The following is a 56,570-nucleotide window of genomic DNA, read 5'->3' as shown; positions in this document are numbered from 1 at the left end:
GGATCTTCGTCGACTTCAACCAGGCCAACCGCGACCGCACCATCGCCGGTGCCTACAGCCCGCGGGCCAGGCCCAACGCACCCGTGTCGACCCCGATCCACTGGGAGGAGCTCGACGACCTCGACCCCGCGCGGTTCACGGTGCGCACGGTGCCCGCCCGGCTCGCCGAGGTCGGAGACCCGTGGTCCGGCATGCAGGATTCGCCCGCCCGGATCGACACGCTGCTCGCCTGGTGGGAGCGCGACGTCGAGAACGGGCTCGGCGAGCTGCCGTTCCCGCCGGAGTTCCCCAAGATGCCCGGTGAGCCGCCGCGCGTGCAGCCCAGCAAGAAGGTCGCCGAGAACTGGGACGAGAACGGCGAGCGGGTCGACGACTGAGGGCGCTCGCCGCCGCCGCCGCGTAGAGCCGTCGTCGGGCTACTCGAGCACGTCGGCCAGGTCGTATCCGGCGACCGTCTCGAGCTGGTCGTACGTGCACGAACGGGCGTCGCGGTCGGGACGCCAGCGGTCGAACTGCACGGTGTGCCGGAAACGGTCGCCCTCGAGCTGGTCGTAGCGCACCTCGAGCACGAGCTCCGGGCGCAGGCGCACGAACGTCATGTCCTTGGCGCCGGTGAACCGCGACCGCTCGCTCTCGCCCGTCACCGCGTCGCCCGCCTCGTCACGGACGACCAGCGGCGCGAGCTCATCGACGAGCGCCCGGCGCATGGCATCCGTCCAGGCGGCGACGCCCCCGACCTGCCGCAGCGCACCCGCATCGTCGTACAGTCCGACGAGCAGCGACCCGACCCCCGTCCCGCTCTTGTGCACGCGATAGCCGAGCGCGACGACGTCGGCGCTGCGAGCGTGCTTGATCTTGATCAGCGCGCGCTTGCCTGGCGCGTACGGGTCGTCGAGCGGCTTCGCAACGACGCCGTCCAGCCCCGCGCCCTCGAACTCCGCCAGCCAGCGGCGGGCGAGCTCCGGGTCTTCCGTCGCACGGGTCAGGTGCAGCGGATGCGGGGCGTCCGCCAGCATCCGCTCGAGTCGCGTCCGTCGCTCTCGGAACGGATGCTGCTGCAGATCCTCCTCGCCCTCGGCGAGCAGGTCGAAGGCGATGAACATCGCCGGGGTCTCGGCGGCCAGCTTCGCGACGCGCGACGCGGCCGGATGGATGCGCTGGCTGAGCGCCTCCCAGTCGAGACGCTGCGCACCGGCGGGCCCGGTCGCGACCACGATCTCGCCGTCGAGCAGGCATGGACCGGGCAGGATGCCGGCGAGCTGCTCGACCAGCTCGGGGAAGTAGCGCGTCAGCGGCTTCGCCCCGCGCGAGCCGATCTCGAGCGTCTCGCCGTCCCACGCGACGAGCCCGCGGAAGCCGTCCCACTTCGGTTCGTACAGCATCGGCCTCTTCGCCGGGTCGGGGACGGATGCCGCGGCCTTGGCGAGCATCGGGGCGGGAATGTCGTACATGCGCCGGTCCTTCCGGGTCGGATCAGAAGAGTCTGGCACGGACGCTCGACGCCACAGGGGGCCTTGCGGGTGAGAGAATGAATGTGATGAACGAAGTACAGGGCCCGACCCCCGCAGGAACCTCTCGTCCGTACCGATCTCTCGCGGAGGCGCTGCGCGCGCACCGGATCCCCATCGAGAATCACGAGTTCATCGCCGCGGTGACGGACGCCGTCGGCATCAGCAGCTACATCGACCGCGGCAGGTACATCGAGGCGATCCGCCGCACCCCGCAGGCGCCCCTGCACATCGGCCGCACCTATATCAACGGCTTCTCCGAAGACGAGCAGGTGAGCGTCGGCGGCCGGGTGCTGCCGCTGCTTCCCAGCGAGGGACGCGCACCGTACTTCTACGTGCACCAGCCCAGTGGGCTGCCGACCGTGTCGGCGTCGAAGCGCTCGGCGTCCGCCGGACGCGCCCCCGCCGCGACACGCCCCGCCCCTGAGCCGCGTGCCCCGAAGGCCACGAACCTCGCGGAGCGCGATTACGGCGTGTGCGACGTGTGCTTCATGGTGAAGAACGCCTCGGGCAAGTGCGGCTGCGACGAGTGACGTCGGCGTGGGGTCAGGACAGCTGAGCCTGCACTCGACGTGAGATCTCGGCCACCGGCATCGACCGGGGGAACACGGCGACCACGACATCGTCGTCTGCCGGGGTGACCGCCTCGGGCAGCACCCCGTAGCGTCGGCGGACGTCGTCGAGCGCGTCGCGCAGCACGCTCAGCGGCACGCGGCTGCCGCGCAGCAGCTGGCGCAGCACATGGTTGTGCACGGCGGTGATCAGTGCCGAGAACCCGACCGCGTCGATGGGCGCGATCCCGGGCAGGGAGTCGCGCAGGTGCTCGTCGAACAGCCGCTCGTACCGGAATACCGTGACGATCTCGCGATCACGCAGCACCGGCACCTCGCGGACGATCTCGTACCGCCGCCTGGCGAGTTCGGGGTCGCGGGCGAAGTGCGTGAACACGCGCTCCGATGCCTCGCAGACCGCCGCCCACGGGTCGTCGTGCGGCTCGGCCAGGAAGTGCCGCAGCTCATCGAGCAGGGCCTCGTGATCGATGAACACGACGTCCTCCTTGCCGCCGAACTGGCGGAAGAAGGTGGATCGCGAGACACCCGCGGCCTTCGCGATCTGCTCGACGGACGTCTGATCGAAGCCCTGAGCGCTGAAGAGTTCGAGGGCCGCGGCGACGACGCCGGTGCTCAGATCTGCGGATTCGTGCATGGCGAAAGCCTAGACCGCGGTGAGCCGGCTCGCCGGTCGGTGTCCGCGGGCGGCGACGGACCGTCCAGATCGCGGTAGTAGGCTGGGGGATTGGTCGATGTCTCGACATCGAGAGCATCACCAGACCAGACAGCAGCCCAGTGAAGGAACCACAGTGGATCTGTACGAGTACCAGGCACGAGACGTTTTCGAGAAGTACGGAGTGCCGGTCCTCGCCGGCATCGTCGCCGACACCCCCGAGGAGGTGAGGGCGGCCGCCGAGAAGATCGGCGGTGTCGTGGTCGTCAAGGCGCAGGTCAAGACCGGTGGCCGCGGCAAGGCCGGCGGTGTCAAGGTCGCCAAGACCCCCGACGAGGCGTACGAGGCCGCGAAGAGCATCCTCGGTCTCGACATCAAGGGCCACGTCGTCAAGCGAGTGATGGTGGCGCAGGGCGCGCGCATCGCGGAGGAGTTCTACTTCTCGGTGCTGCTCGACCGCGCGAACCGCTCGTACCTGTCGCTGTGCAGCGTCGAGGGCGGCATGGAGATCGAGCAGCTCGCCGTCGAGAAGCCCGAGGCCCTCGCTCGCGTCGAGGTCAACCCGCTGACGGGCATCGACAAGGCGAAGGCCGTCGAGATCGCGCAGGCGGCGAACTTCCCCGAAGACCTCGTGGAGAAGGTCGCCGAGGTGTTCGTCAAGCTCTACGACGTCTACAAGGGCGAGGACGCCACGCTCGTCGAGGTCAACCCGCTGGTGCGCACCGAAGACGGCGACATCATCGCCCTCGACGGCAAGGTGACCCTCGACGACAACGCGTCCGAGATCCGTCACCCCGAGCACGAGGCCCTCGCCGACAAGGACTCCGAGAACCCCCTCGAGGCGAAGGCGAAGGCATCCGGTCTGAACTACGTCAAGCTCGACGGACAGGTCGGCATCATCGGCAACGGCGCCGGTCTGGTCATGTCGACCCTCGACGTCGTCGCCTACGCCGGCGAGAAGCACGGCGGCGTCAAGCCGGCGAACTTCCTCGACATCGGTGGCGGCGCATCCGCCACGGTCATGGCCGCAGGCCTCGACGTCATCCTCGGCGACGAGCAGGTCAAGAGCGTGTTCGTGAACGTCTTCGGCGGCATCACCTCGTGCGTGGCGGTCGCGGAGGGCATCGTGAAAGCCCTCGAGATCCTCGGTGACGCGGCCACCAAGCCGCTCGTCGTGCGCCTCGACGGCAACCAGGTCGAAGAGGGTCGCGAGATCCTCGCCGCCGCCAACCACCCGCTGGTCACCCTCGCCGCCACCATGGACGAGGGCGCCGACAAGGCCGCCGAGCTGGCGAACGCCTGACCCTTCGACGGGCTCGGATTTAAGGAACAGACATGTCGATCTTCATCAACAAGGACTCCAAGGTCATCGTCCAGGGCATCACCGGCGGCGAGGGCACCAAGCACACCGCACTGATGCTCAAGGCGGGCACGAACATCGTGGGCGGCGTGAACGCCCGCAAGGCCGGCACCACCGTCGCGCACACCGACAAGGACGGCAACGCCGTCGAGCTCCCCGTCTTCGGCTCTGTCGCCGAGGCGATGGAGAAGACCGGCGCCGACGTCTCGATCGCCTTCGTGCCAGGCGCCTTCACCAAGGACGCCATGGTCGAGGCCATCGACGCCGAGATCCCGCTGCTCGTCGTCATCACCGAGGGCGTGCCCGTCGGCGACAGCGCAGAGGCCTGGGCGTACGCGACCGAGAAGGGCAACAAGACCCGCATCATCGGCCCGAACTGCCCCGGCATCATCACTCCCGACGAGGCGCTGGTCGGCATCACCCCGGCGAACATCACCGGCAAGGGCCCGATCGGCCTGGTGTCGAAGTCGGGCACGCTGACGTACCAGATGATGTTCGAGCTGCGCGACCTGGGCTTCTCGACCGCGATCGGCATCGGCGGCGACCCGGTCATCGGCACCACGCACATCGACGCGCTCGCCGCGTTCGAGGCCGACCCCGAGACCAAGGCCATCGTCATGATCGGCGAGATCGGCGGCGACGCCGAGGAGCGCGCGGCCGACTACATCAAGGCCAACGTCACCAAGCCCGTCGTGGGCTACGTCGCCGGCTTCACCGCTCCCGAGGGCAAGACCATGGGCCACGCCGGCGCCATCGTCTCGGGCTCGGCCGGAACCGCACAGGCCAAGAAGGAGGCCCTCGAGGCCGCCGGCGTCAAGGTGGGCAAGACGCCCTCCGAGACCGCCGATCTGATGCGCGCCATCGTAGAGGCGCTCTAGTCGCGAAGCGACGCCGACCGGTTGCTGAGCGAGGAGCGCAGCGACCAGTCGACGCACGATGGCCCCGGGATCCATTCCCGGGGCCATCCGCGTCTCCGGGTGCGTAAGCCACGCCACGGCATGGCAGGATTGAGACATGCGCTCCTCGAGGCTCCCGCAGCTGCTGCGCGGGACGTCGTCGGCGCTGGTGGCCACCTTCGTCGCGCTGCTCGCGCACGTCTCCGCCGGGGGAGCGCTGCCCGGCCTCATCGGACTCGTCGTGCCGCTGGTGCTGTCGAGCATGATCAGCGTGCTCCTCGCAGGCCGGCGGCTCTCACCGGCACGGCTGCTCCTCGCCGTCTCGGCCAGCCAGTTCCTCTTCCACGAGCTGTTCATCCTGGGTGCGTTCACGCCGGCCGGCGGGCTGAGCGTGCATCAGCACGGTGCGCCGCCGGTGCTGTCGGGCGCTGAGACCGTCATCGCAGACCCGGCCGCGGGGATGTGGCTCGGTCACGCCCTCGCGGTGCTCATCACCACCGCTGCACTGCACCGCGGCGAGATGCTGCTGGTCGGCCTCGTCCGTCTCGCCGGCCGGCTGACGACATGGCTCGTCGCCCTGCTCTGCGATCGCCTGCCCGCCGCGCCGCCCCGCCCCGGGCTGCGCGCCCCGTCGCGCCCCGCGCACACCGACGCCGTCGACACCGGCATCCGCGTCGTCCGGCGGCAGCCGCACCGGGGCCCGCCGCTGGTCTTCAGCATCTGAGAGGCGCCGTCCATCCGGATGGCGCCGTCCGCGCCTGCGCGGACCGCGCACCCGCCACGAGGCGGGCGTGCTTCGTCGTGCATGCGCACGGCGAGAGAACAGATCCTGAAAGGCACAACCATGCACATCGACGCTCGCCGTCTCACCCGACCCGCCCTCGCTCTCGCAGCCGCGCTGCTGCTTCTCACCGGCTGCGCTCCCACCACAGCTCAGCCCGACCCGCACGGCTCCGCCTCGCACGTCCCGTCGTCCGCCGGTGAGGTGGTGACCATCGACGACGCGTGGGTCAAGTCGGCCGCTGAGGGCATGACAGCAGGCTTCGGCATCCTGTCGAACCCGACCGACGACGAGATCACCATCGTATCCGCGCGCACTGAAGCCGCCGCACGCGTCGAACTGCACGAGACCGTCTCCGACTCCGCCAGCGGCGGAACCACCATGCGCGAGGTGCGGGGCGGATTGGTCATCCCCGCCGGGGGCACGCTCGAACTCGCACCGGGAGGGGAGCACCTCATGCTCATGGGGCTGACCGCACCCGTCGAGGCAGGCCAAGAGGTGCAGTTCACGCTGACGTTCTCGGACGAGTCGACGATGTCGTTCACCGCGGCGGTGAAGGACTTCACTGGCGCTCAGGAGCACTACGAGTCCGAACACGACGAGCACTCCGGCCACTCCGAGCACGATTCCGACCAGGGGCACTGATGAACGCGCGCAGCGATCACGCCGCGCGCGGAACCGAGTCGATGTCCCGCCCCACCCGGCGGCAGCTCCTCTTCGGAGGGGCTGCCGCCGGTGCCGGGGCGCTCGTCGCGCTCGGCGCAGAGCGGCTCTCCACCCCGGCACCTGCACCAGCGGCCGGGCCCGTGCTGCACGGTCGCGTCGTCGTGCCCTTCCACGGCCCGCATCAGGCGGGTATCGCCACCGACGCGACCGCCCACGCCACGCTCGTCGCGCTCAGCCTGCACCCGCAGACCGACCGTGAGCGGATGCGGCGCATGATGCGCGTGCTCAGCGACGACGCCGCTCGCCTCACCGCGGGCGAGCCTGCTCTCGCCGACACCGAACCCGAGCTCGCTCGCGATCCGGCGCGGCTGACGGTCACCTTCGGATTCGGGCCGGAGTTCGTCGCCCGGGCCGGCGGCGACTCGCCGCCGTGGCTCGCTGCGCTGCCGGAGTTCGCGATCGATCGGCTGCAGCCGGAGTTCACCGGCGGTGATCTGATCATCCAGGTCGCCGCCGACGACCCGATGACGGTCGCGCACACGACCCGCATGCTGCTGAAGGACGCCCGCAGCTTCATGCGCGTGCACTGGGTGCAGCACGGGTTCCGGCAGGCGCACGGCACCGTGGCTCCCGGCACGACTATGCGCAACCTGTTCGGTCAGGTCGACGGCACTGCCAACTCCCGCCCCGGCGACGACGACTTCGACGAAGTGGTGTGGAGCGCCGGCGGATGGCTGTCCGGCGGAACCGGAATGGTGGTGCGGCGCATCCGGATGCATCTCGACACCTGGGACGAAGTCGATCGCGGGGCACGGGAGTTCGCCGTCGGGCGCAGGCTCGACACCGGCGCGCCGCTGACCGGAGAGCGCGAGCACGACGAGCCCGACTTCGCGGCGAAGGACAGGCTGGGCTTTCCGGTGATCCACGATCTCGCGCACATCCGGCGTGCGCGCTCAGCCGATCCGGGGGAGCGGATCTTCCGCCGCGGGTACAACTACGACGTCCCCTCCTCCGACCCCGGATCGGTGTCGGAGTCGGGTCTGGTGTTCATCTCGTTCCAGGCCGACGTGTCCCGCCAGTTCACGCCGATGCAGGAGCGGCTCGCGAAGGCGGATCTGCTGAACATCTGGACCACGCCCGTCGGCAGCGCCGTCTTCGCCGTGCCTCCCGGCTGCGCGCCCGACGGGTACATCGGCGAGACCCTGCTCGAGGCATGAGCGCGGCCGCACGATTCCCGCGCTAGACTGATGCATGAAGGCCCCGGGCTCCACCCCGGGGCCTTCGTCATGCTCGGCGCGGTGCCGCGTCCAGGCGGTGTCGCGTTCGGGTCAGCGCCAGCGAGCCGCCGTTGACGGGCAGCGTGACGCCGTGCTTGCTCGCACCGCACGGCGACAGCTGGAAGGTGGACTGCAGCCCGGCGATCGAGGCGATGCTCACGATCGCTCCGTGGCCCCGGGCGGTCATCTGCGAGAACTCCGCCGCCTCGCCCAGGGAGCACGAGAGCCGACGCTCAGCTGAGCAGCATCTCCACCGGACCGCGGGCGAAGTAGATCACGAAGCCGGCAGCCACGACCCACAGCAGCGGGCTGATCTCCTTCGCCTTGCCCGAGAACGCCCGCGCCGCGACCCAGCCGATGAAGCCCGCGCCGATTCCGTTCGCGATCGAGTAGGTCATCGGCATCACCGACACGGTGAGGAAGACACCGAACAGGGCCGAGAAGTCGGTCAGGTCGATGAAGCGGATCTGGCTCATCATGAGCGCGCCGACGATCACCAGCGCCGCGGCCGCGACCTCGGTGGGCACGATCGACACCAGCGGCGTGAAGAACATCGCGATCAGGAAGAGCCCGCCGGTGATGAGGTTCGCGAAGCCGGTGCGCGCGCCCTCGCTGATGCCCGCGCCCGACTCGACGAACACCGTGTTCGACGACGAGGAGGTCGCGCCGCCGACCACGGCGCCGACACCCTCGACGATCAGCGCCGACTTCAGGCGCGGGAAGTTACCGCGCTGATCGGCGATCTCAGCCTCCTTCGCGAGACCCGTCATGGTGCCCATCGCATCGAAGAAGTTCGTGAAGACGAGGGTGAAGACGAGCATGAGCGCGGCCAGCGCGCCGATGCGGCCGAATCCGCCGAACAGGTCGAACTGGCCGACGAGCGACAGGTCGGGAAGGCTGACCAGCTGCGCGGGCAGGGCCGGCACCGACAGGCCCCAGCCGCCGGGGTTGTCGTCGCCCTTGGCGCCGATGTGCCAGATCGCCTCGACGATCACCGCCAGCACGGTGCCCGAGACGAGTCCGATGAGGATGCCGCCCTTCACCCGGCGCGCCACGAGCACGCCGGTGAGCAGCAGGGTCAGCACGAACAGCAGCGTGGGCACGGTGGCGACGGAGCCGCCGACGCCGAGCGCGACTGGCGGCGACGCGGCGGCGGTGACGAAACCGGCGTTGACGAAGCCGATGAACGCGATGAACAGGCCGATGCCCACGGTGATGGCGATCTTCAGCTGCATGGGGACGGCGTCGAAGATCATGCGGCGCAGGCCCGTGGCACTGAGCAGCACGATGATCAGGCCGTTGATCACCACCAGGCCCATGGCCTCGGGCCAGGTGACCTCGCCCACGACCGAGAACGCGAGGAACGCGTTGATGCCGAGTCCGGCGGCGAATCCGAAGGGCAGGCGCGCGACGAGACCGAACAGGATCGTCATGACCGCGGCGGTCAGGCCGGTCACCGCGCTCAGCTGAACGAAGTCGAGCTGGGAGCCGTCGATGTCGGTTCCGCTGGAGAGGATGATCGGGTTCAGGATGACGATGTACGCCATCGTCACGAACGTGACCACACCTCCGCGGATCTCGGCGGCGAAGGTCGATCCTCGCCGGGTGATCTCGAAGAATCGGTCGATAGCGTTGCGCGGTTCGGTGTCAGGGCGCACAGGGGCATCAGTCATCGGGTGGACCTCCGAAGAGAATCTACCGGGTTCGGCGCACCGCGCGTGGCCGAGGCATACCGGGCGGATGCACGACGTAGGCTCGATCCGTCATGCAACAACGCCTCATCGTCGCGCTACTCGCCGCCCTCGACGCCGCCATCGCGGCCGCGGTCGGGCTGGCCGTCGTGCTCGCGCCGTTCACCCTGCTCTGGGTTCTGGCGTTCGGGCTCGATGCCGACTGGGGTGCGCTATGGCCGGTGAGCGGCACGCTCTGGCAGTTCGGCCACGGGGTGCCCCTCGAGGTGGTGCTTCCGGATGCCGTGCTCTCGAGCCTCGCCATCCCGAAGGATGCCGCCCGGTTCGCGCTGTCGGTGCCGCCGCTGGCGCTGCTGCTGTTCACCGGGCTGCTCGCCGCGCGCTCGGGCCATCGCGCCGCGGTGGCCGGCCGGTGGATCTCGGGTGTCTGCGGGGGAGTGCTGGCCTTCACCGCGATCTGCGCCGCAGTCGCGCTGACCGGCCGCTCTGATGTGCTGCGCGCCCCGCTGTGGGCGGCGATCGTGATCCCCGCCGCGGTCTACGCCGTCGGTGCGCTCGCCGGTGCGCTGCGTCATGCGTGGGCCGAGGGCGACGACGGTCCGATCGACCGGCTCCGTGATGTCGTCGACTCGTGGGGCGACTGGGCGGCTGTGCCAGGCGAGGCGGTCAGGGGCGCCGCGATCGCGGGCGTCGCGCTGACCGGCGCCTCCGCCGTGGGCTTCGCCGTGATGACCCTGCTGCGCGGGGGCGAGGTCGTCGCCCTGTTCGAGGCGGCGCACGTCGACGCGCTCGGCGCCGCCATGCTCACCATCGGTCACCTGGTCTACCTGCCCACCCTGCTCGTGTGGTCTGCGAGCTGGCTCGCCGGCCCCGGCTTCGCCCTCGGCGCGGGCACCGCGGTCTCGCCCGCCGGCACCGAGCTGGGCGTCGTCCCCGGCATCCCCGTGCTCGGCCTCGTGCCCGAGAACTCGTCGATCTGGATGCTGGTGAGCGTGCTCGTTCCGATCGCCTGCGGCGCCGTTGCCGGCTGGATGGTGCGCTCGCGCCTGGTCTGGGAGCACACAGCAGGCGGGTATGGCCCCAGAGCCGCCATCGCCGGCGGCATCACGATCCTGACCGCGGGAACCGCCGCGCTCGCCGCGGCGCTGGCGTCCGGGTCGATCGGCCCCGGCCGACTCGCCCAGGCAGGCCCTGCGCCGGGGCCGTTCGCGCTGGCGATCGGCATCGAAGTGCTCATCGGCGCCGGCATCCTGCTGCTCGCACCGCGGCACCGCGACGAGCTCGCCGAAGAGCGCATCGACCGCTGGAATGAAGAGATGGCCGGGCTCAGCGCCCCGGTAGACTGACCGGGTGCTGACGCTCGCCGTACTCATCTCCGGTACCGGCTCGAACCTTCGAGCCCTGCTCGAGGCGGCGAGTCACCCCGATTTCCCGGCCAGGGTCATCGCCGTCGGCGCCGACCGCGACGCCGCAGGTCTCGCGCACGCCGAGGAGTTCGGCATCCCGACCTTCACCGTGCCCTACACCGCATACGACAGTCGCGAGGAATGGGGGCAAGAGCTGGCCGCGCAGCTTGATGCCTGGCAGCCCGACCTCATCGTGCTCAGCGGACTGATGCGCCTGCTGCCTCACGCTGTCGTCGAGCGCTACGCGCCGAACATCATCAACACGCATCCCGCATACCTGCCCGAGTTCCCGGGCGCGCACGGCGTACGCGACGCGCTCGCCGCCGGCGTCAGTGAGACTGGGGCGAGCATCATCGTCATCGACGACGGCATCGACAGCGGGCCGATCCTGGCTCAGGAGCGCGTTTCGGTGCTGCCCGGCGACAACGAAGCCACCCTGCACGACCGCATCAAGCCCGTCGAGCGACGCTTGCTGATCGATGCGGTGCAGCGCATCGCCACGGGCGAGCTGACGCTCTCCCGCTGACATCTCGCCGCTACCCACCCGCCGACACGCAAACGATCTCGCCCGAACGAAGGAGCACCCTCATGGCCGGCCCCAGCCTCGACCCCTCGCTGTACCGTGATCGCGACCTCGTGCGGGTCAAGCGCGCCCTGGTCTCGGTGAGCGACAAGTCCGGCCTGGTCGAGCTCGCCGAGGCTCTGACCGAGGCGGGCATCGAGATCGTCTCGACGGGGTCGACCGCGCAGACCATCCGCGACGCCGGCCATGAGGTCACCGACGTGGCATCCGTAACCGGCGTCGCCGAGATGCTCGACGGGCGCGTCAAGACGCTGCACCCGAAGGTGCACGGCGGTCTGCTGGCCGACCTGCGCCTGGAAGACCACGAGCGGCAGCTGGCCGACCTCGGCATCGAGCCGTTCGAGCTCGTCGTGGTCAACCTCTACCCGTTCGTCGAGACCGTGGCATCCGGCGCCGACCCCGACGCCATCGTCGAGCAGATCGACATCGGCGGGCCGGCCATGGTGCGCGCCGCGGCGAAGAACCACGCGAACGTCGCGATCGTCGTATCGCCCGAGTCGTACCCCGCCATCATCGAGGCGATCGCCGAAGGCGGCACCACGCTCGTGCACCGTCGGGAGCTCGCCGCGCGTGCTTTCGCGCACACGGCCAGCTACGACTCGGCCGTCGCACAGTGGTTCTCGGAGGGCACCCTCGCCGAGGGCGGAGACCTGCCGGCGCACCTCACGGTGAAGGCCGAGCGCCTGGCCACCCTGCGCTACGGCGAGAACTCGCACCAGCGCGGCGCGATCTACACCCGTGCCGGCGGGCACGGCATTGCCCAGGCGACCCAGCTTCAGGGCAAGGAGATGTCGTACAACAACTACGTCGACGCGGACGCCGCGCTGCGCGCCGCCTACGACATGGTGCAGCCGGCCGTGGCGATCATCAAGCACGCGAACCCGTGCGGCATCGCGACGACCGCCCGCAACGCCCTCGACCCGATCGCCAGCGCCCATCTGCGCGCTCACGAGTGCGACCCGGTGTCGGCGTACGGGGGAGTGATCGCCGCCAACGGCACCGTGACGCTGAAGATGGCCGAGAACCTGAAGGACATCTTCACCGAGGTCATCGTGGCGCCGGACTTCGAGCCGGCCGCCCTCGAGGTGTTCAAGGCGAAGAAGAACCTGCGACTGCTGCAGCTGCCCGCCGACTGGCGACAGGAGCGGATGGATGTGCGGCTCGTCTCGGGCGGACTGCTGCTGCAGGATGCCGACCGCTTCCCCGACGACATCGTCTCGGTCGCGACGGACTGGGAGCTCGTCTCGGGCGAGCGTCCCGATGACGTCGAGATGGAGAACCTCATCTTCGCGTGGAAGGCCTGCCGCGCGGTGAAGTCGAACGCGATCGTGCTCGCGAAGGACAACGCGACGGTGGGCGTCGGCATGGGACAGGTCAACCGGGTCGACTCGTGCCGCCTCGCCGTCGAGCGGGCGGGAGGACGAGCCGCAGGGTCGGCCGCGGCATCCGATGCGTTCTTCCCCTTCGCCGACGGGGCGCAGGTGCTCATCGACGCGGGGGTCACCGCGATCGTGCAGCCCGGCGGCTCGGTGCGCGATGAAGAGGTCGTAGACGCCGCCCGTAAGGCCGGCGTGACGATGTTCTTCACCGGGGAGCGCCACTTCTTCCACTGACGCGGAGCGCCCCGGGCGGGAGCCACATGTCCTCTCTCACGCGCTTATGACCGACACGTGGCTCCCGGCACGCGTGCGCCGCGCTGGCCTCGCGGGCGGACTGCCGTGTCCGATTTCCGCCAGCCCAGTGCGCGTGAGCGTGACAGCATGAAGACATGGAAGGCGTCGGCAGCACTGCAGAGCACGACGAGCGCTACCGTGCGATCACCGCGAAGGACACGCGCTTCGACGGGCAGTTCGTCACGGCCGTGCGCTCGACCCGCATCTACTGCCGCCCGAGCTGCCCCGCCCGCACACCGAAGCCCGAGAACGTCACCTTCTACGCCACGAGCGCAGCTGCGCACGAGGCCGGATACCGCGCCTGCAAGCGCTGCCTGCCGGAGGCTGCGCCGGGCTCGCCCGCGTGGAACCTCCGCGGCGACGCCGCCGCGCGCGCGATGCGCCTGATCGCCGCCGGCGTCGTCGAGCAGGAGGGCGTGCCGGGACTCGCCCGCCGTCTGGGCTACTCGCCCCGGCACCTCACGCGCATGCTGACCACCGAGCTGGGCGCCGGCCCGCTGGCGCTCGCCAGGGCGCACCGCGCGCATACCGCGCGCATGCTGCTCGTCGGCACCGACATGCCGATCTCGGAGGTCGCGTTCTCGGCCGGATTCTCGAGCATCCGGCAGTGCAACGAGACTATCCGGGAGGTCTTCGAGATGACCCCGGGGGAGCTCCGCGCGAAGCGGCGCGCGCTCGCCCGGGGGACGCACGTGACGACCGACGACAGCGACACTGTCACCCAGGGCACCATAGACCTGCTGCTGCCGCACCGCGCCCCGATCGACACGGCGGGCCTGTTCGCCTGGATGGCCGCACGCGCCTTGCCCGGAGTCGAATCGGCGACGGCCACCTCGTTCTCTCGTCACCTGCGGATGTCGGGCGGCCCCGCGCACGTCGAGATCCGGCAGACCCCGTCGGGGCAGCTGCGGCTGCGCGCGAAGGTCACCCGCCTCGCCGATCTGACGCCCCTCGTCGCCACCGCTCGACGGCTGTTCGATCTCGATGCCGATCCGGGGGCGGTCGACGACGCGCTCTCGGCGCATCCGGAACTCGCTCCGTTCGTGGCCGCCGTCCCCGGCATCCGGGTGCCGGGTACGGCGGATCCGCACGAGATGCTCATCCGCGCCATGGTGGGGCAGCAGATCACTGTCGCCGCGGCGCGCACCGCCCTCACCGCACTCGCCGAGCAGCTGGGCGAGCGCACCGCGGACGGCGGGCTGCTGTTCCCGACGATGACCGCGATCGCCGAGCACGGCGCCGAGGTGCTGCGCGGACCCGCGGCGCGCAGCCGGGCCATCATCGGCGCGGCCGCCGCACTCGCCGACGGGTCGCTCACCCTGACCGTCGGCGATGACGCCGTGGCGCAGCGCGCGGCACTGCTCGCGATGCCGGGCATCGGCCCGTGGACCGCCGACTACGTGCGCATGCGCGTGATCGGCGACCCCGATGTCTTCCTGCCCGGTGACGTCGCCGTGCGCGCGGGGGCCGCGGCGTCGGGGCTTCCCGCCGACCCGGCATCCCTCACGGCCTGGGCGGCCCGCACGGCCCCCTGGCGCAGCTACCTCACCGCGCATCTGTGGCGAGCGGTGCCTGCCCGGCCGCCGCGCCGCTCTGCGCGCCCAGCCCCCAAGGAGAATCCATGACCGCGCTCGTCCAGACGATTCAGACGCCAGACGGCCCCCTCACGATCCTCGTCGACGACGCGCAGCGCGTGCTCGCGTCGGGCTGGACCGACGATCAGGCGGCGATCATCGAGCGCGTGCACCCCGCACTGCGGCCCGCCGCCGTCGCGGAGGGCGAGACGGATGCCGCGCACGCGGCCGGCGCGTACTACGCCGGCGACCTGCACGCCATCGACGCGGTGAGCGTGCGCCAGCGCGGCACTGCCCTGCAGGCGGCCGGATGGGAGGCTCTGCGGCGCATCGAACCGGGTCGTCCGCTCAGCTACAGCGAGTTCGCCGCCGAGCTCGGCAGCCCGCAGGCCGTGCGCGCCGCCGCGTCGATCTGCGCGCGCAACGCGCCGGCGCTGTTCGTGCCGTGCCACCGCGTGCTGCGCGCGGACGGATCCCTCGGCGGCTTCGCATGGGGACTGCCGGTCAAGCAGAGTCTGCTCGCCCGCGAGCGCGGCGAGATCTGATCCGCGGCGCCTAGCGCGCAACTCGCTCTTGCGCGCTGCGCGCCCGCGGCCATAGGCTCGAAGGCTGTCGCGCCGACCCGGGCGACGAAGCCGAGCCAGGAGGACACCATGATCACGACGACTGTCACGCCCCTCCTCGCCTCGCGCGCACTCCGCCTGCGCGACTGAGCACACCACGCGCGACGCCCGCGTCGCCCTCGCACCGGATGCCCTGCATTCGCACCTTCTTCGTCACCCATACGTCACGCAACCGAGAGTCATGTCTGCCAGCTCGTCCTCGTCGTCCCTGTCCACATTCGCCGCGCTCTGGCGGCTGAAGCCTTTCGTGCAGCCGATCCTCGGCCGCCTCATCGGCGGTGCGCTCAGCGCGCTCGCCGCCGCCGTGATCGCGCTGATGATCCCGATCGTGCTCGAGCAGGTCGTGAAGAACTTCGATCAGAGGGCAGGCGTCGACGGATCCATCGGGTTCGTCCTCGCCGGAGCGTTCGGCGTGCTGGCGCTCTCGCTCGGTGAAGCGATCATGGTGTGGCTGCGGCGCTGGTTCGTGCTGACCCCGGCCACCGAGGTCGAGTACCAGATGCGCTCCCAGCTGTACTCGCGGCTGCAGGGCCTTCCCGTCGCCTTCCACGACCGCTGGCAGTCGGGACAGCTGCTCAGCCGCATGATGCAGGACATCAACATCATCCGCCGCTGGCTCGCGTTCGGGCTGATCCTGCTCGTGGTCAACATCCTCACCATCGCGATCGGCGCCGCGCTGCTGTTCCGCTGGCACTGGCTGCTCGGCGCGATCTTCCTCATCACCGGCATCCCGATGTGGATCCAGGGGTACCTCTTCGAGAAGCGCTACGGCGCGCTCGCCCGGCGCAGCCAGGACCAGGCGGGCGATCTGGCCACCAGCGTCGAGGAGAGCGTGCACGGCATCCGTGTGCTGAAGGCGTTCGGCCGCGGCAAGCACGCGCTGGTGCGGTTCAGCCGCCAGGCCGAGACGCTGCGCGAGACCGAGCTGCGCAAGGGGCGCGCGGTCGCCGAGATCTGGTTCTGGCTCGACCTCATGCCGCAGATCGCCTTCGGGCTCAGCCTCATCGCGGGAATCTGGCTGATCGTTCAGGGGCAGATCGACGTGCCGCAGCTGTTCGCCTTCTTCGCGATGGCCGCGGTGCTGCGCTGGCCCATCGAGTCGATCGGTTTCCTGTTCTCGTTCATGCTCGACGCGCGCACCGCGACCGATCGCGTGTTCGAGATCTATGAGGAGACGAACACCATCACCGACCCCGCGCAGCCGGTGCGGCTGGCCGAGGCCCGAGGTGAGCTGGCGTTCGAGGGCGCGCACTTCCGCTACCAGGACGCCGGCGCGCACGAACGCGACCTGCTCGACGGGATAGACCTCGTGCTGCGCCCGGGCGAGACCATGGCGCTGGTCGGGCTCACCGGCTCCGGCAAGACCACCCTCACCACCCTGCCCGCTCGTCTGTACGACGTGACGGCCGGCCGGGTCACGCTCGACGGCGTCGACGTGCGAGACCTCGAACTGTCGGAGCTGCGTCGGCACGTGGCGATGGCGTTCGAGGACGCGACGCTGTTCTCGGCATCCGTGCGAGAGAACGTGCTGCTGGGCCGGGCCGACCTCGACATCCACGGCGACGAGGCGGAGCGCGTGCTGCGTGAGGCACTCGACGTCGCCCAGGCCGGGTTCGTCGACACCCTGCCCGAGGGGGTCGAGACGGTCATCGGCGAGGAAGGGCTGAGCCTGTCGGGCGGGCAGCGTCAGCGACTCGCGCTCGCCAGGGCCGTAGCCGCCGACCCGAAGGTGCTCGTGCTCGACGACCCGCTCTCGGCTCTCGACGTCGACACCGAGGCGCTGGTCGAGGAGGCGCTGCGGCACGTGCTAGCCGAGACGACCGCGCTGATCGTCGCGCACCGTCCGTCGACCGTCGCCCTCGCCGACCGGGTCGCGCTGCTCGAGCGGGGGCGCATCACCGCGGTGGGCACCCACTCCGAGCTGCTGCGCACCAGCTCGCACTACCGGCATGTCATCTCGAGCCTCGAGGCGGAGGAGGCGGCGCGCACGGGCGCGATCGACATCATCTCGGACGCTTCGGCAGGCTCAGCGACCCACGTGGACGACGGCTCAGCGACCCACATGGACGACGAGGAGGTGCAGGCGTGAGCATCGCAGGCACGCAGGGCGAAGACCGCTCCGACTACACCAGGGCAGAGAGCCGCGAGATCCGGCAGCGCTCGCTGCGCCTGCTCGGCTCGCTCATCGCGCCTCTGCGGCTGCGCATCGTCATCGCCGCGCTCGTCCTCGTCGTCTCGACGGCGCTGCAGGTCGCCGGCCCCATCCTCATCGGCATCGCGCTCGACCGCGCGCTGCCGCAGCTGCTGCAGACGGCCGACTGGATGCCCGCGATCACCGTCACCGTCGTCTACCTCGTCGCCGGCATCCTGGGCTCCGCGCTGATCGGGCTGTACGTCGTGCTCGCGGCCCGCATCACACAGGCGGTGCTGCTCGATCTGCGCAAGCGGATCTTCCTGCACACCCAGCGCCTCAGCCTGGAGTTCCACGAGTCGTACACCTCGGGCCGGATCATCTCGCGTCAGACGAGCGACCTCGACTCCATCCGCGAGCTGCTCGACGGCGGCTTGAACAACCTCGTCTCCGGCATGCTGTTCGGGCTGTTCACCTTCATCGCTCTGGCGATCGCGGACTGGCAGTCCGGCGTGATCCTGCTGCTCGCCGGGGTCCCGCTGGTCGCGCTGATGCGCTGGTTCTACAGCCGCTCGCAGGTGGTCTATCGCGAGTCGCGGGTGATCAGTGCCAAGGTGATCGTGCAGTTCGTCGAGACGATGACAGGCATCCGCGCCGTCAAGTCGTTCCGCAAGGAGCCGCGCAACGACGCCTCCTTCCGCGAGGTGGCGGGCGACTACCGCGACGTCAACCGGCGCTCGATGGTGCTGTTCGGCACGTTCGAGCCCGGGCTGATGGGCATCGCGGCGCTCACCCTCGCCGCCGTCGTGCTGTGGGGCGGCCTGCGCGTCGCCGACGGAGCACTGGGTGTCGGGGTTCTGCTCGCGACTGTGCTGTACGTGCGCAACTTCTTCGCGCCGATGCAGGAGATCGCGATGTTCCTGAATTCGTACCAGTCCGCCACCGCGGCGCTCGAGAAGGTGTCCGGTGTGCTCGAGGAGCAGCCGACCGTGCCCGACCCGGAGAAGCCGGTGGATCTGTGGGAGTCGCGCGGCGCGATCCGCTTCGACGACGTCACCTTCGCGTACAACGCCGACAAGACGATCCTGCCCGACTTCTCGCTCGACATCCCGGCGGGCCAGACGATCGCCCTCGTCGGCACCACGGGCGCGGGCAAGTCGACCCTCGCCAAGCTGATCTCGCGCTTCTACGACCCGACCGAGGGGCGCGTGACCCTCGACGGCGTCGATCTGAGGATGCTGCACCCGAAGGACCTCCGTCGCGCGATCGTGATGGTGACCCAGGAGGCGTACCTGTTCAGCGGTACCGTCGCCGACAACATCGCACTCGGCCGCCCCGACGCGACGCTCGAGGAGATCCGCGCCGCCGCGCGTGCGGTCGGTGCCGACGAGTTCATCTCGTCTCTGCCGGACGGATACAGCACCGATGTCAACAAGCGCGGCGGCCGCGTATCCGCCGGGCAGCGTCAGCTGATCTCCTTCGCGCGCGCGTTCCTCGCCGACCCGGCGGTGCTGATCCTCGACGAGGCGACGGCGTCGCTCGACATCCCGTCCGAGAGGCTGATCCAGGGGGCACTGCAGACGCTGCTCGCCGACCGCACGGCCATCATCATCGCCCACCGCCTGTCGACCGTCGCGATCGCCGATCGCGTGCTGGTGATGGAGCACGGCCGGATCATCGAGGACGACACCCCCGCCACCCTGATCGGCGGCACCGGGAAGTTCGCGCAGCTGCACGCGGCCTGGCAGGAGACGCTGGTCTGACGCCGTGTCAGAGTCCGTGCCCACAGACGCCGGTCTGAGATTAGGTTAGGGGAGTGGACCCGATCCTGCTCCTGGCCGCCGAGTTGTGGTGGGTCGCTCCGGCCGCCGCCGGAGCGGGAGCGACCGGGTATGCGATCGTGCGAAGGCGGGGGACGGTGAACGGCAGACGACTCGGGTACGACGCAGCACGGCTTGAGCTTCGGCGCGCGCAGCTCGACGCACGGGCTGCGGCTGACGCCGCGCGCATCGCCAGGGCTGACCTCGCGAGGGTCGCCGCCGACAAGGCCGCGGCCCGGGCGGATGCCCCGGCTGTGGCATCCGCCCGCCGTGCGCTGCGCGACGCGCAGCTGGCCGCACGCGCCGCCGCAGCCAGGGTCAAGGCGAGCCGGGTGCGTGTCTCGACTGCACGCTCGTCGATGTCGGCCGGCGGTCTGCTGCCGCTGGAGAGGCTGCGCGGGCGCCACGACGCGCTGCTCGCGCGCTGGATGGAATACGAGACCGATCCGGCTCGCGCGATCGCGTTCCCCCGGATGAGCGACGGCCGTCAGCCGGCCACGGCGGCTTTCCTCGTCGCGCTGCAGCGCGCGCGCGACGCGCGACCGAGTCCCGAATCGCGCACGAGTGCTGAGGAGTTCGCTGCGTACCGCTCAGCCGTCGAGGACCTCGAGCGCGCTTTCGACATCGCCGAGCGCGCGGCCCGCGGTGAGCGGGTGGAGGCGGAGCTGCCGGATGCCCTGTGGGACGCCGCCCGCACCCTTGCGATCCGGACATCCGACTCGGTGATCGCGTGGACGACGAAGAGGCGCCGTCAGCCCTGAGCGAATCTGAAGGATGTTCGCGATTCTGAAGGATGCCCGGACCGCTAGCATCCTTCAGAACTGCAGAAGTCCTTCAGGGTGATCGCTCCCGCGCTGGTGCCAGGTGCAGGCCCTGACTGATGGCGGCGGCCAGGGTGCGCTCGACGTGCTCCCAGTCGTAGATCACCTGTGCATAGGAGTAACGCAGCACGGTGTACCCGCGCAGGCGGAGTTGCGCGTCGTGCGCCAGGTCGCGAGTGCGGTCGGCGGATGACGAGTGGAACGACCAGCCGTCCACCTGCACGACGAGGTGGGTGCCGATGAGGAAATCGACAGGATGGCCGGCCAGTTGCACCTGAAAGCGCAACCGCACACCCCAGGCGCTCAAGCGCACATGGAACACCGTCTCGAGCGATGAGTCGGTGTCAGCGCGCGTGTGATCGCGACAGCGGCGTGCCGCGGCGCTTCGCCAGGGGACCTGCTGCAGCGCCTCGAGGGAGATCGCCCCGCTGCGCACCGCTGATTCCCATACGGCCACCGCTTGATCCAGTGCGAAGCAGCGCGCGACATCGGCGAGAGCGTCTTCGACCGACGCTTCGAGCACTCGCGGGCGCGCAGGAGACAGCGAGACGCCCCAATGCGCATGTGCGTCCTCTGCACGCAGCACGCCGTTGGGTGGCATCCTCAGGTGAAGTCGCTGTTCGGCATCGGGAGGCACCCACCATCCGCGCCGCCGCGCGAGGGTCACGCATGTGAGCGCCGCACCGCTTGACGCAGCGGCGACAAGATCCGGGGCCGCGCGATCCAGAGCTATCCACCGCGTGCGGATGCGTCGGACTCGGCCTGCACGGATGGCCGCCCGCATATGGGAAGGTGCGAACCCCGAATCGGCCGCGTCGTCACGATGAGCGATGCCGCCGCGTCCGGTCAGCCAGCCGACGATGTTCATGAGTCAACAATCGCCCGCACGAGAGCGACTGCAGACCGTGCGACCCAGCAGATGTGCACAGAATCCGTCGACGAGTCGACTGTGGACAACGAATCTGAAGGATGTTCGCGATTTTGAAGGATGCCCGGGCCGCCCGCATCCTTCAGAAGGGCAGGCGTCCTCTAGAACGAGGCGTCAGCCGTCGACGCGGATCTGCGCGATGACCTCGGAGAACTCGGTCTCGCCGACGGGTTCGAAGCCCACGCGGCGGAAGAACGCCTCCGGGCCCTCTTCACCGGCTTCGTAGATGACGTTCACGTGGTCGACACCGCGGGCGCGGGCCTCGTCGATCAGCGCCTGCACGGCGAAGCTTCCCACGCCGCGGCGCTGTTCGTCGGCGTCGACGTTGATCCGCCAGAGCACGCTGCGGAAGTGCTCATCGGGGGTGTCCGCATCGAAGCTGGCGCTCACGAACCCGACGACCTCGTCGCCGTCCAGCACCACGCGCTGCCATGACGTCTGCGGGTTCACGACCGTCGCGGCGATGCCGTACGACACCGGAGCGAGGAACTGCTCCTGGCCCGGACGCAACGACAGATTATTCACGGCGACGATCGTCGCAGCGGAGAGTTCTTCTACGCGCAGTTCCGACATGACCCCAGGCTAGCGCGTCACTCGGGATCGGTGGGAGAGCGCGGCCTCCGAGCGTAACCGGGGACGGCGCGGGAGACTCGGGTATCTTGGTATCGAGATAAATCTGCCACGCGAACGGAGATCCCCGGTGACCGACGACGCCATCATCTACACCTACACAGACGAGGCGCCGGCTCTTGCCACCGCCTCGTTCCTGCCCATCATCAAGGCCTTCACCGGTCAGGCGGGCATCGAGGTGGAGACCCGTGACATCTCGCTGGCGGGTCGCATCCTCGCCGCCTTCCCCCAGAAGCTCACCCCCGAGCAGCAGGTCGGCGACGCGCTGGCCGAGCTCGGCGGGCTCGCCACGCTGCCCGAGGCGAACATCATCAAGCTGCCGAACATCTCGGCATCCATCCCTCAGCTCAAGGCCGCCATCGCCGAGCTGCAGGAGAGGGGCTTCGAGGTCCCGGACTACCCCGACGAGCCGCAGTCGCTCGAGGAGAAGGACGTCCGCGCCCGCTACGACAAGATCAAGGGCTCGGCCGTGAACCCGGTGCTGCGCGAGGGCAACAGCGACCGTCGTGCGCCGCTCGCGGTGAAGAACTACGCCAAGAAGCACCCGCACCGCAACAAGCCCTTCGCCGAGGGCTCGAAGACCCGGGTCGCCACGATGGGACACGACGACTTCAAGAGCAACGAGCGGTCGTGGGTCGCAGCCCACGACGACGTGCTGAGCTTCCAGCATGTCGCCGCCGACGGCACGATCACCGTGCTGAAGGAGGGCCTCAAAGTGCTGCCGCGCGAGATCATCGACGCGACGTTCCTGTCAGCCGCCGAGCTCGACGCCTTCCTGGCCGAGACCCTCGAGCAGGCGAAGGCCGACGACGTGCTCTACTCGGTGCACCTCAAGGCGACCATGATGAAGGTCAGCGACCCGATCATCTTCGGCCACGTCGTGAAGGCCTTCTTCCGAGACGTCTTCGCGCAGTACGGCGACCAGCTCGCCGCCGCCGGCCTCAGCGCCAACGACGGCCTCGGCTCGATCCTCGCGGGTCTGTCGACCGTCGCCGGCGGCGACGAGATCGCCGCGGCGTTCGAGCGGGCGATCGAGAGCGGACCGCGCCTGTCGTACGTCAACTCCGACAAGGGCATCACCAACCTGCACGTGCCCAGCGACGTGATCGTCGACGCCTCGATGCCGGCGCTGGTGCGCAACGGCGGAAAGCTGTGGGGCAAGGACGGCGGCGAGGCCGACACCATCGCGGTCATCCCCGACTCGTCGTACGCCGGGGTCTACCAGGCCGTGATCGACGACGTCATCGCGAACGGTCCGCTCGACCCGGCGACGATCGGCACCGTGCCGAACGTCGGCCTCATGGCTCAGGCCGCCGAGGAATACGGCAGCCACGACAAGACGTTCGAGATCGCGTCGGACGGCATCGTGCAGGTGCTCGACAGCGAGGGAACCGTGCTCATCGAGCACACCGTCAGCACGGGCGACATCTGGCGTGCGACGCAGACCAAGCACATCCCGGTCATGGACTGGGTCAAGCTGGCCGTGACCCGAGCCCGCGCGACCGGCGCTCCGGCCGTGTTCTGGCTCGACGCGAACCGCTCGCACGACGCGCAGATCATCGCCAAGGTGCACCAGGGGCTCGCGACGCTCGACACCACGGGCCTGACGATCACGATCCTCGCTCCCGAGGAGGCGACCCGCTACACGCTGGCCCGCATGCGTCACGGCCTCGACACCATCTCCGTGACGGGCAACGTGCTGCGCGACTACCTGACCGACCTGTTCCCGATCCTCGAGGTCGGCACCAGCGCCAAGATGCTCAGCATCGTGCCGCTGCTGGCCGGCGGCGGTCTGTTCGAGACCGGCGCGGGCGGCTCGGCGCCCAAGCACGTGCAGCAGCTGGTCGGCGAGAACTACCTGCGCTGGGACTCGCTGGGCGAGTTCTTCGCGCTGGCGGCATCGCTTGAGCACTTCGCCGACCGCACCGGCAACGAGAAGGCGCGCATTCTCGCCGAGACGCTGGATGCCGCGACCGGCACCTTCCTTGAGGAGGACCGGTCACCCGGGCGTGCGCTGGGCACCATCGACAACCGCGGCAGCCACTTCTACCTCGGCCTGTACTGGGCGCAGGAGCTGGCGAAGCAGACGAAGGACGCCGAGCTGGCGGCCGCGTTCGCGCCGATCGCCGAGACGCTGGCCGCGAACGAGCAGACGATCGTCGACGAGCTGAACGCCGTGCAGGGTCAGCCGGTCGACATCGGCGGCTACTACCGCCCTGACGCTCAGAAGGTGGAGGCCGCGATGCGTCCGTCCGCTACGCTGAACGGCGTGATCGACGCGCTCTGACGCGGAACGCAGAGGAGGCCGGATGCTGAGCATCCGGCCTCCTCTGCATTCGCGCGCCCGATGGGCGCCGGCGGGTCAGTCGTGCACCCAGACTTCGGTGCCCTTGGTGGCGAACTCCCACACGTAGCGCGCCGCGTCGATGCTCATGTTCACGCAGCCGTGACTCATCGGCGTGCCGAAGTTGGAGTGCCAGTAGGTGCCGTGCAGCGCCTCATCGCCGTTGAAGTAGGTGATGTACGGCACGCCCTTGGTGACGTACTTGCTGCCGTCGGCGTTGCTGCCGCGCATGTCCTGCGTGCGCAGCTGAGCGTACACGCGGAAGCGGCCCTTGTCGGTGGGCGTGCCGTTCGTGCCGGTGGAGACCGCCCACGACTTCACGAGCTTCTCGTTCTCGTACAGGTAGGTGCGCTGTTCGCTGAGGTCGACCTCGACGCGGCGGAACAGGCTGGTCGATTCGAACGGGGTCGCCGTGACGGGGAGTGCAAAGGTCGCGTCGCCGCCTCCCAGCTCCTTGGCGAAGTCGGCCGCGGTCGTCGAGGTGTCGCCGAGCACGCGTCCTTCCAGGCCCTCGGTGAGCGCCTTGAGGACCTTGCCGTCGGAGTCGACGATGTTGGTGGCGTTCACGGTGTCGCGGTTCACCTGTGCGGGCAGGGCATCCACGGCAGGTTGGATCTTTGCGGCATCCGCCGAGATCTGCAGCTCGCCGTCGACGGGTTCGACGGTGAGCCACGACGCGACGACGTCGGGCGCCACCGGCACCGTGCGCTCCTCGCCGACGTAGAAGCCGGCCGCGGCCAGCATCGCGTTCAGCTGCTCGACCGTCTCGGCGGCCTTGGCGTCGGTGATCAGCGGCGGCACGGCGGCGGGATCGGCGGTGTAGTCGAACGAGGTCCTGCCCGCGGTGACGGCGTCGGTGAACGCCGTGGTCAGATCGTCGACCGACACGCCCGTGCCCGGTTCGGCTGCAGTCGCGGTGTACGCCTGGGCCGCCGGATCGAAGACGACCGTCGCGTCGGTGGCGGGGGTGTAGCTGGACGGCACCGCGGCGCGCAGAGCACTGTCGGCCGTCTCGGCGTCGAGGGTCACGTCGGCAGTGATCGGCTCACCCATCCACGCGCCGAGGTTCCACATCGGGCGCTCGGCGAAGGCCTGATCGGTCAGCCCGGCCGCATCGATGCTGGCGCCCAGGTCGGCGCCGGCGAGGCGCTCTCCGGCTCCGGCCCCGGTCAGCTGCACCTCGGTCGACGCCAGGCGCGTGCTGACCGCCTCCGCAGCCATCCCCGGGGTCATGAAGCCGACCGACACGCCCGCCACTGTGGTGCCGGGCGCGATCAGCATCAGCGATGCGGCGCCCGCTGCCAGGGCGAGCACACCGGCGCCGAGACCGATCCAGAGACCGATCCGGCGCTTCTTCGGAGCCGGCTCCATGGGCGCCCATTCCATGGCGGGGGTGCCGGCCGACGGCGGCTGAGCCATCATCTCGGCGTCCGATGAGACGGCGTTCGACTGGCCTGTGCCGGGGCCGGAGATCAGGTCGGTCACGGACTCACCCCCCAAGATGCTGCGTGACATGTCTTTTCATGGTACGGGACGGGTGGTAACGGGGAGGCAACGTCCGCAGGGGAGTGCGCGGCCGACGGTAACGTTTCGGTAAAGCGATGGCGCGATGACGCGTCGCTCTTGCGCAGGGCTGGTTCGGAAGTTGTACTCACAAATGTGAACTCCTCCATTGATCGCCGATCGGCGGCGACGGCGCCTCCCATCGTCAGCGGATCGTTCGGCGGTGCTCGCGGACTGCGGGCGACAGGCAAGGTGCTGCCCGAGCAGGCGAGGTCGCACAACCGCTCGCTCGTGCTGCAGACGCTCTACCACCGCGGCGAGATGAGCCGCGCCGATCTCTCCCGCGAGACGGGTCTGACGCGCGTCACCATCTCCGACCTGGTGGGGGAGTGCATCGCCGACGGCATCGTCCGCGAGATCGGCGTGCGCGAGGCGGCGGGCCCCGGCAAGCCGCCGATCGTCATCGACATCGATCGCGACGGTCATCAGATCATCGGCGTCGACCTCTCGGGGACCGATTCGTTCCAGGGCGCCGTGCTGAACCTCGACGGCGAGATGCTGCACCGTCGCACCGTATCGCTTCCGGTCGACGTCGGCGCCGAGCAGGCGTACGCGGGAGTGGTGCGGCTCGTGCGCGAGCTCATCGCGGACGCGGATCGACCGGTGCTCGGCATAGGCGTGGGCAGCCCCGGCATCGTGCGCACGGACGGCACGGTGCTCAGCGCGCCGAACCTCAGCTGGAGCGATCTCCCGCTCGAGCAGCGCATGCACGAGGAGTTCGCGCTGCCGGTGCTGGTGCGCAACGACGCGAATGCGGCCGTGCTCGCCGAGTACACCTTCGGCGCCGCTCGATCCGACCTGATGCTCATCAGGATCGGGCGAGGCGTCGGCGCGGGACTCATCGCCGGAGGCCAGGCCATCATCGGCGGCCGCTTCGCCGCCGGTGAGATCGGCCACGTCGTCACCGGCACCGACGAGGGCCCGCTGTGCGCCTGCGGCAACCGCGGATGCCTCGAAGCCTGGGTCAGCGTCCCGCACCTGCAGGGCATGATCGACGCCGAGCCCGCGCGTCGCGCGGAGATCCTCGCGCAGGCCGGCGCACGGCTGGGCATCGCACTGGCGCCGATCGTCGCAGCGCTCGACCTGTCGCAGGTGGTGCTCGCCGGACCTCGCGACCTGCTCGCTGGCGACTTCGTCGAGGCCGCGACGCGCATGCTGCACGCGCGCACGCTCGACGGCGTCTTCGCCGACGTCGACATCCGGCTCACCGAGCAGGCGGACATCGTGCTCAGGGGGGCTGCGGTGATGGTCCTCTCGGCGCAGCTGGGCGTCTCGTGATCGGCGTGGCTCAGAGCGGCGTGCGCATCGGCCTCGACGTGGGCGGCACGAAGATCGCGGGGTCGCGCCAGCGATGACGGCACGCGGCTCGGCGGCATCCGCCGGCGGACGGGCTGGGGCGACGCGGCCGTGCTGGACGGCGCGGTGGCGGCGGCGACCGAGCTGATCGAACAGCTCGGAGCGCCCCTGCAGAGCATCCGCTCGATCGGCATCCGCGCGTGGCTGCGGCGTGACGCCGCCGAGTCACCGTTTCTGCAGACGCTGCGCCTCGATGAGAGAATCGAGCTGCTGCCCGCCGATTCCCCGGTCGCGGCGATCGGCGCCGCGCTGCTGAGCTCTGCGCTCGCCGAGATCGACCCCTTCGAGAAGGAGATGCCCGTTCATGGCTGAAGTCGTGATCCTCGAGAGCAAGGCCGCCGCAGGCGCCCTCGTCGCGGACGAGATCGTCCGGCTCATCGACGAGGTGAAGAACCCCGTGCTCGGCCTCGCGACGGGATCGACGCCGCTGCCGGTCTACGAGGCGCTGCGCGATCGCCTGGCAGGTCACGATGTGTCGCACGTGCGCGGCTTCGCCCTCGACGAGTACGTCGGGCTCGACGTCGCGCATCCCGAGAGCTACCGCTCGGTCATCACCCGCGAGGTCATCGAGCCGCTCGGGCTCGACCCCGAGCTGATCCGCGTGCCGAACGGAGATCTCGAGACCATCCGGCATGCGGGTGACGACTACGAGCGCGACATCATCGAGGCCGGCGGCGTCGATCTGCAGCTGCTCGGGATCGGCACCGACGGGCACATCGGCTTCAACGAGCCCGGCTCGTCGTTCGCCTCGACCACGCGCCTGAAGACGCTCACCGAGCAGACCCGGGAGGACAACGCGCGCTTCTTCGACTCGATCGACGAGGTTCCGCGCCACTGCATCACCCAGGGGCTCGGCACGATCCTGCGCGCGCGCCACCTGGTGCTGCTCGCCTTCGGCGAGGCGAAGGCCGACGCCGTCGCGGCCGCACTCGAGGGCCCGGTCAGCGCGATGATGCCCGCGTCGGCCGTGCAGCTGCACGCGCACGTCACGGTCGTGCTCGACGAAGCCGCCGCCTCGAAGCTCGCGCTGGCCGATTACTACCGCTACAGCTACGACAACAAGCCGGCCTGGCAGGGCATCTGACGTACTCCGCCGCCGGTCGCCCGGATCAGGACCGCCGTGATCAGGACCAGGCGATCGGCAGCAGGTGCTCGGTGCTCAGCGGCGCGAGCGGAACGCTCGTCCAGTCGCCGGGCTCGAGCCAGCGCAGCTCTGCGAGCTCGGCCTGCACGATCACATCGTCCGCCCGCGCGCGCAGCGCGAATGCATCCGCGATCACCCGGTGATCGGGCTCGTTAGCCGCCGCCGACACGAAGGTCCCCAGCGGGGTGAGGTCGGCCTCGCTGACGCGCAGCGACAGCTCCTCCTCCAGCTCGCGGATGAGGGTGCCGGCGGGGCTCTCGCCGGCCTCGGGTTTGCCGCCTGGCTGCATGAACCTCGTGGTGCCCTGCTTGCGCACCACGAGTGCACGGCCTCGGTCGTCGACGATCACCGCGGCGCTGACGCGGATGTCAGGCATCGGTGTACACCTTGCCGGGGTTCAGGATCCCCTGCGGGTCGAACACGGCGAGTATCTGCCGCTGGATCTCCCACTGGTCTTCGCCGAGCTCGTCAGCCAGCCATCGGCTCTTGAGCACACCGACCCCGTGCTCACCGGTGAGCGTGCCGCCGAGACGGATCGCCGCGCGGAACAGCTCGTCGGCCGCCGCCCAGATGCGCTGCGGGACGATCTCTCCCTCGAAGATGAAATTCGGATGCAGGTTGCCGTCGCCGGCATGCGCGACGGTCGGGATGCTGACGTCGAACTCGCGCTCGATGCGGGCGATCTCGTCGAACATCGCGGCCATCGCGCTGCGGGGCACCGCGACGTCCTCGATCAGGGTCGTGCCGAGCGCAGCCATCGCCGGATGCATCGAGCGGCGCACCGCGAGGAGCCGTTCACCCTCGAGCGGGTCGTCGGAGAGCACGACCGTGCCGCCTGCCTCACGCAGCACGGTCGCGATGCGCTCCGCCTCGGCCCTGGCGGCAGGACCGTCGGTCTGGATGGTCAGCTGTGCGGCGCCGGACGCGGGTGCGGGCAGCCGAAGCAGCGCGTGCACGGCTGCGAGGGATGCGGCATCCATCAGCTCCATGATCGCGGGCTGCACGCCCGCGGCGGTGACGGCAGCCGAGCCCGCGGCACCGTCGCGCACGGTGGGGAACGATGCGGCGATCGTGCAGGTCGTGCCCTGCACGAGCCGGCGCAGCTTGAGCGTGGCGCCGACGATGACGCCGAGGCGGCCCTCCGAGCCGATCACGAGCGAGGTCAGATCCAGGCCGGTGACGCCCTTCACGGTGCGATGGCCCAGCCGCAGCAGCCGACCGTCGGCGAGGACGATGTCGACGCCAAGTACCGCGTCGCGGACGACGCCGTACTTCGCGCAGAGCAGTCCCCCCGCGCCGGTCGCGATGTTGCCGCCGACCGTCGAGATCTCACGGCTGGCCGGGTCCGGTGGCCACCACAGGTCGTGGGCGGCCAGTTGGGCGTTCAGCTCGGCGTTCAGGATGCCGGGCTCGACGACGGCGAGCAGATCATCCGGCCGCACCTCGAGGATGCGGTCCATCCGCACGGTCGAGAGCACGATCTCGCCCGGGCCGGCATTCGCGGCACCGGCCAGTCCCGTGCCGGCGCCGCGCACCACCACGGGAGTGGCCGTGGCGGAGGCGATGCGCATCACGCGCTGCACGTCGTCGACCGATCTGGCATGCACGACGGCGATCGGCGCACCGGCGGAGCGGTGTCCGCTGCGGTCTGCACGGGCGTCGTCGAGGGCGGACGCGGAGGTGTCGACGATGTCACCGAGTTCGCGGGTTAGGCGTTCGAGGACGGTCGTGCTCGTGCTCGGCTGCACGACGGATCAGCCCAGCGCTCGTCGTCCGGCGATGACTCCGGACGTGACGGCGACCACGGCGAACGCGATCCCGGCCCAGGCCTGCCCCATCGACCACCAGGCCAGGGTGACTCCGACGTAGATGAGCACCTCGACCAGTGCGCGCAGGAAGGGGTGCAGGCGCAGCACGGGGCGGGGAGAGAGGAACAGCGCCCAGATGAGCAGCGTGGCGACAGGTGCTCCGATGCCGACGACGATGTTCCAGGGCATGGGCCACTCGCCGAAGCCCCATAGGGCGAGCGAGGCGAGAGCGGCGATCAGCACCAGAACGCGGACGATGTCGAGGGGGGTGATCGCCGGACGCTGGACGCCAGGTTCGGCGGCGGTGTTCTGGGACATGATCCCAGTCTATTCGGCGGTCTCCTGCGGCGGATTCCCGTCGGCGGGCGCTGTCTCATCACGGGGGATGATCGGGTCACCCTCGTGGACGGTCCCGTCATCGGGCGCCGGCCCGCCACCCGGTTTCGTCTCATCGCCCGTCATCGAGCCGTCACCCGTCGCAGAGCCGTCACCGGGTGTTGGCGTCGGGTCCGGAGACGGAGTCGGATCCGGCGTGGGGGTCGGCGTGGGGGTGGGCTCGGACGAAGGGGGTGGCGTGGCGCCGGGATCGGGCTGGGGCGACGGCGATGCAGACGGCGCCGGCGCGATCGGCTCGGTCGCCGGGACCGGCGCCGGGATGACGGGGCGGATCGCCTTCGGAACGTGGGGGACCGGAGCCGGCGGGATGCGCGGCGCAGGTCGGGCCCGGCCGTCTTCGACGCGGATCACCATCGGCCGATCGGTGTTCATCGATTCGTCGGGCTCGACCTCGGACGCGATCGATGACGAGCCCGGATCCGCCGCGTTCGGGCGCGATGTCGACGGGGCCCCTGAGATCAGAGTCGGCACCACGGCTGCGGCCGCGACGACTCCCGCGACCAGGAGGGCGACCGATCCCGCTCCGACGACCGCCTCGATGCCGAGGATCGATCCGGTCCTTCCATCGGGCGCCGCGGCTGACGCCGCGCTGCCGCCGGACGCCGTCTCGGCGGTGGTGCCGATGACGCCGCCCACGACGCTGCTCGGCATCGCGGTCGGCTGCGATGCCGACGCGCCCGCGGGGTCGGAACCGGCGTCGATGGAGGAGAGGTACGCTCCGCCGGCGCTCGCGCCGAGCACGAGCGGCAGCAGCACGACGGGCAGATGCTCGGCCACGTCGTCGGCCTCGGTCGCCACGATCGTGCACCGTGGGCACGTCTCGAGGTGGTCGTCGACGCGTCGCTGGGCACGGGCGCTGAGGTTGCCGCGCCCATGCGCGCCGAGATTCTCGATCGTCCAGTGGCAGTCGGAGCCTCGTCCTACGCTGCGCAGATGGGCCTGGAACCAGGCCTCGCGCAGGCCGTCGCGAGCGCGGAAGCTCAGCTGCGAAACGGCGCCGGCGCTCGTCCCGAGCAGCGGTGCGATCTCGGACGGCTTCATCCGCTCGATCTCGGTGTACCAGAGCACCTCCTGCCAGCGCGATGGCAGCGAGCGGAACGCCTGTGCGATCAGTCCGCGGTCGAGCGCCTCGTCGGCTGATCCGGTCTCGATCTCGTCCGCAGCCGAGCCGTCGGCTCCGCGCCCCGAGGCTGCAGCGTTGCGGATGCTCGTGAACAGATAGGCGCGGAATGAGCCGTTGGGCCCGCCGCCCTTGAGGATGGCCTGATGGATGCGGGTGTACGCCTCCCGCACGAGGTCGTCGGGGGCGGTCGAAGAGGTCAGCGCCCTGGCCACAGCCATGCCGGAGGCGTGATGGCGACCCCACAGCTCGCCGAAGGCCTCGGCATCCCCCGATCTGGTGCGCAGCACGAGCTCGACATCGGCCACCGCCGGACTGCTCGCGTCGCGCAATGCCATGGCCTGTCCTCCCCCCACCCCGGGAACGCTCTCATGAGAAGAGACGCGTGAGCGATCACACGTCCTCGTTCATTCTCACCCGAAACGCGTCTTCGGGCCACACCCTGTGGAGAACGTGCAAGAGCGCTCCCACGATTTCGCGGAGACGCTTGTCGGGACTGCGCAACGGTCTTCGCGGAGACGCTTGTCGGGACTGCGCAACGGTCAGAGCCCGGCGCGCGGCCGCGGGATCGGGGGGACGCTCAACGGCGTGGGGCGTCTCCGACCCAGACGCGAGCCACGTCATATCCGGCGCTGAGCAGCACCGCATCGGCGACCATGCCCGGCTGCAGCGCGCCCAGTGATGCGCCGCAGCCGACCGCCCGCGCGGGCGTGGCGGTGAGCGCCTGCACGGCGTCCCCCAGGGGCACCCCTGCGGCCACGGCTCGTCGCAGCGCGACGTCCTGCGTGAGCGTGGAGCCCGCGATGGATCCGGTGCCGTCGGTGCGCGCCATGCCACCCTTCACCGTGACCTTCACCGCGCCGAGGTCGTAGTGGCCGTCGGCGCTGCCGGCGGCGGCCATCGCGTCGGTGATCAGAGCGACACGGCCCGGGGCGACGTCGAAGAGCAGCTTGATGATGCGCGGCGAGAGGTGGAAGTCGTCGGCGATGCCCTCGAGCACGACGCGGTGATCGGCCGCGGCGGTCAGCACCGGTCCAGGCGCGCGATGGTGGATGCCGTTCATCGCATTGAACGCGTGAGTGAGGATGGTCGCCCCGGCGTCGAACGCCTGCTGCGCGATGTCGGCGTCGGCGTCGGTGTGGCCGACGGCCGCCGCCGCTCCTGCGGCGACGACCAGGCGCACGGCCTCGAGCCCGCCGGGCAGCTCGGGGGCGAGCGTCACCTGCCTGACTGTGCCGCGGCCCGCCTCGAGCAGTCGGGTCACATCCGACGACTGCGGATGCCGAAGCAGCGACGGCTCATGGGCGCCTTGGTGCCCGGGGTCGAGGAAGGGCCCTTCCAGATGGCTGCCGAGGATGTCGGCGTCGGTCTCGGTGAGGTCAGCGATCGAGGCGACCTGCTCGGCGAGCTCGTCGACCGTCGCCGTGACAAGTGAGATCACGGCGCGGGTCGTGCCGTGGCTGCGATGCATGGCCCGACCGCGGCGGATCGCCTCGATGCCGTCGTCGTAAGCGACGCCCGCCCCGCCGTGTCCATGGATGTCGATGAAGCCGGGGGTGAGCAGGGCATCCGGTCCGGCGACGGCGGTCGCGTCGATCACCTCGTCGGCGGCGGTCCAGTCGCCGCCCGTGCCGCGTGCCGCGACCCGGCCCCCCTCGAAGCGCACCCACCCCTCCTCGGTGATGCTGCCGTCGCCGTCGACGACCCGAGCCGAATGGATGACGCGGGTGCCGCGGAAGTCGGTGGTGATCGCCTGCTCCAGGGTCATCGGCTGCTCCAGAATCTGTCGGGTGCGCGGGCACCCGCGTCGCGGGGCCCGGAAAAGACCATGGATCGAATGTATCCCGGGGGCGAATGTGACGTGCTGGACGCCGACGCGCTGGGGACGGATGAGATCGATCCGCTAAGCTTCTTGCGTCGCGACTGGCGTCTGGGTGGGTCACCACCGGGGAGCGGCCTCATAGGAATCGACCGCGCGCCTGGGCCGATGAGGAACACCCCTATTTCCCGTGTGAACAGGAGACCGTCATGACCGATCGCTACTTCAACGCCCCGCTCGCCGAGGTCGACCCCGAGATCGCCGAGGTGCTCGATCGCGAGCTGAAGCGTCAGCAGACCTTCCTCGAGATGATCGCGTCCGAGAACTTCGTGCCGGTGTCGGTGCTGCAGTCGCAGGGCTCGGTGCTCACCAACAAGTACGCCGAGGGTTACCCGGGCCGTCGCTACTACGGCGGCTGCGAAGAGGTCGACGTCGCTGAAGAGCTGGCGATCGCCCGCGCCAAGGAGCTGTTCGGCGCGGAGTTCGCCAACGTCCAGCCGCACTCCGGCGCCACTGCCAACGCCGCCGTGCTGCACGCCATCGCCCGCCCCGGCGACACGCTGCTCGGTCTCTCGCTCGACCAGGGCGGCCACCTGACGCACGGCATGAAGATCAACTTCTCGGGCCGCCTGTACGACATCGTCGCCTACGGCGTGAACCCCGAGACCTCGACCATCGACATGGACGAGGTGCGCCGTCTCGCCCTCGAGCACAAGCCGAAGGTGATCATCGCGGGCTGGTCGGCCTACCCGCGCACCCTCGACTTCGCCGCCTTCCGGGCGATCGCCGACGAGGTCGGAGCGCTGCTCTGGGTCGACATGGCGCACTTCGCCGGTCTGGTCGCCGCGGGCCTGCACCCGAACCCCGTGCCCCACGCACATGTCGTGTCGTCGACGGTGCACAAGACGATCGGCGGACCCCGCTCGGGCTTCATCCTCACCAACGATGCCGACATCGCGAAGAAGATCAACTCGGCCGTCTTCCCCGGTCAGCAGGGCGGTCCGCTCATGCACGTGATCGCCGCCAAGGCGACGGCGTTCAAGATCGCCGGCACGCAGGAGTTCAAGGAGCGCCAGGAGCGCGTGCTGCGCGGCGCGGCGATCATCGCCGAGCGCCTGTCGCAGCAGGACGTGAAGGATGCCGGCATCGCCGTGCGCTCGGGCGGCACCGACGTGCACCTCGTGCTCGTCGATCTGCGTGACGCCGAGATCGACGGCAAGCAGGCCGAGGATCTGCTGCACGAAATCCACATCACCGTGAACCGCAACGCGGTGCCCGACGACCCGCGCCCGCCGATGGTCACCTCGGGCCTGCGGATCGGCACCCCCGCGCTCGCGACCCGGGGCTTCGGCGACGCCGAGTTCACCGAGGTGGCCGACGTGATCGCGCTCGCGCTGCAGCCCGGTGCCGGCGTCGAGGCGCTGCGCGCCCGCATCGACGCGCTCGCCGGCGCGTTCCCGCTGTACCCGAACCTGCAGCAGTAAGCATCCGGAACCCACCCGCGAGACTTCCTTTCCGGCACGAGACAGGACGCACGGCGCCCTGTCTCGTGCCGGAGCAGAAGTTTCGCGGGGATGAACGCGGAGAGAAGGGGCAGACATGACCGCGAAGATCCTCGACGGGAAGGCAGCCGCCGCCGCCATCAAGAGCGAGCTGGCAGAGCGCGTCGCAGCGCTGCGCGAGCGGGGCGTCGTGCCCGGCATCGCGACGGTGCTGGTCGGCGCCGACCCGGCCTCGCAGCTGTACGTCGGCATGAAGCACCGGCAGTCCGAGGCGATCGGCATGAACTCGATCCAGCGCGAGCTGCCCGCCGATGCCACGCAGGCCGAGGTCGAGGCCCTGATCGACGAGCTCAACGCCGACGACGCCTGCCACGGCTACATCGTTCAGCTGCCCCTTCCGAAGCACCTCGACACCGACGCGATCCTCGAGCGGATCGACCCGGCGAAGGATGCCGACGGATTGCACCCGACGAACCTCGGGCGCTTGGTGCTGAACGTCAACGGAACGATCCACACTCCGCTGCCGTGCACCCCGCGCGGCGTGATCGAGCTGCTGCAGCGCAACGGCTACGACCTGGGCGGCAAGCACGTCGTGGTCGTCGGTCGCGGTGTGACCATCGGGCGTCCGATGGGTCTGCTGCTCACGCGTCGCGACGTCAACGCGACGGTCACCCAGGTGCACACCGGCACCCCCGACATGGCGCCGTACCTGCGTCAGGCCGACGTGATCGTCGCTGGCGCTGGGGTCAAGCACCTCATCACCGCGGAGGACGTCAAGCCCGGAGCCGCCGTGCTCGACGTGGGCGTCACGCGCGAAGACGACCCCGAGACCGGCAGATCGAAGGTCTACGGTGACGTGCACCCCGATGTCGCCGAGGTCGCCGGCTTCATCTCGCCGAACCCCGGCGGCGTCGGCCCGATGACGGTCGCGCTGCTGATGACGAACGTCGTCGAGGCCGCGGAGCGCGCCGCGGGCTGATCCGTCGACGCCGACTCGAAGCATCGCGCCGCCCCCTGATGACGTGATCAGGAGCGGGCGCGAGCCGGGGTCATGCCGTCGCGGCGAGACGACCGCGGATGCCGCTGATCCGCGCGTACTCGTCGAAGTCGAAGGTCGCAGATCCAGTGGCGTCGGTCACCTCGGCCGCCGAGAACGCGTCGTCCGACCACTCCAGCCGCCATCCGGCGAGGCGGGCGAGATCCCAGACGGATGCGCGCGGGTCGTTCAGCTCGAGCCCGCTCATCACGCGGGGCAGGGCGGCGACCGCGGCCGCCACGGTGAGCGCCGGCAGCGGCGCATCGAGCAGCAGCACGGCCCGGGATCCGCCGCCGAAGGGCGCCGAGTAGTATGGCGAGCGACCGGTGATCTCGACCGCGGCTGCGCCGATGACGTGTGCGACGTCGGCGATCCACGAGTCGACGTCATCGCCGATGTCGTCGGGGAAGGGCACCTCGCCCCGCGTCAGCTCTGTGATGCCGTGCTGCTCGCCGTACGCGCGCAGCGCGTCTGTGATGCCGCTTCGGTCGCCCTGCGGCAGCGCCCACGACCACATCATCGAACGCGGGCCCGGCGCGATCGAGATGAGCAGATGCGGAACCGCCTCGAAAGTGCGGGCATCGTCGTCGTGCGAGATGAAGGTGAACGTGCCGGCGGCGAGGTCGGCGTCCCAGCGGTGCTCGCCCAGCGACTCGGTCGCCGACGCGAGCTGATCCTGGCGGAGGGTGGTGAAGAGGGCGGCGCGGTCGGCCAGCGCCCGAAGCGTCTCGAAGCTCATGACGCCAGTCTGGCGGCGGATGCTATGACTCGCCGAAGCGTCGCCTGCGAGGTGGCTATGGTCGGAGAAGAGCATTTCGAGACGAAGGAGTTTCCGCCATGCCCACGACGCAGGCAAGACCCGAGAAGCGCAGCATGATGCGCCCTGTGAACCGGTTCCTCGAGAGGTGGGTGCCATCGGCGCTGACCTTCGCGATCGTGCTCACTCTGATCGTCGCGGTGCTCGCCATGACGTTGACGCAGGCCAGCCCGGTCGATGTGGTGAAGGGCTGGGGTGACGGCCTGGCGGGACTGCTGGCGTTCATGACCCAGATGTGCCTGATCCTTCTGCTGGGATACATGCTCGCCAACACTCGCCCCGTGCAGAAGCTGCTGCGCGCGCTCGCCCGCGTGCCCAACAGCGCCGCGATGGCGTACGTCTTCGTCTTCGTCGTCGCGGCGGTGGCCAGCCTGATCACCTGGGGTCTCGGGCTGATCGTCGGCACGCTGCTCGCCCGCGAGATCGCCGTGCAGGCACGCGAGCGCGGTATGAAGGTGCACTTCCCGCTGCTGGTCGCGGCCGGCTACTCGGGCTTCGTCGTCTGGCACATGGGGTACTCCGGTTCGGGACCGCTGACCGCCGCGACCCCTGGTTCCTTCCTCGAGTCGAGCCTCGGCGGAGAGGTGATCCCGGTCACGCAGACGACCTTCGCGGGCTGGAACATGCTGGCCGCTCTCGGTGTGATCATCGTGTGCGCGCTGCTCTTCCTCCTGATCCGTCCGCGTAAGGATGAACCCGTATACGAGCTGCCGGCGCACGTCGGATCGGAGGCTGAGGATGAGATGGATGACGAGGTGGTGACCCCTGCTGACCGCATCGACGCCTCCCGCGTTCTGACTCTCGTGCTCGGCCTCGCCCTCGTCGCCTACCTGATCGTGCACTTCTCGCAGGGCGGCACCCTCACTCTCGACATCGTGAACTGGTCGTTCCTCGCGCTGATCCTGCTGCTGGTGCGCAATCCGTTCGAGCTGATCCATCTCACGAAGCGGGCCGCCTCGAACGTGGGCGAGATCCTCGTGCAGTTCCCGCTGTACGCCGGGATCCTCGGCATCATGGCGAGCTCTGGCCTGATCCAGCTGTTCTCGGATGCCTTCGTCTCGATCGCCACGCCGACCACGTTCGGCGTGCTCGCGCTCCTCTCGGCGGGCATCGTGAACTTCTTCGTGCCCTCGGGCGGCGGGCAGTTCGCCGTACAGGGGCCCATCATGCTCGACGCCGCCAACCAGCTGGGCGTCGACCCCTCGATCGCGATCATGGCCGTTGCCTACGGCGACCAGTGGACGAACATGATCCAGCCGTTCTGGGCGCTGCCGGTGCTCGCGATCGCGGGGCTGAAGATGCGCGACATCCTCGGCTACACGTTCGTGACGCTGCTCGGCTCGGGCGTGGTGATGGCGGCGGCGCTGCTGCTCGTCAGCCTCTGACAGCTCGAGAGGAGCAATCCGAGTTCAGTACTGGTCGGTCTCGCCGTTGCCGGATGCCGGGATGAAGCGCGCCGCGAGCGCCTCGGTGCCGCGGGCGAGGATCGTCACGTCGGCGCTCGCGGAGAGGAAGTGCGCTCCCGCGGCGAGGTAGGCGTCGGCGCCGGCGGGGTCGAACGCGTTCACGCCCACCTTCTTGCCGGCAGCGCTCACCGCCTCGAAGACGCGCTGCACGGCGGCGAGCACGTCGGGGTGCGCCTGCTGACCGGGGAGGCCCATCGAGGCCGCGAGGTCGGCGGGGCCGACGAGCACGCCGTCGACGCCGTCGACCGCGGCGATCTCGGCCGCCGCGTCCACGGCATCCGCCGATTCGATCTGCACGAACAGCGAGATCGTCTCCGACGCATTCGGCACGTAGCCCGCCACCCGTCCCCATCGACCGCTGCGCGCGAGACCGGAGCCGACCCCGCGCACGCCCTGCGGCGGATAGCGCACGGCGGCGACCGCCGCCTGCGCCTCCGCGGCCGAGCCGACCATCGGCACGAGCAGGTTCTGCGCGCCGGTGTCGAGCACCTGCTTGATGATCACCGCATCGTTCACCGGCACGCGCACGATGGTGGGCACCCGATACGCGGCGATCACCTGCAGCTGCTGCTGAACCGAGACGACGGTGTTCGGGCCGTGCTCCATGTCGATGAGCAGCCAGTCGATGCCCGAGCCGGCGCAGATCTCGGCGTTCAGGGCCGTGCCGGTGCTCAGCCACATGCCGATCAGGGGTCGATCGGCGGCCGCCAGCGCGTCTCGGAAGGTGGGCTCTAGACGAAGCGGCATGCGATCGTTCCCATCTCGCGGTAGTCGCACAGCACCTCGTCGCCGCGCTCGACCCACATGGGCCGTGTGAACGATCCTGCCAGGATGATCTCGCCCGCCTCGAGTCGCGCGCCGTGCTGGTGGAACTTGTTCGCCAGCCATGCGACGCCGGTGGCCGGATGCCCGAGGACTCCGGCAGCCACGCCGGTCTCCTCGATCTGACCGTTCTTCGACAGCACGCCGGGCACCCAACGCAGGTCGATCTCGTCCGGTCGCATGTGCACGTCGCCGAGCACCATCGCGCCGTAGGCGGCGTTGTCGCTGATCGTGTCGACGATGGTGCGCCCCTCCAGCTCGATGTGCGAGTTGAGCACCTCGAGTGCCGGCACGGCGTAGTCGATCGCCGCGAGGGCATCGTCGAGGGTGCAGTCGGGACCCTCGAGCGGCGTCTTCAGCACGAAGGCCAGCTCGACCTCGATGCGCACGTTCGAGAAGTCGTCGAACCGGATCTCCGCCCCCGAGGAATACACGGTGTCGTCGAACATCACGCCGTAGTCGGGCTCGGTGATCCCCGTCGCCTGCTGCATGGCGCGCGAGGTCAGTCCGATCTTGCGGCCGACCAGGCGGCGCCCGGCAGCGACCTGCGAGTCACGCCAGACGCCCTGGATGGCGTACGAGTCCTCGACCGTGGCATCCGGATACCGGGCGGTGATGCGCGGCATCACGCCATGCGTCCGCTCGGCCTCGGCGAGCTCGGCGGCCAGCGCCGCAATGGTCTCGGCGGGAAGGGTCACAGCTGGTGTCCGAGCTTGTACTCGCCCTGCTTCCACTCGGGCATCGACTTCTCGCCCTCGTCGGGGCGGGTGTACGAGAAGCCGTCCGCTCCGATGGTGACGGCCATCTCGCTGGAGTCGGTGCGCGCTCGCACGGGCTGCGGGTTGCCGTCGAGGTCGAGCACGAGCGACGCGTCGGTGTACCAGCTGGGCACGACGGGGTTGCCCCACCAGTCGCGGCGCTGGTTGTCGTGCACGTCCCAGGTGACGACCGGGTTGTCGGGATCGCCGGTGTAGTAGTCCTGCGTGTAGACCTCGACGCGGTGACCGTCGGGGTCGCGCAGATACAGGTAGAACGCGTTGCTGACGCCGTGCCGGCCCGGGCCCCGCTCGATGGCGTCCGAGCGGCGCAGGGCGCCGAGCTTGTCGCAGATGGCGAGGATGTTGTGCTTCTCGTGCGTCGCGAAGCACACGTGGTGCATGCGCGGTCCGTCGCCGCCGGTCATCGCGGTGTCGTGCACGGTGGGCTTGCGGCGCATCCACGCCGCATACACGGTGCCCTCGGCGTCCTGGATGTCCTCGGTGACGCGGAAGCCCAGGTCCTGCATGTAGCGCACCGCACGCGGCACGTCGGGGGTGACCTGGTTGAAGTGGTCCAGCCGCACCAGCTCGCCGGGGATGTGCAGGTCGTAGCGCCACGACATCCGCTCGACGTGCTCGCTCTGGTGGAAGAACTCGTACGGGAATCCGAGCGGGTCGACCACGCGCACCGAGTCGCCGATGCCCTTGACGAAACCGCCGGCCTCGCGTCGCACGTCGCAACCGAGCTCGGTGTAGAACTCCACCGCGCGGTCGAGGTCGTCGGGGGTGCGCACCCGGTACGAGAACGCGGCGACGGCCGCGACCTCGCCCTTGCGCAGCACGAGGTTGTGGTGGATGAACTCCTCGGTCGAGCGCAGGTAGATGGTGTGCTCGTCCTCCTCGGTGACGTACAGCCCGAGGATGTCGACGTAGAACTCCCGCGACGCGGCGAGGTCGGTGACGACGAGCTCCATGTACGCGCAGCGCAGGATGTCGGGTGGGCTCGCGACGGGCGTCGCGATGGGGTCGTCGGTGCGGATCGGCGCCTCCTGGCTTACGTAGAAGCCGGACGAGGTGAGGGTCTTGCCTTCGTGATCGGTCATGTCAGCGTCCTTGCTTGTCTTGAGGATGGGGTGGTCCCCGGTCGAGTGCCTGAGCCTGTCGACGGGTCAGCGCGGGTCGGGGTCGTCGAGGTCCTGCTTGCCGAAGGCGGGGTTGTGCGGCGCGCCGAGGGTGATGTGCACGCTCTGCTGATCGGTGTAGAAGTCGATCGAGCGGTACCCGCCCTCGTGTCCGAGCCCGGATGCCTTGACGCCACCGAACGGGGTGCGGAGGTCTCGCACGTTGTTCGAGTTCAGCCACACCATGCCGGCCTCCACTGCGCCCGCGAAATTGTGGGCGCGCTTGAGGTCGTTGGTCCAGATGTACGCGGCGAGGCCGTAGCGCGTGTTGTTCGCGAGGGCCAGCGCCTCATCCTCGGTGTCGAATGGCGTGATGGCGACGACGGGACCGAAGATCTCCTCCTGGAAGATGCGGGCATCGGGCGCCACGTCGGCGAAGGCGGTCGGGGCGACGTAGTTGCCCGTGGGGAAGCCCTCCGGGCGGCCGCCGCCGGCGATCAGACGTCCCTCGGTCTTGCCGATCTCGACGTAGCTCATGACCTTGTCGTAGTGCTCGGGGTGCACCAGAGCGCCGACCTCGGTGGCGGGGTCGTGGGGGTGGCCGACCTTGACCCGCTTTGCGATCGCGGCGAAGCGCTCGACGAACTCGTCGTAGATGCCACGCTGCACGAGGATGCGGCTGCCGGCCGTGCAGCGCTCGCCGTTGAGCGAGAAGACGCCGAACACACAGGCATCCACCGCGGTGTCGAGATCGGCGTCGTCGAAGACGACGGCCGGGCTCTTGCCGCCCAGCTCCATCGACAGCCCCTTCAGGAAGGGGGCTGCGTTGCCGAAGATGATCTGGCCGGTGCGGCTCTCGCCGGTGAACGAGATCAGGGGCACGTCGGGATGCTTGACCAGGGCATCTCCGGCGTCTTCACCCAGGCCGTTGACGAGGTTGAAGACGCCCTGCGGCAGTCCCGCCTCTTCGAAGATGCCCGCCCAGAGGGACGCGGAGAGTGGGGTGAACTCGGCGGGCTTGAGCACGACGGTGTTGCCGGTGGCCAGCGCCGGGCCGAGCTTCCACGACTCGAGCATGAACGGGGTGTTCCACGGCGTGATCAGGCCCGCGACGCCGATCGGCTTGCGGTTGACGTAGTTCATCTGCTTGCCGGGCACCTTGAACGCGTCGTCGGCCTGCGCGACGATCAGGTCGGCGAAGAATCGGAAGTTCTCGGCGGCGCGACGCGCCTGGCCCAGCGCCTGGGTGATCGGCAGACCCGAGTCGAAGGACTCGAGTTCGGCGAGGCGCGCGTCGCGCGACTCGACGATGTCGGCGATGCGGTGCAGCACGCGCGAGCGCTCGCGCGGCAGCATGCGCGGCCAGGGGCCCTCGGTGAAGGCGCGTCGGGCGGCCGCGACGGCACGGTCGATGTCGGCCTTCTTGCCGGCGGCGGCGTGCACGTACGTCTCGTTGGTGACGGGGTTGAGCACCGCGAAGGTGTCGCCGTCGATCGAGTCCGTGAACTCGCCGTCGATGTAGTGCTGGATCTTCGAGGGGAGGTCGGCGGGGGTGTAGACGTCGGTCATCATCGTCCTTCTTCGCTGATGTGGGAGTGCCGGGCAGCCAGGAATGCGTCCCGGGTGCGCCAGCGGTGGTTTCGTGCGGACAGCTCGATCTCGAGCGGCTCGGCGCCGTCGCGGATCAGCTGGAGGATCTGCTCGTGCTCTTCGACGGAGTGCCGGGCCCTGCCCGGCACGTAGGCGAAGGTGGAGTCCCGGATGCCCGAGAGCCGACCCCACCCGCGGTGCACGAGGTCGAGGATGTGCGGGTTCGGGCAGGGCTCGAACAGCACCGAGTGGAATTGCTGGTTCAGCTGCGTGAAGCGGTGGGCGTCGAAGTGATCGAGCAGCTCGCGCATCTGCTCGTTGATCTGCTCGGCTCGGACGAGCGCCTCCTCGTCGAGCAGGGGAGCGGACAACGCGGTCGCCGAGCCCTCGACCAGGCCGAGGGTCTGCATGGTGTGCGCGTACTCGTCCTCGTCGATCAGCGACACGTGCGCGCCCACATTGCGCTCGAAGGTGACGAAGCCCTCGGCCTCTAGGCGGCGGATCGCCTCGCGCACCGGCACGACGCTCATCTGCAGCTCGCGGGCGATGGCACCGAGCACGAGGCGGTAGCCGGGGCCGTAGGCATGCGAGGCGATTCGCGAGCGAAGCCAGGTGTAGGCCTGCTCGGACTTGCTGCCCTCGCGCACGAGCGTGGTCATCGGCTTGCCTCGTACTTCGCGCGCCAGTCGGCGTTCATCGGGAACAGCCCGTCGACCGGGTTGCCCGCGGCGACCTGCTCGGCGATCCAGGCATCCTCGTCCTCCTGCGCGAGAGCCGCATCGGCGACCTCTTCCGCGAGGTGCGCGGGGATGACGATCACGCCGTCGCCGTCGCCGACGATGACGTCGCCGGGCTGCACGGTCGCCCCGCCGCAGCCGATCGTGACGTCGAACTCCCAGGGCACGTGCTTGCGGCCGAGCACCGACGGGTGCGCGCCCTTCGAGAACACCGGCAGCCCGATCTCGGCGACCGCGTCGAAGTCGCGCACGCCGCCATCGGTGACCACGCCGGCGGCACCGCGGGTGCGGGCACGCAGCGCGAGGATGTCGCCGAGGGTGCCGGTGGTCTCGTCGCCGCGGGCCTCGATCACGATGATCTCGCCCTCGCCGACCGCGTCGAAGGCGCGCTTCTGGGCGTTGTACCCACCGCCATGGCTCTTGAAGAGGTCTTCGCGGGCCGGCACGAAGCGCAGGGTCTTGGCGGTGCCGACGATCTTGGCGCCTGGCAGGTTGGCGGAGAGGCCGTCGATGAAGCAGGAGTGCAGGCCGCGCTTGCGCAGCTGACTCGACAGCCCCGCGGTGGGCGCGGCTTCGAGCTTCGCCCGCAGCTCGGCGGACAGCCCAGAGGGCGTCTGCTCGATGGTGGGCAGACCGGCGAGCTCTCGCGAGCCCCAGGCCTCTGCCCGCTGCAGGTCGTCGACGGCCGGCATCGAGCCGAGCGCCGGGTCGAACTCGACGTCGCCCTGAGTGACCGTGGTGCGCAGGCGGCCCGATGAGGGGGCGCCGGGGGCATCCGGGGCATCCACCTCGATCTCGACCACGTCACCGGGCACGATCACGCTGGAACCCGCGGGCGTACCGGTGAGGATGATGTCGCCCGGCTCGAGCGTGAAGTGCTGCGAGAGGTCGGCGACGAGCTGGGGGAGCGGGAAGAGCAGGCCGGCGGTGGTGTCGTCCTGCGCGAGCTCGCCGTTCACCCAGGTGCGTACGCGAAGAGCTGCGGGGTCGACGGCCGCGGCGTCGATGAGCTCGGGGCCGACCGGCGTGTAACCGTCGCCACCCTTGGAGCGAACGTTGGACCCCTTGTCGTTGGCACGCAGGTCGTACAGGCCCAGGTCGTTCGACGCGGTGACGGATGCCACGTGCGACCACGCCTCGTCGACCGAGACGCGGCGGGCCGCGGTGCCGATGATGAGCGCGATCTCGCCCTCGAAGGCGAGCAGCTCCGTGCCGGCGGGGCGCTCGACGACGCCGTCGGTGCCGGCGAGCGAGCTGGCGGGCTTGAAGAAGTAGGAGGGGGCGGCGGGACGGCGGCCGCGCTGGTCGGAGCGCGAGACGTAGTTGAGGTGGATCGCGATGATCTTGCCGGGGCGTGCGAGCTCGGCCATGGGGCGCCTCCTTGCATCGTGCACGGGATGACTCGGTGGTCTTGTGCGTCGTATTCGAAATCGTATATGATCCTCAGGCGGGTGGCAAGCATCCGATCACCACCCCGACAGAGTCGTCAAAGGAGCATCATGAGCGAGCAGTCACGCCGTTCTCGGGCATCTCGTCCACCCGAGGGATTCACCCCCACCGGCACGATCGCCAATGCGGCCGATCGTCGCCGCGTCGTCTTCGCCACGGTGGTCGGCACCACCGTCGAGTGGTACGACTTCTTCATCTATGCGACCGCGGTCGGGCTCGTCTTCGGGCAGCTCTTCTTCGCCCCGCTGGGTGCCAACAGCATCCTGATCGGCTTCGCGACCGTGGGGATCAGCTTCCTGTTCCGTCCGCTCGGGGCCTTCCTGGCCGGGCACTTCGGCGACAAGGTCGGCCGCAAGGTGGTGCTGATGTGGACGCTCATCCTGATGGGTGCGGCGACGGCGCTGATCGGCATGCTGCCGACCTACGAGGCGATCGGCGTGGCCGCGCCGCTGCTGCTGGTGCTGCTGCGCATCCTGCAGGGCCTGTCGGCGGGAGGTGAGTGGGGCGGTGCGGTGCTGATGGCTGTCGAGCACGCACCCAAGACCAAGCGCGGCATCTTCGGCGCCTCGCCGCAGATCGGCGTGCCGCTCGGCCTGCTGCTGGCCTCGGGCGTGATGGCGATCATGACCGCGATCGCCCCCGGTGAGCAGTTCCTCGCATGGGGCTGGCGAGTTCCGTTCCTGCTCAGCATCGTGCTGATCCTGATCGGCTACTACGTGCGACGCAACGTCGAGGAGAGCCCCGTGTTCGCCGAGCTCGCGGAGCGCAAGGAAGAGGCGCGGATGCCGATCGTGCAGCTGTTCCGCAAGCACCTGCTGCTCGTGATCGTCGCCGCGCTCGTCTTCGCCGGCAACAACGCGGTCGGATACATGACCACCGGCGGCTACATCCAGAACTACGCCACGAACCCCGACGGCCCGCTCGCCCTCGAGCGCGGACCGGTGCTGTGGGCCGTCACCGGCTCGGCGGTCACTTGGCTGCTCTCGACGCTCCTGGCCGGATTCGTCAGCGACAAGCTGGGCCGTCGCACCACCTACGTCATCGGGTGGGTGCTGCAGCTGGGTGGCGTGTTCGCGCTGTTCCCACTGGTCAACACCGGCGACATCGGCCTGATGTTCACGGGCCTCGCGATCCTCACCCTCGGGCTCGGCTTCACCTACGGCCCGCAGGCGGCGCTGTACACCGAGCTGTTCCCGGCCAGCATCCGCTTCTCGGGGGTGTCGATCTCGTACGCGATCGGCGCGATCGCCGGCGGTGCGTTCGCCCCGACCATCGCGACCGCGCTGGTGCAGGCGACCGGCACGACCATGTCGGTCACGTGGTACCTCGCGGGCATGACCGTGATCGGACTCATCGCGACGCTGCTGCTGCGCGACCGCAGCGGCATCCCGCTCGGGCCCGACCACGAGGCCGAGCAGGCGGTGAGCCCGATCCACGGGCTCGCCCGCGCCTGAGCCTCCGCGTCTGAAGCTCTTACAGGTCGGAGGGATGGTTCGTACCGGATCATCCCTCCGACCTGCGTCAGTCTTGGCGGCCTGTGCGATCAGCCGTCGAGGGCGGCCCGGATGACGTCTGCGGAGCGCGTCAGCCGTGCGGCGATCTCGGTATCTGCGAAGCGGGATGCCACGTGCACCACGGCGAGGGCGGCGGGGCGTGCGCCACGCAGCGGCAGCGGCACGGCGATCGACTTGAGGTTCGGGATCACCTCGTCGTGGCTGAGCGCGTAGCCGCGCTCGCGCACGGCCTCGACCTCGGCGCGCAGCGCCGCATCGACCGCTGGCCACTCGGCATCGCGCAGCTGAGCGAGGATCGCCTTGCCCGGTGCTCCCACCGTGACCGGATGCCTGGTGCCGGGCCGCTGGGCGACATTGGCCACCGCGTGGCGCGGCTCGACGCTGGTCAGGGTGATGACCTCGACGCCGTCGAGAACGGCGAGGAAGGCGGTGTGGCCGAGCTCGTTCGCCACCGCGGTCAGCTCGGGCAGTGCCTCGGCATGCAGATCGTGCGCGACCCCGGCGGCGAGGGCGGCCATGCGCGGGCCCAGGGCCATGCGTCCGGACGCATCGCGGATGACGAGGCGGTGATCCTCGAGCGTGCGCAGCAGGCGGTAGGCGATCGAGCGGTGCACGTCGAGTCGGGTGGCGACCTCGTCTATCGACAGCGGGCCGTCGGCGAGGACTTCGAGGATGCGGATGCCGCGGCTGAGCGTCTGCGAAGCGGGCGCTGGGGTCATCGTCGGCTCCAGTTCTGTTGTGGCGTCGTGCGCCTTCGTATACGATCTGTTCAATAGTAGAACGTTGTGTTCCAATATAGAACACGCCGGAAGGAATCGACGACGATGCAGTTCCACCACCATGGCTATGTGTCCCACGACCCGCGGGTCCTTCCCGCGGAGGGCCTGGGCATCGACCGGCCAGACGCGCTGCCCGATGAGGTGGACGTGCTCATCGTCGGCTCGGGACCTGCGGGCATGCTGCTCGCCGCCCAGATGTCGCAGTATCCGAACGTGAACACGCGCATCATCGAGAAGCGCGACGGTCGTCTCGTGCTCGGCCAGGCCGACGGCATCCAGCCGCGCAGCGTCGAGACCTTCCAGGCGTTCGGCTTCGCCGAGCGCATCGTCGCAGAGGCCTACAACATCGGCTGGATGAACTTCTGGGGCCCCGACCCCGAGAACCCGCAGAACATCATCCGCACGGCGCGCACCGCCGACTACGCCTATGACATCTGCGAGTTCCCGCACCTCATCGTCAACCAGGCCCGGGTGCTCGACTACTTCGCCGAGGCGGCCGCCGACGGCCCCGGTCGCATCGTGCCCGACTATGGCGTCGCCTTCCTCGGCCTCACCGTGCACGACGAGGGGGAGCATCCGGTCGAGGTGCAGATCGACGACAAGGGCGTCGAGCGCACCATCCGCGCCAAGTACGTCGTCGGCTGCGACGGCGCGCGCAGCGGCGTGCGCAAGGCGATCGGGCGCACGCACGTCGGCAACGCTTCCGCGCACGCATGGGGCGTAATGGACGTGCTGGTGAACACCGACTTCCCCGACTGGCGCACCAAGTGCGCGATCAACGCCGAGGCGGGCAACATCCTGCACATCCCGCGCGAGGGCGGCTACCTCAGCCGCATGTACATCGACCTCGGCGCGGTCGCCGCCGACGACGACCACCGCGTGCGTCAGACACCGATCGAGGAGATCATCCGCAAGGCGAACGAGATCCTGCATCCGTACTCCATCGACGTCAAGGACATCGCCTGGCACAGCGTGTACGAGGTCGGCCACCGGGTCACCGACGGCTTCGACGACGTCATCGACGGCTCGGGTCGCACTCCGCGCGTCTTCCTCACCGGAGACGCCTGCCACACGCACAGCGCCAAGGCCGGCCAGGGCATGAACGTCTCGATGCAAGACGGCTTCAACCTCGGGTGGAAGCTCGGCTCGGTGCTCACCGGGCGCAGCCCTGAGACACTGCTGGCCACCTACGGTGCCGAGCGCAAGCCGGTCGCGCAGCAGCTGATCGACTTCGACCGCGAGTGGTCGAGCCTGATGGCGCGCAAGCCCGAAGAGATCTCCGACCCGCAGGAGCTGGCGACCTTCTATCTCGGCACCGCCGAGTTCCCCTCCGGCTTCATGACCCAGTACACCTCGTCGATGATCACCGGCACCGACGCGCACCAGTCGCTCGCGGCCGGCTTCCCGCTCGGCAAGCGCTTCAAGTCGGCCGAGGTCACCCGCGTCTGCGACGGCAACGTCATCCACCTCGGTCACCACGCCAAGGCCGACGGGCGCTGGCGCGTCTATGCCTTCGGTGATGCCTCGGGGGAGCGGCTCAACGACTGGGCGGGTGCGGCGGCGCCGGTCTTCGCCCGGTTCACCCCGGCGGATGCCGATGTCGACGCCGTCTTCGATGTGAAGGCGGTCTATCAGGGGTCTTACGAGGATGTCGAGGTCACGACGGTGCCGGCGCTGTTCGCCCCGAAGACCGGACCGCTTGGCCTCACCGACTGGGAGAAGGTCTACGCCGCCGCGCCCAGCAAGTGGAACGAGACGGACATCTTCGAGGCGCGGGAGCTTTCGCGGGACGGGGTCGTGATCGTCGTGCGCCCCGACCAGTACGTCGCCGCGATCCTCCCCCTCGACGCGGTCGACGAGCTCGCCGCGTTCTTCGAGGGAGCGCTGCTCCCGGCATCCTGAATCCCCGCCCTCCGCGCGAAACGCAGGACTTCACACGAGACGTAGGAGCCGATCTCGAATCGGCTCCTGCGTTTTGCGCGTTCTCCTGTGATCCGCGCGGGGTCGGATGCCCCATTCAGCACGTGACAGGTGTCACGCGGAAGGCGTGACAGTGCACTCCTGCTCGCGGGACCGCGCGCCGTGAGAGTGGATGCATGACCACTCTCACCGTCTCGGCAGAACCGCCGGTGACCATCACCGAGCGTTCGCCCGCCATCGTCCTCGAGGGAGTGCGCCGCCACTACGGCGCGAGCGACCGCCGCGTCGACGCCGTCGCCGGCCTCGACCTCACTGTGCACCGCGGCGAGATCGTGGCGCTTCTCGGCCCGAACGGAGCGGGCAAGACCACGACGCTCGACATGCTCCTCGGTCTGACGCCTGCCAGCGAAGGGCGCGTGTCCGTCTTCGGTCAGGCGCCGGCGCAAGCGACAGCCTCCGGGCGCATCGCCGCCGTCCTGCAGACCGGAGGGCTTCTCTCCGACCTGTCGGTGCGTGAGACAGTCGAGGTCATCGCTTCGCTGCACAGCCGGGAGGCGCTCCGCAGAGTGCCGGAGACGCTCGAGCGCGCCGACCTGCTCAGACTCGCACGCCGGCGCGTAGCGAAGTGCTCAGGGGGAGAGCAGCAGCGCGTCAAGTTCGCACTGGCGCTGGTGGCCGACCCCGACATCCTCGTGCTCGACGAGCCCACCGCTGGGATGGACGTCACCGCCCGCCGCCGGTTCTGGGAGGTCATGCGGGCGGATGCCGACGCCGGCCGCACCATCGTCTTCGCCACGCACTATCTCGAGGAGGCCGAGCAGTTCGCCCGACGCACCGTCGTCATGAACCGCGGTCGAATCGTCGCCGACGCTCCGACCGACCGGCTGCGTGCCAGCCTCGGCGCACGCACGCTCTCCGCAACGCTGCCCGCCGAGGGCGCGCGCGAGCTCCTCGCCGTCCTCGATGCTCGTCCCGGCGTCACCGATCTGCGCGTGGACGCCGGCCGGGTGAGCCTTCGCGCAGCCGACTCGGATGTCGTGGCATCCGCTCTTCTCGCCTCAGGGGCACATGATCTCGAAATCGTCGCGCCGACCCTCGAAACCGCTTTCACCACCCTGACGGAGAGCTGACATGACCACCATCTCGCCCACCATGCTGCGCGTCGAGGCGCTGCGTCAGCTGCGCAACCCCTACACCCTCGCTTTCACGCTGGCGATGCCGGTCGCGATGTACCTGCTCTTCGGAGCAGGCGGCGACGTCGGCCACCTCTCCGCAGGACACGGCAACGTGTCGTTCTACATCATGGTCTCGATGGCCGCCTACGGCACCGCGGTCGCGATGAGCTCGCTCTCGTCCCTCGCAGCAGCCGAGGCCAAGCAGGGCTGGGGCCGCCAGCTCGCGATGACGCCGCTCGGCACCGCCGGATACGCGCTCACGAAGCTCATCAATGCGCTCACCTTCGCCGTGCTCGCCCTGGTCGCCGTGTTCATCGCCGGGTTCGCCACCGGAGCGCAGGCCGACGACATGTGGCGGTGGGCGGCCGCAGCGACGATCATCCTCGGAGCAGGGCTGATGTTCGGCCTGTACGGGCTCGGGGTCGGGCTGTTCTTCAACAGCGATTCCGCTGCGGCGCTGGCATCGATCTCGATGACCTTCTTCGGGTTCCTGGGCAACGTGTTCATGCCGCTCGACGGCATCATGCTCGAGATCGCCCGCTTCACGCCCATGTACGGCTTCGCTGCCCTGGCACGCTGGCCGCTCACCGACGGCACTCTCACCACCGGCCAGAGCGATCCGCTGTGGGCGCTCCTGCTGAACATGGGCGCATGGACGGCGTTCTTCGTCCTGCTCGTGGTGGCCGGCGCCAAGCGCTCGCGCGCGCGCCGATAAGGTCGAACGGTGACCACGCACGCGGTGAAGAACCCCTGGGAGCGCTTCGGGTGGTTGATGGCAGTCGTCTGGCTGGTCTTCCTGATCTACCCGGTCATGGCCCTGCTGCGCTCGCGGGCCGAGGCGCACTGGATGGTGATCGGCTGGACTGCCATCACCGCGTTCGCCGTGCTGTACGTCATCGGATTCATTCGCGGGATGGCCGACGGCAACGCAGTGGGAGACCCTCCGCGGAAGGGTCAGTGGATCATCTTCGCCGCGCTCATCGCATGCGCGGTGGTGTCGGTGCCTGCCGAGGGTGGCTCGGCCCTGAGCTTCCTGCCGTTCATCATGTCGTTCGCCTCCTACGGTCTCACCCGACCCTGGCATTGGATCACCACGATCACCTCCCTGGCCGTCACCGCCGCGACCGTGCTGTTCGCCCCGGAGGGGCGTAGCTATGCCTCGGTACTCGCCATCATCGCCATGGTCGGTGTCGTCAACACCGTCTCCACGTGGCTCATCATCCGCTCGGCGCAGGCCGAGGCGCTGGGACGCGAGCTGGCGACCAGCGAGGGCAGGGAGGCGGTGGCGCGGGACGTGCACGACCTCGTCGGACACTCGCTCACCGTCGTGCGACTCAAGGCGCAGCTCGCGCGACGGCTCATGGACTCCGACCCAGAACGGGCCAAGGAGGAGCTGGCGGCCATCGAAGAGCTCACGGCCGAGGCCATCGCAGGCGTGCGGTCGACCGTCGCCGGTGCCCGCGTCGCAGCGCTCGCGGAGCAGCTGGCCGCGAGCCGTGAAGCGCTGCAGGCGGCCGATATCGACGTGCGCGTCAGCGGTGAGCCCGATGCGCTGTCTCCCTCGCAGGCGCTCACCTCGGGGTGGATCCTGCGCGAGGCGACCACCAACGTGCTCCGGCACGCTCGCGCGAGCATCGTGAGCGTGAGCATCGCGCCGGGGCGGTTCGAGGTGCATGACGACGGCGTCGGCTCGGGCGGCAGGGAGGGCAACGGCGTGCGGGGGATGCGCGAGCGCGCCGCAGCGGCCGGAGCCGCCTTCTCCGTGCGCTCCGACGCCGGCACGCACGTCGAGGTGACCTGGTGAGCGCCGACGCGATCCGTCTGCTTCTGGTGGACGACCAGGCGCTGATCCGCGGCGCCATGGCGGCGCTACTGGAGCTCGAAGGTGACATGACCGTTCTCGGCACCGGGGCCGACGGCACGGACGCCGTGCGTCTCGCCGCCGAACTGCGACCGGACGTCTGCCTGATGGACATCCAGATGCCGGGGATGGACGGGATCGAGGCAACGCGCGCCGTACGCGCAGCCTGCCCCGGCACGCGCGTGCTGATCGTGACGACGTTCGCCCGCCCGGGGTACCTGCGGTCGGCGCTGGACGCCGGTGCTGCCGGGTTCGTCGCGAAGGATGCCCCGGCCGAGCAGCTCGCGGACGCGGTGCGTCGCGTGCACGCAGGACTGCGGGTCCTCGATCCCTCTCTCGCAGAGCAGAGCTTGTTCGAGGGCGCGAACCCCCTCAGCGAGCGAGAGCGCCAGGTGCTGCGTCTGGCGGCGGATGGCCGGACAGCAGGGCGCATCGCCGAGGAGGTATTCCTGTCCCCGGGCACCGTGCGCAATGTGCTCTCCTCGGCGATCGGGAAGACCGGCGCGGCCAATCGCGCGCAGGCTGTGCGCTCGGCCCAGGACAAGGGCTGGATCTGATTCCCGAACGCAGGACTTCGCACGAAACGCAGGAGCCCATCCACGGTCGGCTCCTGCGTTTCGCGTGGTCTCCTGCGTTTCTTGCGAGGACGCCGCGTCAGGAGTTCACGCGGATGATCTCCTCCTGGTACGGGGCGATGACCGCGCCCGAGATGCGCAGGTCGAGCACGAGGAAGCGGCGCTCGACCGGATCCTCGGATGCCCAGCTGCGCAGCCGCTCGAGGTCGTCGAGCGTGCGCACGACGACGCCCTCCGCGCCGACGGCTGCGGCGAAGGCGGCGAAGTCGACCTCGGGGATGAGCATGGGGCCCTCGGCGAGCCCCTTGAGGCCGTAGAGGTTCACCTCGGCGCCGTAGGCGGCGTCGTTCCAGATCACCGCGATGCCGCGACCGCCGGCCGCGCGCACGGCGGATTCGAGGTCGGCGATCGCCATCAGGCCGCCGCCGTCGCCCGAGGTCAGCACGATGGTCTGCTCGGGTCGCGCGCGGGTGGCGCCGACCACGCTGGGCCAGCCCTGGCCGATCGACTGGAAGGCGGTGCCGACCATCATCATGCGGTCGGGCGCTGCCACCGGCCAGTACATGTTCGCCCAGCCAATGAAGTGGCCGCCGTCTGAGACGACGACGCGGTCCTCCGGCAGCAGCTCCGCGATGCGGCGCGCCGCCGAGCGAGGGTCGAGGCGCCCGTCGGCGGCGAGATCATCGCCGTCCGCGTACGCGCGGGCGGCCTCGACGTCGGCCGTCTCGCGCCAGGGGGCGTGCGCGGGAGCGGATGCCGGGGTGCTGAGCCGCTCGACGAGCGCCTCAGCGGCAAGACGGGCATCGGCGCGCACGAAGCCGCCGACATGGGCGTGGGTCGCCGCCGGCGCCACGTCGACCTGGAACACTCGCGTGCCGGGCGCGAACAGCTCACCGAAGCGCATCGTGAACTGGTTGAGCGACGCACCGAAGACCACGGCGACATCGGCCTCGCGGATCAGCTGCATGGCGCCCTCGGCGCCGAACCCACCGGTCACTCCCAGGTCGTACCGGGTGTCGGGGAAGACACCTCTGCCCAGGGCAGTGGATGCGGTGAGCGCCCCGGTCGACTCCGCGAGGGCCCCCAGGGCGTCGCGCGCGCCGGCGAGCCACGCGCCGCGGCCGGCGAGCAGGAACGGGCGCTCGGCCGAGCGCAGCGCGTTCGCGATGTCATCGAGCATCCCGTCGGCGAACTCGCCGCGGGGCGCGAGCGGCGCGGGGATGCGCGGCACCGGGGCCGGCGCGACGGCGCCCGCCTCGAGCGAGGCGACGTCGTAGGGGATCGCCAGCACGACGGGCACGCGGTAGGTCAGGGCGTGCTCGATCGCGATGACGGTGGTCGCGGCGGCGTCGGCGTGCCCGGTCGTATAGGTGCGCGCGCCGACGGCCGATGCCATGGCGATCTGATCCACATCCCACGGGCGCGGGCCCGACGTGGGCTCGTCGCCGACGACGAGCACGAGCGGCACGTGCGCCTGCACGGCCTCGGCCAGCGCCGTCAGGGTGTTCGTGAACCCCGCACCGTACGTCGAGGTGGCGGCGGCGATGCGACTGGATGCGCGGAAGTGCGCATCGGCGGCGACCACAGCGCCCTGCTCGTGGCGGACGGCGGTGAAGACGGCGTCGGTCTGCTTCTCGAGCGCATCGAGGAAGTACGCGTTGCCGTTGCCCATCACGCCGAAGACGTGGTCGATGTGCTGGGCGAGGGTGAGGGCCACGTGGGCGGAGACGGTGGGCATGGTGAAGCGCCTTTCAAGACAGGAACGGAGGAATCCGTATGTGTCTCGCGCCTCGTCGCGGAGTGCTTCGTGCCCCTTTTTCGAGCACCGGCCTGAGGGGCCGGACTCTCCGATTCTATCCGGCGCACCTGCGCGGGTGAACGCTCGCCCGCGCCGAAGGATAGCCCCCGCGCTGCGATGCGTCGAGGTCGTGGTGGCGAAAGGCTCAGCGGTGCAGAGTGGATCGCTCAGCAGCACGACCGCAGCAGCACGACCGCACCACCACGGAGGGCACCATGTCGGGAAACCTGGAGCAGCCCGCGTCGCAGGGCGATGCGCAGACCAGCACCGCGAAAGAGCGGCAGGCGCCGCCACCCGACGACGCGCGCAAACCGCAGACCCCGCCCGAGATCGACAAGCCCTCGTGGAAGTACGCGCTCAAGCGCGCCTTCTCGGAGTTCCTGCGCGACCGGTGCACCACGCTCGCCGCTGCGCTGACGTACTACAGCGTCCTGGCGATCTTCCCCGCCCTGCTCGCCGTGGTCTCGCTGGTGGGGCTGTTCGGCCAGGCCGACGAGACCACCGACCTCCTGCTCAGCGTCCTTGGCCGCGTGGCCGATGATTCCGTCGTTCAGGTGCTGCGTCAGCCGATCGAGCAGCTCGCTCAGTCGAACACCGCAGGCCTCGCGCTCATCATCGGTCTGGCCGGCGCCATCTGGTCGGCCTCGGGGTATGTCAGCGCCTTCTCGCAGGCGATGAACACCGTCTACGAGATCGATGAGGGTCGTCCGTTCTGGAAGCTGCGCCCGATGGTGCTGCTGCTCACCGTCATCCTGCTGATCATCGCGGTGGCGATCGTGCTGCTGGTGATCGTCTCCGGACCGATCGCCGAGGCGATCGGCGAGACGATCGGGCTCGGAGAGGTGGCGCTCACCGTGTGGAGCATCGCCAAGTGGCCGGTCATCGTGCTGCTCGCCATCCTGGCCCTGGCGATCCTGTACTACGGCAGCCCCAACGTGAAACAGCCGAAGTTCCGCTGGATGAGCCTCGGAGCGTTCGTGGCGCTGGTGATCATGGTGATCGCCTCGCTCGGCTTCTTCTTCTACGTGATCAACTTCAGCAACTACCAGAAGACCTACGGCAGCATCGCCGGCGTCATCATCCTGCTGCTGTGGCTCTGGATCGTGAACCTGTCGCTGCTGTTCGGCGCGGAGTTCGACGCCGAGATGGAGCGAGGACGTCAGCTGCAGGCCGGGATCGAGGCGGAGGAGAGCATCCAGCTGCCGCCGCGCGACGACCGGCAGAGCAAGAAGATGCAGGAGAAGGAGCAGAAGACCATCGAAGAAGGTCGACAGCTGCGACTGCGCGCGGAGAACGACTCCCGCGCCGATGACGACGACCGGCGCGGTGGGGACGCCAGGCGCGATGAGGACGCGCCGAAACGCTGATCGCAGGTCGTCGATCTAAGCGGTGGGCGTCTAGCCGTGCAGGGCGTGCTCTGCGGCGAGGTCGAGCGTCGACGCCGAGCGGTCGTCGAGCCGGATCGCGGTGACGGTCTCGGCCGGCAGGGGAGTCCAGCCGTCGCCGGCGACACCGGTCGATCCGACCGAGATCGTGCCGTCGGCGCCTTCTCGCCAGCGCAGCGCGAAGTAGTCCTCGTTGTGCTCGCTGGGCAGCACATCGGCCAACGGGGCGAGGCGGGAGAGATCGTGATCGGTGAGGACGCTGGTGGCACTGGCGTGCACGACGACGAGCTGGTCGGCATCGAGAACCAGGGCATTCAGGCTGGCGAGCGGGAACAGCTCTCGCAGCATCGTCGCGACTCGCGTCGTCGCCTCGTGCAGGCCGAGTCCCTCGGCCACCTTCTCGCGGATGAGCGCGAAGTACATCTCGCTGTCGGTGGTGCCGGTGAGTGTCGCGACGCTCTCGGCCGAGAGCAGTGACCGCAGCTGCTCGAGCGGCTTGATCGAGCCGTTGTGCGCGAAGGCGATGCCGTCGGCTGTGAAGGGGTGCGCGTTGCAGTCGAGCACGGGCAGCCCGGCGGTGGCCCACCGCAGGTGCACGATCGCCGCGCGGCACTCGGCATCCATCGCCTGATCGAACGCCGGGTCGCCGATGGCGGATCGTGCCGAGCGGTGCGCCGCAGGCGGCTGCCCGGGCGCGCTCACGCCTGCCCAGCCCCAGCCGTCGCCGTGCAGGCGCGCCAACGAGAGCAGGCTCTCCATCCCATCTCGGCCCAGCTCACGGCGGGCAGCGGAGCGATCTGATGAGACGAAGGCGAACAGGCGGCACATGACGGAAAGACCTCGGAAATCGGGATGAGGGATGCGGCGGGCGACGCGATCCCTCCTTCGTTTCTACCTCATTCCGGCTGAACAGGCGCGGAATCCGTTGGCTCGGCATGGCATCGGTGTAACAGAATGGAGCGGTGACTGAGGCAGACATCGAGCGCGAGACGCTCACCTGGGACGGATTCGGCGACGCGACACGCGAGCTCGCACGAGACATCATCGACAGCGGCTTCGTGCCCGAGGTCGTCGTCGCGATCGCCCGCGGAGGTCTGCTGCCGGCCGGTGCCATCGCCTACGG

The 56,570-nt window shown here is 69.8% G+C and carries 52 protein-coding genes and 1 riboswitch (2 of these 53 cut by a window edge); of the genes, 30 read left to right on the top strand and 22 right to left on the bottom strand.

All coding sequences use genetic code 11. The annotated features are described in order from the left end of the window. Nucleotides 1–377, top strand: partial view of a non-homologous end-joining DNA ligase gene (ligD, locus tag PGB26_RS00550; protein ID WP_271638369.1) — the end only. Its footprint begins 685 nt before the window's first position; 377 of the gene's 1,062 nt are visible here — the last part of the coding sequence; the start codon falls outside the window, past its left edge; the stop codon is at nt 375–377. Between the two features lie 39 nt (nt 378–416). Here ligD and PGB26_RS00545 read toward each other — a convergent pair whose 3' ends face one another. Continuing rightward, nucleotides 417–1,451, bottom strand: a complete 1,035-nt coding sequence (locus PGB26_RS00545; RefSeq protein ID WP_271638368.1) for an ATP-dependent DNA ligase — start codon at nt 1,449–1,451, stop codon at nt 417–419. A gap of 86 nt (nt 1,452–1,537) precedes the next feature. Between PGB26_RS00545 and PGB26_RS00540 the strand changes: the two genes are divergently transcribed. Beyond that, complete coding sequence (locus tag PGB26_RS00540) at nt 1,538–2,041, top strand: hypothetical protein (protein WP_271638367.1); 504 nt, start codon at nt 1,538–1,540, stop codon at nt 2,039–2,041. A 13-nt stretch (nt 2,042–2,054) separates the two neighbouring features. Here the strand turns inward: PGB26_RS00540 and PGB26_RS00535 are convergent, their stop codons facing one another. Next, a complete protein-coding gene (locus tag PGB26_RS00535) occupies nt 2,055–2,714 on the bottom strand; it encodes a TetR family transcriptional regulator (RefSeq protein ID WP_271638366.1) in 660 nt (219 codons plus the stop codon). A gap of 154 nt (nt 2,715–2,868) precedes the next feature. On the opposite strand from PGB26_RS00535, the gene sucC reads away from it, so the two are divergent. The 5 genes from sucC (at nt 2,869) to PGB26_RS00510 (ending at nt 7,652) form a co-directional block, all read left to right on the top strand. Continuing rightward, entirely contained in the window at nt 2,869–4,035 is a 1,167-nt protein-coding gene (sucC, locus tag PGB26_RS00530; protein WP_271638365.1) for an ADP-forming succinate--CoA ligase subunit beta, read from the top strand. A gap of 32 nt (nt 4,036–4,067) precedes the next feature. Then, the gene (gene sucD / locus PGB26_RS00525; RefSeq protein WP_271638364.1) at nt 4,068–4,970 is read left to right on the top strand and encodes a succinate--CoA ligase subunit alpha; all 903 of its coding nucleotides are present in this window, start codon (nt 4,068–4,070) and stop codon (nt 4,968–4,970) included. A gap of 136 nt (nt 4,971–5,106) precedes the next feature. Then, entirely contained in the window at nt 5,107–5,712 is a 606-nt protein-coding gene (locus tag PGB26_RS00520; RefSeq protein WP_271638363.1) for a hypothetical protein, read from the top strand. A 120-nt stretch (nt 5,713–5,832) separates the two neighbouring features. Continuing rightward, on the top strand, nt 5,833–6,414 hold the full coding sequence (locus PGB26_RS00515) for a copper chaperone PCu(A)C (protein WP_271638362.1): 582 nt from the start codon (nt 5,833–5,835) through the stop codon (nt 6,412–6,414). Beyond that, a complete protein-coding gene (locus PGB26_RS00510) occupies nt 6,414–7,652 on the top strand; it encodes a Dyp-type peroxidase (protein WP_271638361.1) in 1,239 nt (412 codons plus the stop codon). The genes PGB26_RS00515 and PGB26_RS00510 overlap by 1 nt, the downstream gene beginning before the upstream one ends. Before the next feature lie 67 nt (nt 7,653–7,719). Here PGB26_RS00510 and PGB26_RS00505 read toward each other — a convergent pair whose 3' ends face one another. Both PGB26_RS00505 and PGB26_RS00500 read right to left on the bottom strand, forming a co-directional pair. After that, nucleotides 7,720–7,872 carry a hypothetical protein gene (locus PGB26_RS00505; RefSeq protein ID WP_271638360.1) on the bottom strand — a complete coding sequence of 51 codons (153 nt, stop codon included), beginning with the start codon at nt 7,870–7,872 and terminating at the stop codon, nt 7,720–7,722. Between the two features lie 73 nt (nt 7,873–7,945). Next, nucleotides 7,946–9,385, bottom strand: coding sequence for an NCS2 family permease (locus PGB26_RS00500; RefSeq protein WP_271638359.1), 1,440 nt, complete (start codon nt 9,383–9,385; stop codon nt 7,946–7,948). Nucleotides 9,386–9,477: 92 nt separating this feature from the next. Here PGB26_RS00500 and PGB26_RS00495 point away from each other — a divergent pair, with 92 nt between their 5' ends. The 8 genes from PGB26_RS00495 (at nt 9,478) to PGB26_RS00460 (ending at nt 19,974) form a co-directional block, all read left to right on the top strand. After that, entirely contained in the window at nt 9,478–10,749 is a 1,272-nt protein-coding gene (locus PGB26_RS00495; RefSeq protein ID WP_271638358.1) for a cell division protein PerM, read from the top strand. Between the two features lie 4 nt (nt 10,750–10,753). Next, nucleotides 10,754–11,335, top strand: coding sequence for a phosphoribosylglycinamide formyltransferase (gene purN, locus PGB26_RS00490; protein WP_271638357.1), 582 nt, complete (start codon nt 10,754–10,756; stop codon nt 11,333–11,335). Nucleotides 11,336–11,397: 62 nt separating this feature from the next. Next, on the top strand, nt 11,398–13,005 hold the full coding sequence (purH, locus tag PGB26_RS00485; protein ID WP_271638356.1) for a bifunctional phosphoribosylaminoimidazolecarboxamide formyltransferase/IMP cyclohydrolase: 1,608 nt from the start codon (nt 11,398–11,400) through the stop codon (nt 13,003–13,005). A 155-nt stretch (nt 13,006–13,160) separates the two neighbouring features. Then, on the top strand, nt 13,161–14,690 hold the full coding sequence (locus tag PGB26_RS00480) for a DNA-3-methyladenine glycosylase 2 family protein (RefSeq protein WP_271638355.1): 1,530 nt from the start codon (nt 13,161–13,163) through the stop codon (nt 14,688–14,690). Further along, nucleotides 14,687–15,184 carry a methylated-DNA--[protein]-cysteine S-methyltransferase gene (locus PGB26_RS00475; protein ID WP_271638354.1) on the top strand — a complete coding sequence of 166 codons (498 nt, stop codon included), beginning with the start codon at nt 14,687–14,689 and terminating at the stop codon, nt 15,182–15,184. Before PGB26_RS00480 ends, PGB26_RS00475 begins: the two co-directional genes overlap by 4 nt. Nucleotides 15,185–15,443: 259 nt before the next feature. Continuing rightward, nucleotides 15,444–17,351 (top strand): ABC transporter ATP-binding protein, encoded by a 1,908-nt coding sequence (locus PGB26_RS00470; RefSeq protein WP_271638353.1) that lies wholly within the window; start codon nt 15,444–15,446, stop codon nt 17,349–17,351. Beyond that, on the top strand, nt 17,348–19,156 hold the full coding sequence (locus PGB26_RS00465) for an ABC transporter ATP-binding protein (protein WP_271638352.1): 1,809 nt from the start codon (nt 17,348–17,350) through the stop codon (nt 19,154–19,156). Before PGB26_RS00470 ends, PGB26_RS00465 begins: the two co-directional genes overlap by 4 nt. 53 nt (nt 19,157–19,209) lie before the next feature. Then, the gene (locus PGB26_RS00460) at nt 19,210–19,974 is read left to right on the top strand and encodes a hypothetical protein (protein WP_271638351.1); all 765 of its coding nucleotides are present in this window, start codon (nt 19,210–19,212) and stop codon (nt 19,972–19,974) included. Nucleotides 19,975–20,047: 73 nt separating this feature from the next. On the opposite strand, the gene PGB26_RS00455 is transcribed toward PGB26_RS00460, so the two are convergent. Together PGB26_RS00455 and PGB26_RS00450 are read right to left on the bottom strand one after the other, a co-directional pair. Next, nucleotides 20,048–20,671 (bottom strand): endonuclease domain-containing protein, encoded by a 624-nt coding sequence (locus tag PGB26_RS00455; protein ID WP_271638350.1) that lies wholly within the window; start codon nt 20,669–20,671, stop codon nt 20,048–20,050. 405 nt (nt 20,672–21,076) lie between these two features. Continuing rightward, the gene (locus tag PGB26_RS00450) at nt 21,077–21,535 is read right to left on the bottom strand and encodes a GNAT family N-acetyltransferase (protein WP_271638349.1); all 459 of its coding nucleotides are present in this window, start codon (nt 21,533–21,535) and stop codon (nt 21,077–21,079) included. A gap of 127 nt (nt 21,536–21,662) precedes the next feature. Between PGB26_RS00450 and PGB26_RS00445 the strand changes: the two genes are divergently transcribed. After that, on the top strand, nt 21,663–23,879 hold the full coding sequence (locus tag PGB26_RS00445; RefSeq protein ID WP_271638348.1) for an NADP-dependent isocitrate dehydrogenase: 2,217 nt from the start codon (nt 21,663–21,665) through the stop codon (nt 23,877–23,879). Nucleotides 23,880–23,954: 75 nt separating this feature from the next. Here the strand turns inward: PGB26_RS00445 and PGB26_RS00440 are convergent, their stop codons facing one another. Then, nucleotides 23,955–25,451 carry a L,D-transpeptidase gene (locus tag PGB26_RS00440; protein WP_271638347.1) on the bottom strand — a complete coding sequence of 499 codons (1,497 nt, stop codon included), beginning with the start codon at nt 25,449–25,451 and terminating at the stop codon, nt 23,955–23,957. A gap of 144 nt (nt 25,452–25,595) precedes the next feature. On the opposite strand from PGB26_RS00440, the gene PGB26_RS00435 reads away from it, so the two are divergent. From PGB26_RS00435 to nagB, 3 genes are all read left to right on the top strand, one after another. Continuing rightward, complete coding sequence (locus PGB26_RS00435; protein WP_271638346.1) at nt 25,596–26,777, top strand: ROK family transcriptional regulator; 1,182 nt, start codon at nt 25,596–25,598, stop codon at nt 26,775–26,777. A gap of 129 nt (nt 26,778–26,906) precedes the next feature. Beyond that, nucleotides 26,907–27,167 carry a hypothetical protein gene (locus PGB26_RS00430; RefSeq protein ID WP_271638345.1) on the top strand — a complete coding sequence of 87 codons (261 nt, stop codon included), beginning with the start codon at nt 26,907–26,909 and terminating at the stop codon, nt 27,165–27,167. Next, the gene (nagB, locus tag PGB26_RS00425; protein WP_271638344.1) at nt 27,160–27,939 is read left to right on the top strand and encodes a glucosamine-6-phosphate deaminase; all 780 of its coding nucleotides are present in this window, start codon (nt 27,160–27,162) and stop codon (nt 27,937–27,939) included. The genes PGB26_RS00430 and nagB overlap by 8 nt, the downstream gene beginning before the upstream one ends. Before the next feature lie 40 nt (nt 27,940–27,979). Here nagB and PGB26_RS00420 read toward each other — a convergent pair whose 3' ends face one another. The 5 genes from PGB26_RS00420 to PGB26_RS00400 form a co-directional block, all read right to left on the bottom strand. Then, the gene (locus PGB26_RS00420) at nt 27,980–28,375 is read right to left on the bottom strand and encodes an NUDIX hydrolase (RefSeq protein ID WP_271638343.1); all 396 of its coding nucleotides are present in this window, start codon (nt 28,373–28,375) and stop codon (nt 27,980–27,982) included. After that, on the bottom strand, nt 28,368–29,747 hold the full coding sequence (locus PGB26_RS00415; RefSeq protein WP_271638342.1) for an FAD-binding oxidoreductase: 1,380 nt from the start codon (nt 29,745–29,747) through the stop codon (nt 28,368–28,370). Before PGB26_RS00415 ends, PGB26_RS00420 begins: the two co-directional genes overlap by 8 nt. A 6-nt stretch (nt 29,748–29,753) precedes the next feature. Beyond that, nucleotides 29,754–30,125 carry a YrdB family protein gene (locus PGB26_RS00410; RefSeq protein WP_271638341.1) on the bottom strand — a complete coding sequence of 124 codons (372 nt, stop codon included), beginning with the start codon at nt 30,123–30,125 and terminating at the stop codon, nt 29,754–29,756. Nucleotides 30,126–30,134: 9 nt separating this feature from the next. Next, nucleotides 30,135–31,661, bottom strand: a complete 1,527-nt coding sequence (locus PGB26_RS00405; RefSeq protein WP_271638340.1) for a sigma-70 family RNA polymerase sigma factor — start codon at nt 31,659–31,661, stop codon at nt 30,135–30,137. Nucleotides 31,662–31,903: 242 nt separating this feature from the next. Further along, a complete protein-coding gene (locus tag PGB26_RS00400) occupies nt 31,904–33,091 on the bottom strand; it encodes an N-acetylglucosamine-6-phosphate deacetylase (protein ID WP_271638339.1) in 1,188 nt (395 codons plus the stop codon). 141 nt (nt 33,092–33,232) lie between these two features. Beyond that, a riboswitch (ZMP/ZTP riboswitch) is annotated at nt 33,233–33,315 on the top strand. 36 nt (nt 33,316–33,351) lie between these two features. Here PGB26_RS00400 and glyA point away from each other — a divergent pair. Both glyA and PGB26_RS00390 read left to right on the top strand, forming a co-directional pair. After that, nucleotides 33,352–34,626, top strand: coding sequence for a serine hydroxymethyltransferase (gene glyA, locus PGB26_RS00395; RefSeq protein WP_271638338.1), 1,275 nt, complete (start codon nt 33,352–33,354; stop codon nt 34,624–34,626). Between the two features lie 115 nt (nt 34,627–34,741). After that, the gene (locus PGB26_RS00390; protein WP_271638337.1) at nt 34,742–35,623 is read left to right on the top strand and encodes a bifunctional methylenetetrahydrofolate dehydrogenase/methenyltetrahydrofolate cyclohydrolase; all 882 of its coding nucleotides are present in this window, start codon (nt 34,742–34,744) and stop codon (nt 35,621–35,623) included. A gap of 70 nt (nt 35,624–35,693) precedes the next feature. Here PGB26_RS00390 and PGB26_RS00385 read toward each other — a convergent pair whose 3' ends face one another. Beyond that, nucleotides 35,694–36,419: a DUF6882 domain-containing protein gene (locus tag PGB26_RS00385; protein WP_271638336.1), complete on the bottom strand. Its 726-nt coding sequence runs from the start codon at nt 36,417–36,419 to the stop codon at nt 35,694–35,696. Between the two features lie 98 nt (nt 36,420–36,517). On the opposite strand from PGB26_RS00385, the gene PGB26_RS00380 reads away from it, so the two are divergent. Then, on the top strand, nt 36,518–37,882 hold the full coding sequence (locus tag PGB26_RS00380) for a short-chain fatty acid transporter (RefSeq protein WP_271638335.1): 1,365 nt from the start codon (nt 36,518–36,520) through the stop codon (nt 37,880–37,882). 24 nt (nt 37,883–37,906) lie between these two features. Here the strand turns inward: PGB26_RS00380 and PGB26_RS00375 are convergent, their stop codons facing one another. The 6 genes from PGB26_RS00375 to PGB26_RS00350 form a co-directional block, all read right to left on the bottom strand. Continuing rightward, a complete protein-coding gene (locus tag PGB26_RS00375; protein ID WP_271638334.1) occupies nt 37,907–38,710 on the bottom strand; it encodes an HpcH/HpaI aldolase family protein in 804 nt (267 codons plus the stop codon). Next, nucleotides 38,695–39,483, bottom strand: coding sequence for a fumarylacetoacetate hydrolase family protein (locus tag PGB26_RS00370; protein ID WP_271638333.1), 789 nt, complete (start codon nt 39,481–39,483; stop codon nt 38,695–38,697). Before PGB26_RS00370 ends, PGB26_RS00375 begins: the two co-directional genes overlap by 16 nt. After that, nucleotides 39,480–40,646 carry a 3,4-dihydroxyphenylacetate 2,3-dioxygenase gene (hpaD, locus tag PGB26_RS00365; protein WP_271638332.1) on the bottom strand — a complete coding sequence of 389 codons (1,167 nt, stop codon included), beginning with the start codon at nt 40,644–40,646 and terminating at the stop codon, nt 39,480–39,482. Before hpaD ends, PGB26_RS00370 begins: the two co-directional genes overlap by 4 nt. Nucleotides 40,647–40,712: 66 nt before the next feature. Next, nucleotides 40,713–42,233, bottom strand: coding sequence for a 5-carboxymethyl-2-hydroxymuconate semialdehyde dehydrogenase (gene hpaE / locus PGB26_RS00360; RefSeq protein WP_271638331.1), 1,521 nt, complete (start codon nt 42,231–42,233; stop codon nt 40,713–40,715). Then, nucleotides 42,233–42,913 (bottom strand): GntR family transcriptional regulator, encoded by a 681-nt coding sequence (locus tag PGB26_RS00355; RefSeq protein ID WP_271638330.1) that lies wholly within the window; start codon nt 42,911–42,913, stop codon nt 42,233–42,235. The genes hpaE and PGB26_RS00355 overlap by 1 nt, the downstream gene beginning before the upstream one ends. Beyond that, a complete protein-coding gene (locus tag PGB26_RS00350; protein WP_271638329.1) occupies nt 42,910–44,361 on the bottom strand; it encodes a fumarylacetoacetate hydrolase family protein in 1,452 nt (483 codons plus the stop codon). Before PGB26_RS00350 ends, PGB26_RS00355 begins: the two co-directional genes overlap by 4 nt. A 129-nt stretch (nt 44,362–44,490) precedes the next feature. Here PGB26_RS00350 and PGB26_RS00345 point away from each other — a divergent pair, with 129 nt between their 5' ends. After that, a complete protein-coding gene (locus PGB26_RS00345) occupies nt 44,491–45,894 on the top strand; it encodes an MFS transporter (protein ID WP_271638328.1) in 1,404 nt (467 codons plus the stop codon). Between the two features lie 89 nt (nt 45,895–45,983). On the opposite strand, the gene PGB26_RS00340 is transcribed toward PGB26_RS00345, so the two are convergent. Beyond that, nucleotides 45,984–46,673 carry an IclR family transcriptional regulator gene (locus PGB26_RS00340; RefSeq protein WP_271638327.1) on the bottom strand — a complete coding sequence of 230 codons (690 nt, stop codon included), beginning with the start codon at nt 46,671–46,673 and terminating at the stop codon, nt 45,984–45,986. Between the two features lie 105 nt (nt 46,674–46,778). Here PGB26_RS00340 and PGB26_RS00335 point away from each other — a divergent pair, with 105 nt between their 5' ends. The 5 genes from PGB26_RS00335 (at nt 46,779) to PGB26_RS00315 (ending at nt 52,246) form a co-directional block, all read left to right on the top strand. Continuing rightward, a complete protein-coding gene (locus PGB26_RS00335) occupies nt 46,779–48,635 on the top strand; it encodes an FAD-dependent monooxygenase (RefSeq protein ID WP_271638326.1) in 1,857 nt (618 codons plus the stop codon). Between the two features lie 194 nt (nt 48,636–48,829). Continuing rightward, a complete protein-coding gene (locus PGB26_RS00330) occupies nt 48,830–49,783 on the top strand; it encodes an ABC transporter ATP-binding protein (RefSeq protein WP_271638325.1) in 954 nt (317 codons plus the stop codon). Nucleotide 49,784: 1 nt separating this feature from the next. After that, nucleotides 49,785–50,543, top strand: coding sequence for an ABC transporter permease (locus PGB26_RS00325; protein WP_271638324.1), 759 nt, complete (start codon nt 49,785–49,787; stop codon nt 50,541–50,543). A 9-nt stretch (nt 50,544–50,552) separates the two neighbouring features. Continuing rightward, nucleotides 50,553–51,632 (top strand): sensor histidine kinase, encoded by a 1,080-nt coding sequence (locus PGB26_RS00320; RefSeq protein WP_271638323.1) that lies wholly within the window; start codon nt 50,553–50,555, stop codon nt 51,630–51,632. 56 nt (nt 51,633–51,688) lie between these two features. Continuing rightward, nucleotides 51,689–52,246: a response regulator transcription factor gene (locus PGB26_RS00315; RefSeq protein WP_271639700.1), complete on the top strand. Its 558-nt coding sequence runs from the start codon at nt 51,689–51,691 to the stop codon at nt 52,244–52,246. Nucleotides 52,247–52,343: 97 nt separating this feature from the next. On the opposite strand, the gene PGB26_RS00310 is transcribed toward PGB26_RS00315, so the two are convergent. Then, nucleotides 52,344–54,002: a thiamine pyrophosphate-binding protein gene (locus PGB26_RS00310; protein WP_271638322.1), complete on the bottom strand. Its 1,659-nt coding sequence runs from the start codon at nt 54,000–54,002 to the stop codon at nt 52,344–52,346. Nucleotides 54,003–54,277: 275 nt separating this feature from the next. Here PGB26_RS00310 and PGB26_RS00305 point away from each other — a divergent pair, with 275 nt between their 5' ends. After that, nucleotides 54,278–55,429 carry a YihY/virulence factor BrkB family protein gene (locus PGB26_RS00305; protein ID WP_271638321.1) on the top strand — a complete coding sequence of 384 codons (1,152 nt, stop codon included), beginning with the start codon at nt 54,278–54,280 and terminating at the stop codon, nt 55,427–55,429. Between the two features lie 30 nt (nt 55,430–55,459). On the opposite strand, the gene PGB26_RS00300 is transcribed toward PGB26_RS00305, so the two are convergent. After that, on the bottom strand, nt 55,460–56,275 hold the full coding sequence (locus PGB26_RS00300; RefSeq protein WP_271638320.1) for a class II glutamine amidotransferase: 816 nt from the start codon (nt 56,273–56,275) through the stop codon (nt 55,460–55,462). A gap of 134 nt (nt 56,276–56,409) precedes the next feature. Here PGB26_RS00300 and PGB26_RS00295 point away from each other — a divergent pair, with 134 nt between their 5' ends. Further along, nucleotides 56,410–56,570: the 5' end (the start) of a phosphoribosyltransferase gene (locus PGB26_RS00295; RefSeq protein WP_271638319.1), read on the top strand. The gene runs 349 nt beyond the window's last position; the window shows 161 of its 510 coding nt (coding positions 1–161); its start codon is at nt 56,410–56,412; its stop codon lies off the right edge, out of view.

Origin of the sequence: Microbacterium sp. nov. GSS16 (genome assembly GCF_028198145.1) — a bacterium.
GTDB lineage: Bacteria > Actinomycetota > Actinomycetes > Actinomycetales > Microbacteriaceae > Microbacterium.
Note: the sequence above shows the minus strand (reverse complement) of the source record. Positions and strands in the feature narration are given on the sequence as shown.

Bases quoted from the DNA above. Each gene is read 5' to 3' on its own strand.
- PGB26_RS00520 (WP_271638363.1), top strand. From the start codon at position 5,107: ATGCGCTCCTCGAGGCTCCCGCAGCTGCTGCGCGGGACGTCGTCGGCG.
- PGB26_RS00495 (WP_271638358.1), top strand. From the start codon at position 9,478: ATGCAACAACGCCTCATCGTCGCGCTACTCGCCGCCCTCGACGCCGCC.
- PGB26_RS00500 (WP_271638359.1), bottom strand. From the start codon at position 9,385: ATGACTGATGCCCCTGTGCGCCCTGACACCGAACCGCGCAACGCTATC.
- PGB26_RS00515 (WP_271638362.1), top strand. From the start codon at position 5,833: ATGCACATCGACGCTCGCCGTCTCACCCGACCCGCCCTCGCTCTCGCA.
- sucD (WP_271638364.1), top strand. From the start codon at position 4,068: ATGTCGATCTTCATCAACAAGGACTCCAAGGTCATCGTCCAGGGCATC.
- PGB26_RS00380 (WP_271638335.1), top strand. From the start codon at position 36,518: ATGCCCACGACGCAGGCAAGACCCGAGAAGCGCAGCATGATGCGCCCT.
- PGB26_RS00300 (WP_271638320.1), bottom strand. From the start codon at position 56,275: ATGTGCCGCCTGTTCGCCTTCGTCTCATCAGATCGCTCCGCTGCCCGC.
- PGB26_RS00475 (WP_271638354.1), top strand. From the start codon at position 14,687: ATGACCGCGCTCGTCCAGACGATTCAGACGCCAGACGGCCCCCTCACG.
- purH (WP_271638356.1), top strand. From the start codon at position 11,398: ATGGCCGGCCCCAGCCTCGACCCCTCGCTGTACCGTGATCGCGACCTC.
- PGB26_RS00340 (WP_271638327.1), bottom strand. From the start codon at position 46,673: ATGACCCCAGCGCCCGCTTCGCAGACGCTCAGCCGCGGCATCCGCATC.
- PGB26_RS00545 (WP_271638368.1), bottom strand. From the start codon at position 1,451: ATGTACGACATTCCCGCCCCGATGCTCGCCAAGGCCGCGGCATCCGTC.
- PGB26_RS00345 (WP_271638328.1), top strand. From the start codon at position 44,491: ATGAGCGAGCAGTCACGCCGTTCTCGGGCATCTCGTCCACCCGAGGGA.
- PGB26_RS00400 (WP_271638339.1), bottom strand. From the start codon at position 33,091: ATGACCCTGGAGCAGGCGATCACCACCGACTTCCGCGGCACCCGCGTC.
- PGB26_RS00315 (WP_271639700.1), top strand. From the start codon at position 51,689: ATGGCGGCGCTACTGGAGCTCGAAGGTGACATGACCGTTCTCGGCACC.
- PGB26_RS00335 (WP_271638326.1), top strand. From the start codon at position 46,779: ATGCAGTTCCACCACCATGGCTATGTGTCCCACGACCCGCGGGTCCTT.
- PGB26_RS00405 (WP_271638340.1), bottom strand. From the start codon at position 31,661: ATGGCATTGCGCGACGCGAGCAGTCCGGCGGTGGCCGATGTCGAGCTC.
- PGB26_RS00440 (WP_271638347.1), bottom strand. From the start codon at position 25,451: ATGTCACGCAGCATCTTGGGGGGTGAGTCCGTGACCGACCTGATCTCC.
- PGB26_RS00330 (WP_271638325.1), top strand. From the start codon at position 48,830: ATGACCACTCTCACCGTCTCGGCAGAACCGCCGGTGACCATCACCGAG.
- PGB26_RS00310 (WP_271638322.1), bottom strand. From the start codon at position 54,002: ATGCCCACCGTCTCCGCCCACGTGGCCCTCACCCTCGCCCAGCACATC.
- PGB26_RS00540 (WP_271638367.1), top strand. From the start codon at position 1,538: ATGAACGAAGTACAGGGCCCGACCCCCGCAGGAACCTCTCGTCCGTAC.
- PGB26_RS00510 (WP_271638361.1), top strand. From the start codon at position 6,414: ATGAACGCGCGCAGCGATCACGCCGCGCGCGGAACCGAGTCGATGTCC.
- PGB26_RS00305 (WP_271638321.1), top strand. From the start codon at position 54,278: ATGTCGGGAAACCTGGAGCAGCCCGCGTCGCAGGGCGATGCGCAGACC.
- PGB26_RS00390 (WP_271638337.1), top strand. From the start codon at position 34,742: ATGACCGCGAAGATCCTCGACGGGAAGGCAGCCGCCGCCGCCATCAAG.
- PGB26_RS00470 (WP_271638353.1), top strand. From the start codon at position 15,444: ATGTCTGCCAGCTCGTCCTCGTCGTCCCTGTCCACATTCGCCGCGCTC.
- PGB26_RS00350 (WP_271638329.1), bottom strand. From the start codon at position 44,361: ATGGCCGAGCTCGCACGCCCCGGCAAGATCATCGCGATCCACCTCAAC.
- hpaE (WP_271638331.1), bottom strand. From the start codon at position 42,233: ATGACCGACGTCTACACCCCCGCCGACCTCCCCTCGAAGATCCAGCAC.
- PGB26_RS00355 (WP_271638330.1), bottom strand. From the start codon at position 42,913: ATGACCACGCTCGTGCGCGAGGGCAGCAAGTCCGAGCAGGCCTACACC.
- PGB26_RS00385 (WP_271638336.1), bottom strand. From the start codon at position 36,419: ATGAGCTTCGAGACGCTTCGGGCGCTGGCCGACCGCGCCGCCCTCTTC.
- PGB26_RS00410 (WP_271638341.1), bottom strand. From the start codon at position 30,125: ATGTCCCAGAACACCGCCGCCGAACCTGGCGTCCAGCGTCCGGCGATC.
- PGB26_RS00450 (WP_271638349.1), bottom strand. From the start codon at position 21,535: ATGTCGGAACTGCGCGTAGAAGAACTCTCCGCTGCGACGATCGTCGCC.
- PGB26_RS00535 (WP_271638366.1), bottom strand. From the start codon at position 2,714: ATGCACGAATCCGCAGATCTGAGCACCGGCGTCGTCGCCGCGGCCCTC.
- PGB26_RS00375 (WP_271638334.1), bottom strand. From the start codon at position 38,710: ATGCCGCTTCGTCTAGAGCCCACCTTCCGAGACGCGCTGGCGGCCGCC.
- PGB26_RS00420 (WP_271638343.1), bottom strand. From the start codon at position 28,375: ATGCCTGACATCCGCGTCAGCGCCGCGGTGATCGTCGACGACCGAGGC.
- glyA (WP_271638338.1), top strand. From the start codon at position 33,352: ATGACCGATCGCTACTTCAACGCCCCGCTCGCCGAGGTCGACCCCGAG.
- PGB26_RS00480 (WP_271638355.1), top strand. From the start codon at position 13,161: ATGGAAGGCGTCGGCAGCACTGCAGAGCACGACGAGCGCTACCGTGCG.
- nagB (WP_271638344.1), top strand. From the start codon at position 27,160: ATGGCTGAAGTCGTGATCCTCGAGAGCAAGGCCGCCGCAGGCGCCCTC.
- PGB26_RS00325 (WP_271638324.1), top strand. From the start codon at position 49,785: ATGACCACCATCTCGCCCACCATGCTGCGCGTCGAGGCGCTGCGTCAG.
- hpaD (WP_271638332.1), bottom strand. From the start codon at position 40,646: ATGACCGATCACGAAGGCAAGACCCTCACCTCGTCCGGCTTCTACGTA.